Here is a 55722-nt window from a genome sequence, read left to right on the forward strand (position 1 = left end):
GCGCGTGCACGTGAGCGCCGGCGCGCTGTGCCGGCCGGACCGCGCGCGGTCCGAGTGGCAATCCCCGGCCCGGAACGCCCCGAGCCGCAAGCCCGGGACCACCCCCTGACAACCAGGCCAGGCTCCCTCACATGGGAGAAGAACCTTTTTTGGCGTTCCTGGCACATCACAAACGGACGCTTCGGAACCACGCCGTGCGTGGGCGGCGGGAACCGCTTTTCCCTCGGTCAGGGCATCCTGCCCTGACTCGGGCGCACGCCGTCCATGGCGTGCTTGTCGCGGTCCCCGCCGCCCACGCACGGCTTCCGGACCCGTCCAGCACCGCGCTTTTCACGCACTTCTATGCGAGGCTCTTCTCCTACAGAGGCCTTCCCGACGCCAGCGCTCAAAAGAGCGTGACTCAGCAGGGTCCGGTGGGCAACAGCAAGTACAAGTTCGCGTTCGACGGGCATCGCATGTGTCCGAGGTTTTCTGGAAGAGACGCCGATGAGCTGCTACGAGCCGCGCCCTGTCGCCCGGTGGTCGCGGTAAGCGCGCCATGGATGGCGCGCGCCCGAGTCGGGGCAGGGTGAGTGCGGATGGCTTGCGCGGCATGCCGCGCATCCGCGCGAACGCCCGGCGTGCTGCGCCGGGCCGGACCGCATAGCGGCCCGACCGAGGGGAGAGCGACTACCGGGCGACAGGGCGTGGCGTCCGACCGAAGCTCTTTCGCTATGCAACGCAGCGTGCGACCTGGATCCAAAGCCTCAGCACGCAGCTGGGGTTAGCATTCCTCCATGTCCGCATTGCCCGAAACCGCGAGCGACCTCGAATCGGCCGCTGTGCTGCGTGACTGGCTCGCCCGCCACCGGCGCGTGTTCGTGCTCACCGGCGCCGGGTGCAGCACCGATTCGGGCATTCCCGACTACCGCGACCGCAACGGCGACTGGAAACGCACGCCGCCGATCACCCTGCAGGCGTTCACCGGCAGCGACGCCGCCTACCGCCGTTACTGGGCGCGCAGCAGCATCGGTTGGCCGCGCTTTCTCGCCGCCGTGCCCAACGCTGCACACCATGCGCTGTCGGCGCTCGAACAGCGCGGGCAGTTGCAACTGCTGCTGACCCAGAACGTGGACGGCCTACACCAGCGGGCAGGGGGCCGGCGCGTGATCGACCTGCACGGACGGCTGGACGAGGTCGTGTGCCTGGACTGCGGCGCACGCAGCCCGCGCGAAGCCGTCCAGGCCGACATCTCGCATGCCAATCCCGACTGGCAGGCAGGAGCCGCGTCCAGCGCGCCGGATGGCGATGCGGATCTGGAGGACGCAGCCATCGAGGGCTTCACCCCGCCCTACTGCCTCTACTGCGGCGGCCTGCTCAAGCCGGATGTGGTGTTCTTCGGCGAGAACGTCCCGCGTCAGCGCGTGGCGGACGCGCAGCAGGCCCTCCTCGACAGCGATGCGATGCTCGTCGCGGGATCCTCGCTGATGGTCTGGTCGGGATTCCGCTTCGCGCGCCTGGCCGCCGCGGCCGGCCTGCCGCTGGCGATCTTGAACCGGGGGCGCACGCGCGCCGATGCGATCGCCGACCTACGGATCGACGGCGACATCGGCCCCCTGCTGGAGGAGGCCCTGCGATGAGCTTGCGACTCGCCGCATCCGGGCTCGCCATGCTGCTGTGGCTGGCCCCGCTGCCGGCCCTGGCGCAGCAGTGCGTGGCCGGTTTCCCCGCGATCTACGGCGACCTGTTCGCGCAGGCGCAGCGTGCGCTCCCGGATCCCAAGGCGATGGTCGACGCGATCCCGCGCCAGCCACCAGCCGCGATCGCGGCCGAATACGCGCAGTGGCGAGGCGACCCCGGCTTCGACCTGCGCGCCTTCATCGAAGCCCGATTCGAACTGCCGCAACCGGCGGGCGGCGGCTACCGCACGGACCCGGACCACGATGTCGTCGACCACATCGACCGGCTGTGGCGGGAACTCGAGCGCCAGCCGCAGCCCGGCGACGCGCGTAGTTCGCTGCTGCCGCTCCCGCATCCCTACATCGTGCCGGGCGGCCGCTACGGCGAGATCTACTACTGGGATTCGTACTTCACCATGCTCGGGCTGGTGGAGGGCGGCCGCCACGACCTGGTGCGCGGCATGGTCGACAACTTCGCCGCGCTCATCGACCGCTACGGGCACGTGCCCAACGGCAACCGTACCTATTATCTCAGCCGCTCGCAGCCACCGTTCTTCGCGCCGATGGTGAGACTGCTGGCGGACCGCGAGGGTCCGCAGGCGCTGGCGCGCTACCTGCCTCAGCTCGAGCGCGAATACGCCTTCTGGATGGCCGGCGCCGATATGCTCGCGCCCGGCGCCTCGCATCGTCGCGTCGTACGTTTGCGCGACGGTACCCTGCTCAACCGCTACTGGGACGACTGCGACACCCCGCGCGACGAGAGCCACATCATGGACGTGGCGACGGCCGCCGCCTCGACGCGCCCCGCCGCCGAGGTCTACCGCAACCTGCGCGCAGGCGCCGAGAGCGGATGGGACTTCAGTTCGCGCTGGCTCGCCGACGGTCGCTCGCTGCACACCATCCGCACCGTCGAACTCGTGCCGCCCGACCTCAACAGTCTGGTGCACGCGCTCGAGACCACCCTGTCCGAGGCCTACCGTGTTTCGGGTCGGAGCGAGCGCGCCGACGTCCTGCGCACGCGCGCCGACGCTCGCGCCGTCGCGATCCGGCGCGTGTTGTGGGACGAGGACCTGGGCGCCTTCACCGACCTGCTCTGGCGCGAAGCGCGCACCACCGGGCAGCCGACGCTGGCGACGGTCTACCCGCTCTACTTCGGCATCGCCGACGGAGCGCAGGCCGCCCGCGTCGCCACCACCCTGCGCGAACGGCTGCTGCACAGGCACGGGCTCGCCACCACCACCGTGCGCAGCGGCGAGCAATGGGATTCGCCCAACGGCTGGGCGCCGCTGCAGTGGCTGGCCATCCGCGGCCTGGAACGCTACGGCGAACGCGAGTTCGCGGCCGAAGTCGCGCACCGCTGGATCCGCCGCAACCTGCAGGTCTTCCGAGACCAGCGCAAGCTGGTGGAAAAGTACGACGTCACCGGCGAAGCGGCCGCGGGCGGCGGCGAGTACCCGTTGCAGGACGGCTTCGGCTGGACCAACGGCGTGCTGCGCGCCCTGATCGCACTGTATCCGGATGCCGCCGTCGATCCCTGACCGCGTCGCGCCTGGCCGCCGATCAGCGCGGCGCGACGTAGCCGCCCGCCACCCCCTGCGGCGACAGCACCAGTTGCCAGAGCTGGATCAGGCGTACCCGGAAGCACGCCATCGAGGCGGACAGGTAATAGCGCCACATGCGCCGGAAGCGTTCGTCGTAGCGCGGCGGCAGCGTCGTCCACGCGGCCTCGATGTTGTCGCGCCAGGCCTGCAGGGTGCGGTCGTAGTCGGCGCCGAAGCTGTGCCAGTCCTCGATCACGAAGCGCCCCTCCAGCGCCGCGGCGAGCTGCGCCGCCGAGGGCAGCATCGAGTTCGGGAAGATGTACTTCGCGATCCACGGGTCGGTGTGCGTGCGGCTGACGTTGCCGCCGATGGTGTGCAGCAGGAACAGGCCGTCGGGCGCGAGGCAGCGACGCGCCAGGTCGAAGTAGGCGCCGTAGTTCTTCACTCCGACATGCTCGAACATGCCGATCGAGACGATCCGGTCGAAGGTTCCGTCGAGCTCGCGATAGTCCTGCACGCGGATCTCGACCGGCAGGCCGGCGCACAGGTCGCGGGCGTATCCGGCCTGCTCGCGCGAGATCGTCACGCCCACGCCGGTCACGCCGTAGCGTTGGGCGGCGAATTTCAGCATTTCGCCCCAGCCGCAGCCGATGTCGAGCAGGGTCATGCCCGGCCGCAACCCGAGCTTGCGGCAGCACAGGTCGAGCTTGGCTTCCTGCGCGGCGTCGAGGTCGCCGGCCGTGCGCCAGTAGCCGCAGCTGTAGACCATGCGGCTGCCGAGCATCGCCGCGTACAGGTCGTTGCCGAGGTCGTAGTGGCGCTCGCCGACCACGTGCGCGCGACGGCCGCGCTGCAGGTTGAACAGTCGCGCGAGCAATGCCAGGCGCAGGTCGGCGAAGCTGTGGACGCGCCGGTCCAGTCCCCTGGCCAGCAGGCGCTGGAGCAGGCCGTCGAGCGAGTCCGCGTCCCAGCCGCCGTCCATGTACGACTCGCCGAGCGCGAGCGAGCCGCCCGACAGCAGGCGCGCCGGGACGCCGGGGCCCTGAAGCCTCAGGTCCCAGGGGCGCAGCCCGTCGACGCGGACGTCCGCCTCCGCGAGCAGTGCCTGCAAACGGCCGAGAAATCGATCTTCCCGCATGCTCCCGCCCTCGCGCCGGCGACGTTCCCCGTCGGCGCCCGCGGGACCAGTCTAACGCGGGGTGGGATCGGCGGAGAACAGCGGCCTGTAGTCGGCGGCGACATGCGGCAAGAGCACACGTGCCGGCACTTCCACCGCCTGCGCGCCGTCGGAATACGGGCCCACCTGGTAGGGCGGGAACACGAAGCGCAGCGCGGCCAGACGTCCGTCCGCGCCGAGAACCGGCTCGAACTCGGAAAAGCTGTCCGCCTCGGGGGTGGAGCCCTCGTCGATCATCCGTCCCGCCGAGCGCACCACGCGTTCGCGCTCGACGGGATCCAGGTCGTCGGCATCCACCCGTTGCGACAACGCGGCATGCAACTGCTCGCGCACGAAGGCGGAAACCTCGCGCCATGCGCGCGGGTCGGGGACCAGCGCGTCGGCGGTCAGCAGCCGGTCATGCTGCGGCAGCCAGACGAAACGCGCGATCAGCGGCGCGCCATGCGCACCGCCGGTGAAGCTGCTGCCGTCCGCGGCCACCGCGAACACCTCGGGCGTGTCGGCGATGATCTTGAACTCCAGCGCGAGGTCGTAAAGCGTCGGGCCGGTGTCGGCGTCCAGCTCGGCCACCGCCGCCAGCAGGTCGGCCCGGGCGGCGTCGGAATACGCCTTCAGCTCCGCCGCCAGCCCCGGGTACTTGTCGATGGCCGGGGGATAGGTGATGCCGAGGATGTAGCGGGGATCGCTCTCGACCACGTCCTCCAGCACCACCGGCTCACGCAGGGGCTCCACGCCCGCGGCCAGCGATGGCGGCGCGGCCGCCGGTTCGGTCTGTGCCGGTGGCGCGGCCTCGCGCCGGCACGCGATCAGCGTGAGCAGCAAGGCGATGGTGAGCAACCGCTTCATGTCCCTACTTTCCCCTGTGAACGACGCTTCGGCGCGCAGCATACGCGCGACCTAACGATTTTGTAACAAGCCGGCAGTGCACGCGGAGTCAAGACCGCGAGCCGCGGGACCGACCGCGATCGCGGGGGCACGGAAACGGGAACGCGGGGTTCCCGCACGAGGACTACCGGCAGCGGACGCAAGCGCCGGGAATCCTTCGCCCGCAATCCGCCCGGAACGAGAAAAAGCCCCGGGTGTCGCCTCCCGGGGCCTTGGTGCTGCGTGTCGCCTGGAAGCGAGCGGCTGCTTAGAGCGGCTGCACTTCGTCGGCCTGCAGGCCCTTCTGGCCCTGCACGACCTTGAAAGTGACCTTCTGGCCTTCCTGCAGCGACTTGAAGCCGGTGCCCTGGATCGAGCGGAAGTGGACGAACAGGTCCTGCCCGCTTTCCGGGGTGATGAAGCCGAAGCCCTTGGCGTCGTTGAACCACTTGACGGTACCGCTCTGACGATCTCCAGACATGGAGCTACTCCTTGAAACTAGACAGTGGGATGGATACCAGGTCCCACACGGGGTGCCTGGACTGTATCGAGCAAGGGGTAACGCGAACGATGGAGCGGATCGCCTGGAGCGGCCGCCATGGACGGCTTTGGACTCTCGTGATCTACCGCATCGGAGCCACGATGTACCGTGATCCCGGCCTTGAACAGTCCGCGCACGATAGCGCACTTTCAGCGCGATGTGTAAACCCCCTCCCTGGGGCCGACCCTACCAATCCTGCCGGCCCGGGAGCAGTGCGGCCAGCTCGGCGTCGGTCAGGTTCCGCCACTGGCCGGGCTTGAGGCGACCCAGCAGTACCGGCCCGATTCGCATCCGCCGCAACTGTTTGACCCGGAATCCGAAGTGCGCGGCCATCAGCCGGATCTGCCGGTTCAGCCCCTGCACCAGCACGATCCGGAAGCCGAACGGACCGACCTTGCCCGTGCGGCACGGCAGCGTGACCTGGCCGTGCACCGGCACCCCGCGGCTCATCCCGCGCAGGAATTCCGGCGTGACCGGATGGTTCACGGCCACCAGGTATTCCTTCTCCAGCTTGTTCTCGGCGCGCAGGATCGCGTTGACGATCTCGCCGTTGCTGGTGAGCAGGATCAGCCCTTCGGATTCCTTGTCCAGCCGTGCGACCGGAAAGATCCGCTGTTCGTGGCCGACGAAGTCGACGATGTTGCCCTTGACCGACGACTCGGTGGTGCAGGTGATGCCCACCGGCTTGTTGAGCGCGATGTACACGTACCGGCGCCTGCCCTTCGCCGCGCTGCGTGGCTTGAGGGGCTGACCGTCGAGCAGCACCTCGTCGCCCTCGCCGACCTCGGCGCCGATGCGCGCGCGCGCGCCGTTGACGCTGACCCGGCCCTCGCCGATCAGGCGGTCGGCTTCGCGCCGCGAGCAATGGCCGGTATCGCTGATGTAGCGGTTGAGACGCATGGCGGGGTCGTGGCGACGTTCGGGGGCGCGCAGTCTGGCAGATCGGCTGGCCCATCGCGGCGTCGGGCAGCCGCCGGTCCCGTATCAGCGGTCCGCCACCAGGTCGGCATAGACGGGATGGCGCTCGATCCACCCGGCGGCATACGGGCAGGCAGGCACCACCGCAAGGCCTTCGGCCCGCGCATGATCCAGCGCGGCGCGAACCAGCTGGCCCGCGATCCCCCGCCCTCGCAGCGCCGCCGGCACGAAGGTATGGGCGATCTCCATGCGTCCGGCGGACAGGCCGTACTCCAGCACGCCCCGGTCGCCCGCGACGTGGGCGTGGAACGCGCTGCCGGGAACGTGTTCGATCGTCGTCGCGTCCATCGTCATCCGTCCTGCAAAGCCGCAACGGCGCCATTGTGGCGTGCCGCGTCCGGGTTGACCGTCAAGTCGGCACCGGGCGCCAGCGAGGTGACGCAGGAGGGCGGAAGAAAGTTGACCTTCATCACGCTTAAGGCTGGCATGGAACCTGCTTCCCTCAGAGGAACCGAAACGAATCGCGGGGCGCCCCATGATCGACAGCACCACCCAGCACCAGGCCATCGGCCGCCTGTTCGAACTCGTCCGCAATGGAGAGGTCGACAACCTCGAATTCACCCAGCTCGATTCTCTGATCTACGGCGGCCTGGAACAGACCTACCGGGTCACCGATGCCGATCGCGACCAGCGCAGCGTGCAGACGACCGCCGTCTGATCCCCTGCGACACCGGGGCCGACCACCGGCGTCAGGCCAGTCGCGCTTCTCCGCGCCTGTCTATCCGAACGAAGGACTGAGCAGTCTCGCCACGAACGTGCTCGCCACGCGCGGCTCCATCAGCACCGTGAACAGGATGCCGTAGGCCGCGCCCCAGAGGTGCGCGCTGTGGTTGACGTTGTCGCCGCCGCGGCGATCCATCCAGATCGAGTAGCCGATGTACAGGGCCGCGTACACGATCGCGGGCACCGGCAGGAAGAACACGAAGATCAGGCTCCACGGCGCGAACAGGATGAAGCTGAAGAGCACGGCCGAGACCGCACCCGAGGCGCCGAGGCTGCGGTAGCCGGCGTCCTTCTGGTGGCGGAAGTAGGTCGGCATGATCGCCATCACGATCGCCGACAGGTAGAACGCGGCGAACCCGAGGTGGCCGATGCGCTCGACGAACACCGGCTCGATCGCGCGCCCGAAGAAGAACAGCGTGATCATGTTGAACAGCAGGTGCTGGGCGTCGGCGTGGATGAAGCCGTGCGTGACCAGGCGGTCGTACTGGCGGTGGCGGTCGATCGCCGGCGGCCACAGGATCAGCCGGTCGAGCAGCCTGCGGTTGCTGAACGCCTGCCACGAGACCAGCACGGTCACGCCGATCAGGATGAAGGTGACGATCGATTGCATGCGGTAGGCCCGGGCTCAGGTCGCGATCCGGTAATTGTCCTGCATCGGGTAGGTGCGCGCATACAGCGCGAACGCCAGCGCCGCCACGAACGCGAACGCGGCGAAGAAGAACATCAGGAACGCCGGCTCGCTCATGCCGGTCTGCGCGATCATCGCCCTGAAGCCGTCGTTGCGCACGCCGGCGTTGGTCAGCAGCACCCACAGGCTGCCGAAGGTGCTGGTGAGGTACCAGAACGCCATGATCACGCCCTTCATCGCATGCGGGGCCTGGCTGTAGGCGAACTCGAGCGCGGTCGCCGACACCAGCACCTCGCCGAAGGTCAGCAGCAGGTAGGGCAGCGACTGCCAGGCCAGCGAGACGTCGGCGCCGCCGTCGATCCACAGCTGCAGCACGCCGGCCACGATCCAGGACGCGCCCGAGATCGCGATGCCCCAGCCCATGCGACGCAGCGCCGTGACCACGAAGCCCATCCGCCGCAACAGCGGGTACAGCACGATGTTGTTGAACGGGATCAGCAGCATCACCAGCAGCGGGTTCAGCGCCTGCATCTGCGCCGGCTCCTTGACCAGCCAGCTCGGCCACCACCACTGGTCGTGCGGGATCACCATGGCGTTGCCCTGGATGATCCAGGTCGAGGCCTTCTGGTCGAACAGCGACCAGAACGGCGTCACCAGCGCGAACACGATCAGGATCCGCAGCACCGCGCGCACCCCGTCCACCGCCGCGTCCGGGTGCCGGCCGCGCGCGCGATCGAGCTGCAGCGAGGCGCCCCAGCCGCCGAACGCGATCAGCATGCCCAGCGCCAGGCAGGCGGTGATGACGAAGCCGAACGAGTCGGGCCACCATGCCAGCCCCACGCCCAGCGCCTTGAGCGCCCACAGCACCAGCATCAGCGCCGCCACCGCGATCCCGCCCCATGCCACCAGCGTGCCGGCATTGCCCTGCCCCGCTCGGCGCTCGCGCAGCGCGGTGCGGACCACGTTGAGGAACGAGTCCGGGTCGTTGCCCGACGGCGGCACGTTGACGTACTGCTTGCGCCCCATCCAGAAGATCACCGTGGCGATGAACATCAGTACGCCCGGCACCCCGAACGCCACCGCGGGCCCGAAGTTGCGCAGCAGCAGCGGCGCGAACAGCGAGGCGAAGAACGAACCGAAGTTGATGATCCAGTAGAAGGCGTCGAAGACCAGCTTGGCCTTGTCCTTGTTGGTCTGGTCGAACTGGTCGCCGCAGAAGCTCACCACCAGCGGCTTGATCCCGCCCGAGCCCAGCGCGATCAGGAACAGGCCGGTGAAGAAGCCGGTGCGGTTGTCCTCGAACAACGCCAGGCAGGCATGGCCGGCGCAATAGATCAGCGAGAACCACAGGACGGTGTTGTACTTGCCGAAGAACCGGTCCGACAGCCAGCCGCCGAGCAGCGGGAAGAAATACACGCCGATCACGAAGGTGTGGAACACGTCCTTCGCCATCGCCTCGCGGTCGCCGCCCTGGGGCAGATACTGCAGCAGCACCGAACTGATCAGGAACGGCACCAGGATGTTGCGCATCCCGTAGAAGCTGAACCGCTCGCAGGCCTCGTTGCCGATGATGTACTTGATCTGGCGGGGCATCCGGCCCAGGGAGGCGGGCGTGGCGGCGGTCGTCATGCGGCGGTTGGTCCGGGGATGGCGGGAACCGGAAGGCTAACCCATCGCGCCCGCAGGCGCCCGTGCGGGCCGGACCGTCGACACGGGTCGGCGGCGGCGCTGCGCTGGCATCATGCGCGTACCGTCCCGCCGGCCGACTCCGATGATGCAAGCCACCCTCGCCTGCGCCCTCGCGGCGTTGCTCGCCTCCTTCCCCGCCCTGGCCGCAGCGTCGCTGTCCACGCAAGCCGAGCGCAGCGGGTTCGTGAAGACCGGCCGCTACGACGAGACGATCGCGCTGTGCACGGCGTTCGCGCAGCGCCATCCGGACGCCGTGCGCTGCATCGACTTCGGCACCACGCCCGAAGGCCGGCCGATGAAGGCGCTGGTGGTCTCGCGCAGCGGAGCGCTGACGCCCGCGGCCGCCCGGGAACGGGGCCTGCCGGTGGTGCTGATGCAGGGCGGCATCCACGCCGGCGAGATCGACGGCAAGGATGCGGGCTTCCTCGCGCTGCGGCAGGTGCTGGAGGGCGAGGCCGCCGCGGGTGCGCTGGAACATCTGGTGTGGGTGTTCGTGCCGGTGTTCAACGTCGACGGCCACGAGCGTTTCGGCGCCTGGAACCGCCCCAACCAGCGCGGCCCGGAGGAGATGGGCTGGCGCACCACGGCGCAGAACTACAATCTCAACCGCGACTACGCCAAGGCCGATTCGCTCGAGATGCGGGCGATGCTGGCGCTGGTGGAGGCCTGGGATCCGATCGCCACAATCGATCTGCACGCCACCAACGGCGCCCAGTTCGAGCACGACATCTCGATCCAGGTCGAGCCGCTGCACGGCGGCGACGAGGACCTGCGCGCGGCCGGCCTGGCGTTGCGCGGGCGCACCATGGCCGACCTCGCGGCGCAGGGCTCGCTGCCGCTGCCGTTCTACCCCTCGTTCGAGGACTACCAGGATCCGGCTTCGGGCTTCGAGGACGGCGTGTCGCCGCCACGCTTCTCCACCGGCTACTTCCTGCTGCGCAACCGGCTGGCGATGCTGGTCGAGACGCACTCGTGGAAGGAGTACCCGGTACGCGTGCGCATCACCCGCAACACCATCGTCTCGGTGCTCGAACAGGTCGCCCGCCAGGGCCGCGAATGGATGGCGCTGGCCAGGGCCGCCGATGCGCGCGAGCTTGCAGGCGCGCCGGTGGCGCTCGATTACCAGGCCACCGCCCGCAGCCGCACGATCGACTTCCGCGGATACGCCTACACGCGCACGCCCTCCGAGATCTCGGGTGCGCCGATGACGCGCTACGACCCGGCCACCCCACAGGTATGGAAGGTGCCTCTGCGCGATGAGATCGTGCCGCGTACCGTCGTGGACGCGCCGCGCGGCGGCTACCTGGTGCCTGCCGCGTTCGCCGCGCAGGTCGGCGAGCGGCTGCGCGCCCACGGCATCGTCCACGCCACGCTCGCAGCCACGCTGCCGGAAGCGGACGTCGAGACCTTCCGCGCCACCGGCAAGCAGCTGGCGGCGGGCTCGGTCGAGGGCCACCAGCGGTTGGCGGTGGAAGGCCGTTGGGCGACCGAGCGTCGCGACGTGCCTGCCGGCTCGTTGTTCGTGCCGATCGCGCAGCCGAAGGCCAGGCTGGCGATGGCGCTACTCGAACCGCAGGCGCCGGATTCGCTGCTGCAGTGGGGCCTGTTCAACAATGCCTTCGAGCGCAAGGAGTACATGGAGGCCTACGTGGCCGAAGCCGTGGCGCGCGAGATGCTGGCGGCCGATCCGGCGCTGAAGGCGGAGTTCGAGCGCCGCTTGCGCGAAGACGCCGACTTTGCCGGCGATGCTTCCGCGCGCCTGGAGTTCTTCCATCGGCGCCACCCCTCGTGGGACGAACGCCTGGACCTGTATCCGGTGCTGCGCACCGATCGCCTGCCCCTGTAGCGGCGAGGATCGGCGGTCGCCGGCGCGGCAGAACTCCGAAGACCCCCGTTTGCGTTCGCATCGGCCTTGGCCGACAGTGCCGCAGCCGCCCAAAAGGAGGATCGCCATGCGCGCCCTGCCTGCCTGTACCGCCATCCTTGCGCTGCTGCTGGCGTCCGCCTGCAGCCCCGACCGGCCGGCCGAGCCGGCGGTCCCGGAGGCGGAAATCGCAGGGCAAACGCCCGCCTTCGACACGCCGTCTCCCATGCCCGGGATCGCGACCACGCATTTCCGCTGCGGCGACCTGCTCGTCGGTGCGGAGTTCGACAACGCCGCCGGCCACGTCACCCTCTCGATCGGCACCGCCCGCACGCGCCTGTCCCAGGCGGTGGCGGCGTCCGGCGCGCGCTACGCCGATACCGCCGGCAACGAGTTCTGGAACAAGGGCGACGGCGCGACCCTCACCCTCGACGGCGTCAGCCATACCTGCACCGTCACCGAACAGGTCTCGCCCTGGCAGGAGGCACGCAGCCGGGGGGCGCACTTCCGCGGCCTGGGCACCGAGCCGTTCTGGTCGCTGGAGGTGGAAGGCGGCCCCGCCCCGCGACTGCTGCTCGACCTGGACATGGGCGAGCGCAGGCTGGTCGTCGCGCAGCTCGCACCCCTCGACCAGGGCGAAGGATTCGCCGGCCGGGCCGACGACGGCAGCGAGGTCACCTTGCGCATCGCCCGCAGCGACTGCAGCGACGGCATGAGCGACGAGCGCTATCCGGCGAGCATCGATCTGACGGTCGGCGGGGAGACCTACGCGGGTTGCGGGGCCTTCCTGCAGGAATGAATCCCGGGCCAGCGGACGGCTCGGCCGGCGCTCAAGGTCCGGCCCTGTCCGGCGGCCACGGGACGCAGTAAGCTTGCGCCGCCACGCCACCGGAGACCGTCATGGCCAAGAACCTGGACAAGCGCAAGGAAGACAAGAAGAAGCCGGAAAAGTCGCTGAAGGAAAAGCGCGCTGTGAAGAAGGAAAAGAAGGCCGGCAAATAAGCCGGCCTTTTCTTTCTTCGACCAGATCCGGAGCAGGGCATCTGTTGCGAGGCGATGCGCGGCATGATCGTCGTCATGGTCTGCGAGGTGGGTTCGTTCGCCGGTCAGAGGCCGATGTCGCCGCGTCGCCACACCCCGTGCCGACCTGAGGGGCCCCGCCGCGGCCGGCAGGCCTTTGCGGCGAATGTCCTCCGGCATCCGCCCCCGGGCGGATGCCTCCCCCTTGATTTCGCCGCAAAGGCCTACCGGCCACGGTGGGGCTTGGCTCGCGGATCGTGCGGCAAGCGCCTGTGATTCGGCTTGCGCTCTGCCGGTCCGCCACCGGTTCAGGTGTGCCGGGTGCGGATGTCCTTGGGTGCGAAATCAAGGAGGAGGCGACGGCCGCAGGCCGTTGCCGGGGGACATTCGTACCCAAGGGCATCCGCACCTGGCCCGCGATCAGTGGCCGGACGCGGAGCTTTCCCACGGTTAGAAAAACAGCCTCGTTTCGCCCGGGCATCCGACGAAGGTGGGCCGCCCGCCGGCTGCGTCCGAACTTGCGGTGACGCGGGATCTGCCGCGCCGGTCATGGCGGCATTGGGTGAGGAGCGCAGGCGGATGCGCGGCAGTTTCCTGCCAGGAAGAAGCGAAGCGTCGTTCCGGTTCCTCAGGAACTGCACGACAGCATCGAGCAGCCGGCGCGCGACCTGGCCCACTCGGGACGCCTGGCGGCGAACGCCTCGCGCCCGGGCTGCTCGTCGTATGGACGCCGCATCACCTCGAGCAGTTCGGCGATGCCGGAGGGATCCCCGGCCTCGGCACGGTCGATCGCCTGCTGCGCCAGGTAGTTGCGCAGCACGTACTTCGGATTGGCGGCATGCATCCGCGCCCGGCGCTCGCCGAGGTCCAGCGGATCGAGCGCCAGCCTGCCGGCATAGTCCCGCAGCCATGCGGCGAACGCCGATTCGTGCGCCTCGCGCAGGCCTTCGTCGTAGAACGCCTCGCGCAACACATCCACAGACGGCTGCGCCGGTTCGATGTCCGCCAGCGCGCGGAACAGCAACGTCATGTCGGCCTGCGCCGCCTGCATCAGCGCCTGCAGCCGCTGCATGAGGGCGAGGTCGTCGTCGCGACACTCCGCCAACCCGAGCTTGCGCGCCACGTTGTCGCGTTCCGCTTCCGCGAATGCCGCGGCATGTCGGTCCAGCCCGGCCTGTAGAAGCTCCACGCCCGCGAACAGCGGCGACAGCGCATGCGCCAGCTGCCCCAGGTTCCAGTGCGTGATCCGCGGCTGCCAGCCGAAGCGGTAGCGACGACCCTGCGCGTCGGTGGTGTTCGGGGTCCAGTCGGGGTCGTAGTCGTCGATCCAGCCGTAGGGGCCGTAGTCGATGGTCAGACCGAGGATCGACATGTTGTCGGTGTTGAGCACACCGTGGACGAAGCCCACGCGCATCCAGCCGGCGACGAGCCGCGCGGTGCGCTCGCAGACCTCGGTGAACCACTGGCCGTACAGCGTCTCGGTGAAGGCGCCACGATCCCGCAACGCGTCCAGCGGCTCGCGCTCGCTTCCGCCCAGCAGGTGCGGGAAATCGCGATGGATGCAGAAGTCCGCCAGCCGCCGCAGCAGGTCCACATTGCCGCGCGAGGACGGCAGTTCGAAATGCCCGAAGCGCAGGAACGACGGCGCCACCCGGCACACGATCGCGCCCGGCTCGGCCTGCGGGTGGCCGTCGTAGAACATGTCGCGCACCACCTGCTCGCCGGTCGCCACCAGCGACAGCGCGCGCGTCGTCGGAATGCCGAGGTGGTGCATCGCCTCGCTGCACAGGAATTCGCGGATCGACGAGCGCAGCACCGCGCGGCCATCGGCGCTGCGCGAATACGGCGTCAGTCCTGCGCCCTTGAGCTGCAGTTCGCGGCGTCCGCCATCGGCCAGCACCGCCTCGCCCAGGGTGATCGCGCGGCCGTCGCCGAGCTGTCCGGCCCAGTGGCCGAACTGGTGTCCTCCGTAGTTGCCGGCGTACGGATCCATGCCCGGCAGCAGCGCGTTGCCGGCGAAGACCTGCGCGAACTCGGCGCCATGCACGTCCGCCTCCGTCAGGCCGAGTTCGGCCGCCAGCTCGCGCGAATGCGCCAGCAACTCCGGCGCGGCGACCGGCGTCGGCCGCACCCGCGACCAGGCCGCGTCCACCTGCCGTAGCCGCGCACCCGACTCCGGATCGCCGGGGAGCTCGCGCAGCATGGCGTTGTCGAAACGCAAGGCGCGCATCAGCCAGCCCCTGGGACCGCCAGCGGCCAGCGACACGATCGCGGGCGCAGGGACGGCCTGGGCCGTAGCGCCAACCTGAGCCGCCAGGCGGGCGGACGGCGCCATCGGGAGGGATCGGACACGCGTCGCATGGTCGCCATCAACAGGAAAACGCCATGCTAACGGGCGCGGCGTCTGCGGTGCGCGACGGCGCCATGACCTGCCGCCGCGTACACTGTGCGCCCGATTTTCAAGGTCCGGCGCCGGCCGGAACGCCATGAGCGCCGACGCCCCAGCCGTCCATTTCGCCGATTTCGGCCTGCCGCCGCCGCTGATGCAGGCGCTGGCCGACGTCGGCTACGAATCACCCTCGCCGATCCAGGCCGCCACCATCCCGCCCCTGCTGCAGGGGCGCGACGTGCTCGGCCAGGCCCAGACCGGCACCGGCAAGACCGCGGCCTTCGCCCTTCCCGCGCTCGCACGACTCGACCCCGCCGCCAGGAAGCCGCAGGTGCTGGTGCTGGCGCCCACGCGCGAACTGGCGATCCAGGTGGCCGAGGCCTTCCAGAAGTACGCGACCCACCTCCCCGGCTTCCACGTGCTGCCGATCTACGGCGGCCAGGCGTACGGCGTGCAGCTGAGCGCGCTCAAGCGCGGCGTGCACGTGATCGTGGGCACGCCCGGGCGGGTGATCGACCACCTCGATCGCGGTTCGCTGGACCTGTCGGAACTGCGCACGCTGATCCTCGACGAAGCCGACGAGATGCTGCGCATGGGCTTCATCGACGATGTGGAAGCGGTGCTGAAGAAGACGCCGGCCACGCGCCAGGTGGCGTTGTTCTCGGCGACGATGCCATCGCAGATCAAGCGCATCGCCCAGACCTACCTCAAGGACCCGGTGGAGATCGCGATCAAGTCGCAGACCACCACCGCGGCCAACATCCGCCAGCGGGTGTGGATGGTCAGCGGCACCAACAAGCTCGATGCGCTCACTCGGATCCTCGAGGCCGAACCGTTCGACGCGATGATCGTGTTCGCGCGCACCAAGCTGGGCACCGCGGAACTGGCGGAGAAGCTGGCGGCGCGCGGGTTCGCCGCGGCCGCGATCAACGGCGATCTCGACCAGAAGCAGCGCGAGAAGACCATCCAGTCGCTCAAGGACGGCCGCATCGACATCCTGGTGGCCACCGACGTCGCCGCGCGCGGGCTGGACGTGGAGCGGATCAGCCACGTGCTGAACTACGACATTCCCTACGACACCGAAAGCTACGTCCACCGCATCGGCCGCACCGGTCGCGCCGGGCGCAGCGGCGAGGCGATCCTGTTCGCGGCGCCACGCGAGCGCGGCATGCTCGGCGCGATCGAGCGCGCGACCCGGCAGAAGATCGAGGCGATGCAGCTGCCGAGCGTGGAGACGGTGAACGAGCGCCGGGTCGCGAAGTTCCTCGACCGCGTGACCGGGGCGCTCGAGAGCCCGGACCTCGCCATGTTCCGCGACCTCGTCGAACGCTACGAGCGCGAACACAACGTGCCCGCCGTCGAGATCGCCGCGGCACTGGCGAAGATCGTGCAGGGCGACACGCCGCTGCTGCTCCCGGCGTCCGCCGACAAGCCACGCCCGCATCGCGACGAGGGCCGCGGTCCGCGCGAGCGCATGGAGCGGCGGGAAGCGGCGCCCGGCCAGGCCTATCCCCGACGCGAAGCCACCTCCCCCGCTCCGGCGCATCCCCGGCGCGAAGCCGCGCCAGCCGCCCAGCCGCGCCGCGAACCCGCGCGCGAGGAACGGTCCGTGCGCAATGCGGCCGAAGCGGCCTTCGAGGCGGAGCCCGCCGTGCCCTCGCGTACGCCACGCGAGCGCCCGGAACGGGCCGCCCGATCCGGCACCGACACCGGCTTCGCGATGGAGACCTTCCGCATCGAGGTCGGCCATGCCCATGGCGTGCAGCCCGGCAACATCGTCGGCGCGATCGCCAACGAGGCCGAGCTCGAGAGCCGTTACATCGGCCGCATCGACATCCGCGACGACCACAGCCTGGTCGACCTGCCCGAGGGCATGCCACGCGAGATCCTCGAACTGCTGAAGAAGGTGTGGGTGTCGGGCCAGCAACTGAAGATCCGCCGCGCGGACGACGACAGCCGTGCAGCTCCGCGCCGTCGTCCGGGCGGCACGGCGCCGGGCAAGCCGGCGGGGCCGCGCAAGGGCAAGTCGCCGCATCGCGGGCGCTGACCGGCGCAGCTGGCTTCATCGTCCGCTGCAGGCCGCGCGGACGATGCGATCGGCGCATGCGACGGGAAGTGTCGAGCCTCGCCGTGGTGGCCCGCTGTCGCCGTCGCGGGGCCCGATCCGGTGGTCACAGCCGCAACCGTCGATTCCACGACCCGCACCGCGTCCATAGAATCGCGCCATGTCCCGCATCCTCGTCTTCCAGCACGTCGCCGCCGAACCGCTGGGCACGCTCGATCCGCTGATCCGGCGCCGCGGCCACCGCATCCGCTTCGTCAACTTCGAGCGCGAACCCGACGCGCAGCCCGACGTCGACCGCTACCGCGGCCTGGTGGTGCTGGGCGGGCCGATGAACGTCGACGAGCAGCACGATCGCCCGCATCTGCGCACCGAACTGCAGGCGATCGAGCGCATGCTCGGCCAGGGCAAGCCGGTGCTCGGGATCTGCCTCGGCGCGCAGTTGCTGGCGCACGCGCTCGGTGCGCCGGTCAAACGCCATCACACGCCCGAAATCGGCTGGTACCGGCTGCAGGCGACCGAGGCCGGCCGCAGCGACCCGGTGCTGGCACCGCTGGGCGAGGAGGCGCCGGTGTTCCAGTGGCACGGCCGCCATTTCGAGATCCCGCGCAGCGCGGTGCACCTGGCGCGCAGCGAGACCTGCGAGCAGCAGGCGTTCCGCTGGGGCGAGAAGGCCTACGGGTTCCAGTTCCACCTGGAGATGGACGAGCCGCTGATCGAACGCTGGCTGGCGACCCCCGGCTACCGCGCCGAGCTCGAGCGCCGCGAGGGCCTGCACGACGAAGCCGCGATCCGCGCCCACACCCGCGAGCACATCGCCACGATGCAGGCCAGCGCCGACGCGGTGTTCAACAACTTCCTCGACCTGGTCGGGCGGCCGCAGCGGCGGGTGGCGCTGCCCTCGCGCGAGTTCGGCGAATAGCCGACGGTCGGCGGTGGACCAGGGCCGACGGGTTGCAGCGGCCCTGGCGCACGGCCTGGTCAAGTCAGGCCGATACGCGGCGCGTCGCGCGCAGGCCCAGCCAGCCCAGGTCGGCGAACACCAGCACCGCTGCCGCCTGCGCCATCACGAAGGCGACCCCGGCCAGGCTGGGCTGCCACGCGCCCCCGAACGCCACCCAGGCGCTCGCCACTACCCAGGCGAAGTTGGTCGCAACCACCGCCGCGATCGCGCCCCGTGGCGGCGATGCCTGTCGCGACAGCCCGTAGACCAGCGCCACGAAGGGCACCAGCACCACGCCCGCGCCGCGCAACAGGCCCGCAGGCAGTTGCAGCACCGGCGCCAGCAGCTCGGCGCCCGCGACCAGCAGCACCGCGGTGGCGCCGGAGGCGATCGCGTCGATCAACAGCACGCGCTTGAGGAAACCGGGATGGGCTGGCAGCTTGCGCAGGTTCATGGCGGGTTCCTCGGTTGGATGGGACGCCGCCATGCTGGGCGCAGCCGGTCATCGAAGCGATTACCCGCGAGGTAGGCGTCCGCTCCGGCGCGAGCGGCTATCGTGGCGGGCATGAACTCGTCCCCTGCCCCCATGCGCAACGTCGGCGAGCAGTTGCGCGACTGGCGCCAGCGCCGTCATCTCTCGCAGCTCGACCTCGCCGGCCTGGCCGACATCTCCTCGCGCCACCTGAGCTTCATCGAGACCGGACGCTCGCTGCCGAGCCGGGCGATGCTGCTGCGCCTGTCCGACCGGCTGGAGGTGCCGTTGCGCGAGCGCAACGCGCTGTTCGTGGCCGCCGGCTACGCGCCGGTCTACAGCGAGCGCCGGATCGACGATCCGTCGCTGCAGGAAGCGCGCAAGGCGATCGAACTGGTGCTGCGCGGGCACGAGCCCTACCCGGCCCTGGCGGTCGACCGGCACTGGCACCTGCAGGCGGCGAACCGCGCGCTGGCGCCGTTGCTCAAGGGCGTCGCGCCGGAGCTGCTGGTGCCGCCGGTCAACGTGCTGCGGCTGAGCCTGCACCCGGAAGGCGTGGCGCCGCGGATCGTCAACCTCGGCCAGTGGCGCGCGCACCTGCTGCACCGCCTGCGCCAGCAGGTCGACGCCACCGGCGATGCGACCCTGTCGGCATTGCACGACGAACTGGCGGCGTATCCGGCGCCCGCCTACGACGAAGCGCCGGATCCGGATGCGGTGGTGGTGCCGATGCGGATGCGCTCGGAAGTCGGCGAGCTGTCGTTCCTCAGCACCACCACGGTGTTCGGCACGCCGGTGGCGGTGACGCTGTCGGAACTGGCGATCGAATCGTTCTTCCCGGCCGATGCGAAGACGGCGAAGGTGCTGCGGACCACCGGGTTCCTGCGCGCGATGGCGACGATCCCGTTCCTGCGGCGCGACGCGCCCTACCGGATCGGCTGAGCCGGCTCCGGCAGCGGCGTCGGCACGCCGTGGCCGTCTGCCGGCGGGAGCGCCGGCCCGGACATCGGCCCAGGCTCCGGCAACGGCTGCGGCGATGGCGCGATGCGCTCGACGACGCCCGCCACTACACCGTCGACGACCCGATCGGCCACTTCGCCGGCCACCGCCGAAGGTTGGACCACGTCCTCGATGCGCTTGCCTCCGAAATCCGGGCCCAGCACGTAGACCAGTTCCGACACCGTCGGCCAGCCCATGTAGGGCGCCGCCAGCCAGTACGCGCCGACCAGCGCCAGCACGAACATCGCGATCTTCAGCAATGCCCCGACCAGCTTGAAGGCCAGGTAGATTCCGATCACCAGCAGCACCAGCCCGATCCAGCTCATGCCGCGAGCTCCTTCGGCGCAACCGCAACATCGCCATCGACCAGCGGCCGCAACGCCGTGTCCAGCGCCACGCGCTCGTCGAACACGAAGCAACGGCCCGCGTAGCCCACGCCGCCGACCGCTTCGAAGTAACCGAGGATCCCGCCGTCGAGCTGCAACACGTGGTCCATGCCGCTGTCGCGCATCCACAGCGCCGCCTTCTCGCAGCGGATGCCGCCGGTGCAGTAGCTGACCACGGTCGCATCGGCGAGCGAATCGCGATGCGGCGCCAGCGCCATCGGCAGGTCGGTGAAGTTGTCGATCGGCAGGGTCAGCGCGCCTTCGAACGCGCCGTGCGCGGTTTCCTCGCGGTTGCGGGTGTCGAGCAGCACCACGCGTCGCCCGGCGTCGTCCACGCCCTGCGCCAGCCAGCGTGCGAGCACGTGCGGGGCGACCGCCGGCGCGCGATCCCCGCGCAGCGGCGAAGCCCCGTCGCGGCGGAAGCTGATGATCTCGCGCTTGGTCTTGACCTTGAGCCGCGCGAACGGCACCGCCGCGCTCCAGCTGTCCTTCACCACGATTCCCGCGAACCGCGCATCGGCACGGAGATGCCCGAGGAAGGTTCCAACCGCCGCATCGGTGCCGGCCAGGAACAGGTTGACGCCCTCGGGCGCGACCAGCACGGTGCCACGGAGTCCACCGGCTTCCGCCCAGGTGCGCACGTCGGCAGCCAGCACCGGCGGGTCGGCGATCTCGACGAAGCGGTAGGCGGCGATATTGCGGATCATGGCCGCATTGTAAGCCGGCCGGTCGAACGGCCCGACACTGCCCTACTCGTGGTGCTCGCGCACGAAGCGGTCGAGCAGCCGCACGCCGAACCCGGACGCGCCTTCGGGCAACAACCGCTCGTAGCCACCGAAGCCATTCAGTTCCAGCGTGCTATCGGCCTTGCCCCGGAATCCTTCCGTCTGCGCCGCGCGATGCAGGGCACCGCCGCTGCGCGCGTCGATGGCCGCAAAGCTTCGCCCTCCGGCAGGCCCTCGCCCACTGCGATCGCGACCGCACCGCCTTCGGGCAGCGCATGCGCGTCGAACGACAGGCTGCGCTGCGCCTGCGCGACGAATGGCCATGCGACGGACAGGCACAGGGAAAACACGAGCGCAAAGAGTGGTCTGGACATCAGACTGCCCCGGAGCGGGAGGGAGGAAGACGCGGAGCACCGAAGGCGGCCCGCATCCGGGACCTTACCGTGCGTGTCCGGTGGCCGGGCATGCCGAAAGTCATGCGCGCGAGGCTGTGCCGCGCCCTGCACGTCCTGCAAGCCACATCAGCAAGGCGCCGACGGCCATCGCGATCGCCACGTTGTGCAACTCGCCGACACCCGCGTGCAGCACCAGCCAGGCGATCACCAGCAGGGCGACGCCCGCCACCCACGTGCCGGCCGGTACCGTGAAGGCGGCGGGTGCCACGCCGACACCTTCGCGCCACCGCAGCACCGGCATCGCCAGGCAGGTGGCGCCGTACGCCAGCAGTCGGGTGATCGTGCTCAGCGCCACCGCGGTGAGGAACGAGCCGGACAAGGTCAGCACCAGCATGCACGCGGCGGTCAGCCCGATCGCAAGGTACGGCGTGTGGTAGCGCGCATGCGTGCGCGCGAACGCGGCCGGCAACTGGCCCCGCTCGGCCATGGCGTAGAGGATGCGCGGCGCCGCCAGCACGAGTCCGTTCAGCGTGCCGGAGATCGACACCACCGCCCCCAGCACGATCACGCCTGCGCCCAGGCTCCCGGCGAAACTCCCGGCGGCATCGGCCAGCGGCGTGGCCGAATCCGCGAGACCGGGCAGCGTGCCGATCGCCACGGCCTGGATCAGCAGGTATAGCGGCACGATCACCGCCATCGACACCAGGATCGCGAACGGCAGCGTGCGCCGCGGTTCGCGCACCTCGCCCGCCGGCACGGTCGCGGTCTCGAAACCGGTGAAGGCGAACACCAGGAGCAGGATCGCGGCGGTGAACTCCATCGGTGCTGGGGTCGAGGCCGGCACGTAGCGCGCCGGCTCGACGAAGAACAGGCCGACCGCGACGAACAGCACCAGCGGCACCAGCTTGCCGACGGTGAACACGTTGGCGACGATCGCCGCGGTGCGCACGCCGCGGATGTTCACCGCCGCGATGACCACGGTCGCCAGCGTGGCCACCGCGACGCGCCCGCCGCCCGAACCCAGCACCGGCCAGGGATGCGCGAGGTAGTCGATCAGCAGGTTGCACAAGGCGGCGAAGGCCGTGACCCGCGTCAGCCACACCAGCCAGCCGACCTGGAATCCCACGAACGGACCGAACGCGGTGCGCGCGTACAGGTACGGCCCGCCGGTGTCGTCGAAGCGGCTGCCGACCTCGGCGAAGCACAACACCACCAGCAGCACCAGTAGCGCGCAGGCGACGTACGCCAGCAGCGCGTACGGCCCCAGCAGCTCGTGCACGCGCGAGGGCAGGCCGAAGATGCCCGCGCCGATCACGGAATTGATGAACAGCGCGACCATGCTGCCCCGTCCGATGCCGCGGACGAGGCCGCCCTGCGCCGTGGACGCCATCGCTCAGCGCCCGATCAGGTAGGCAGGCAGGGCCATCAGCCCGAGCAGCAGCGCGATCGCGACCACGATCACCAGCACGCGCAGCGGTTGCGCGCGCACCAGGTCGGAAAACGTCTCCGCGGTGCCCTCGCGCCTGGCCTGCGCGTGTTCGGCCCGCACCCGCAGCGCACGCTCGCGCTGGTACTCGGCCATCCGCCGCTTCGCCTCGGGCACGTCGTCGTCGCTGCGGACCCAGATGCCACCGGCGGAGATCCCGAGCGGCCCGGGACGGGTTTCGTAGTAGTCGATCCGCGCGGCCTCGAGCAAGGCGCGGACGTCGTCGGCCTCGTCGTCGGGCACGTGGCGCAGGTTGAGCAGCAGTTTCGCCATCGCGGTAGGAGCGCCTTCAGGCGCGAAGCTGGTCGTTCCCTATCATGCACGCCCGTCGCGGATCCTGCACGCCAGGACGGACTCGCACGCCTTGCGGCAACTCGCGCCCGTCGTGAATCGCGTCCGGCCGGATCGTGCCTGACGGCGCTCCTACCGCTTGCTGGTGATTGCACGGCGCAGGTTGTTGCGGGCCCGGCCGTCGAGGCGTTCGTGGAAGAAGTCGCTGAGGTAGATCCGCGGCTTGCCCAGCAGCGACTTGAGGAAGCGGCGACGGTTGAACCGGAACAGCCAGTCGGGCACGTGCCCGCGGTACTCGGCGGCGATGGCGCGATCGTAGGCGTCGAACACGCCCGGCTCGGCGCCGAGGATCGCCATGTCGCAGTCGAGGAAATGGCGGGTGTCGGCGGCGACCGCGGTCTTGCCGAAATCGTGCGGCCCGAACTGTCCGTGGCGCGCGGTGAGCTCGATCAGTTCGGCGACCCGCCGGCGGTCGATGCCCGCGCCGGGCAGCCAGCGCTCGATCTCGTCGACGGCGAACCGCGCCGAACGCGCCTCGTTGTCGCGGCGACCGGCCTCGTAGACCGCGTCGTGGTACAGCACCGCCAGCCGTACCTCGTCCGGCTGCACCCAGCCCGGCCCGGCCGCGACCGCGTCGTAATGACGCAGCACTTCGCGCACGTGTCCGAAGTCGTGGTAGGCGCGCGGCGGCACGGCGTAGGCGGCTTCGAGCGCCTCGAACTGTCCCGGCGGCGGCGCAATCACGGCCGCCGTCAGCCCGGTTGCCAGGGACGCACCACCAGCGCCGCGCCCGCGATCACCAGCAGCGCGCCCAGCACGCGCACGAGGTCGGCCGGGCGCGCCGTGCCGAGCACGCCGAAGTGGTCCAGCACCAGCGAGGACACCACCTGGCCGAGTACGACCAGGCAGATCATCGCTCCCGCGCCGAGCGTGGGCACCAGCCAGGTGGCCGCGAACACGAACACCGCGCCGATCGCGCCGCCGACCCAGATCCAGGCCGGCAGCGCGGCCACCGATACGGTGGGGAGGAACGGCGTGCGTGTGAACGCCAGCACCAGTCCCAGCAGGCAGGTGCCGACCAGGAACGACACGAACGACGCATACAGCGCGCCCTGCGTCAGCGCGCCCAGCCGGGCGTTCACCAGCGCCTGCAGCGGCAGCAGCGCCCCGATCACGACCGCCGCCGCGATGCCCAGCAATGCCCAGCCCTTCATGCCCGTTCGCTCCGGAGATCGTTCGTCGGATGTCGGCCCAGTCTAGTGGGTCGGGCGTGGGAACGCGGCATGCGGGGCGATGCGCGCCTGGGGGCCGATCACGATTCCCCGGGTGCGCTTCGCTTACCCGGGCTACGCGTTCATATCCGCACCCGGCGCTCGCTGCGTAGCCCGGATAAGCGCAGCGCATCCGGGTCGCGCGACTTCCACGCAGACCGAATTCCCGCCTCGCGCGCGCGCCTCCGCGGCGCTGCCGGGCTAGAGGCCGATCGCGGTGGCCCCGGATGCGCTGCGCCTACCCGGACTACGTGTCCGCCTCCGTTCCCGTTGCCGTCGTGATCGCGGCAATCCCGCTTACGAGGCGTGACTGGAACGACGCACGTCGCACCAAATGCAGTCGCGGACCCATGGAACCTGGTGTGACGTCACGTCTCCTGTTGCGTCACGACATGCGGCGGGCACACCATTCGCGATGCAACTAACTGCCCGGCGAATCCCGCCGCACCGTTAGCAGCGCCAGCAGCGTCAGTCCCCCCATCGCCGCCAGGTACCAGCCCACCGACTGCAGGCCGAAGCGCTCCCCGAGCCGCGTGGCGATGTAGGGCGCCGGAGATGCCCCGAGGATCCCGGCGAGGTTGAAGGCCAGCGACGCGCCGGTGTAGCGCACCGCGGTCGGGAACATCTCCGCCAGGATCGTCCCACAGGGGCCGTAGGTCAGGCCCATCGCGCCCAGGCCCAGCCCGAGGAATGCCAGCACGCCCCAGTCGCTGCCGGATTCGAGCAGCGGCGCGAACGCGAATCCGAACGCGATGATCAGCACCGTCGCGGCGAGCATCGCGTTGCGCCGGCCGAACCGGTCGGCATACAGCGCCGCCAGCGGGATGGTGAAGGCGAAGAACAGCACGCCCAGCATCTGCAGCAGCAGGAAATGCTCGCGCGAATAACCGAGCTTCGACGTGCCCCAGCTCAACGCGAACACGGTCATCAGGTAGAACAGCACGAACGTCGCCACCAGCGACAGCATGCCGGCGAGCAGGCGCCCGGGGTGTTCGCGCAGCACGCTCGCCATCGGCAGGCGCACGCGCTCGCCCTGCTCCAGCGCTTTCTGGAAGTCGGGCGTTTCGGTGATCCGCAGCCGCACCCACAGACCCACCAGCACCAGCACCGCGCTGGCGAGGAATGGGATCCGCCAGCCCCAGGCGAGGAACGCCTCGTCGCTCATGAAATGGGTCAGCGCCAGGAACACGCCGGTGGACAGCAGGAACCCGATCGGCGCGCCGAGCTGCGGGAACATGCCGTACCACGCGCGCTTTCCCGGCGGCGCGTTCTCGGTCGCCAGCAGCACCGCCCCGCCCCACTCGCCGCCCAGGCCTACGCCCTGTCCGAGCCGGCACAGCGCCAGCAGCAACGGCGCGGCGACGCCGACCTGAGCGTAGGTCGGCAGCAGGCCGATCACCACGGTGGAGATGCCCATCGTCAGCAGCGCCGCGACCAGGGTCGCCTTGCGTCCGACGCGGTCGCCGAAATGGCCGAACAGCGCCGAACCGAACGGCCTGGCGATGAAGGCCAGGGCGAAGGTGGCGAACGATTGCAGCGTGGCGGATGCCGGATCGCCGGGCGGGAAGAACAGGTGCGGGAACACCAGCACCGCCGCGGTGGCGTAGATGTAGAAATCGAAGAACTCGATCGTGGTGCCGATCAGGCTGGCGAACAGGACCCGACGTTTGTCCGCGCCCGTCGCGGGGCGTGCGGCGTCCGCCGCGGCAGCCACGCTCATCGGCTACGGCCCCCGCCGCCGCCGAGGCCCGTCGTCACTTCTTCCCTTCCGCGGCGACCGGCAATGCGTACTCGACCGCGTAAGGCGGCGGCTCTCCACCCGGTCCCTTCAGGTAGTGGTCCATCCACCGCATCAGCCGCAGCGAGTAGTCGTAGCGCGAGGCCGCACGCGCATTTCCGTGGCCTTCGCCCGGATACAGCACCAGCCGCACCGGCGCCTGCCCGGCGAGCTTGAGATGGCGGTAGAACATGTACGACTGCATCACCGGCACGCGCGGATCGGCCTCGCCGTGCAGGATCAGCGTCGGCGTCTTCGACTGTTGCGCGTAGGTGATCGGGCTGGTCTTGCGGAACAGCTCCGGATCCTCCCAGGGCCAGGTGCCCATGTGCACCAGGTGCTGTTCCCAGGGGATGTCGCCAGTGGTCACCAGGCTCGCCTGGTCGGAGATGCCGACGAACATCACCGAGGCCGCGAAGCGCTCGCTGTAGTACGTCGCGCCCCAGGCGCTGGCATAGCCGCCATAGGACCCGCCGGTGATGCCCACTCTGTCGCGGTCGACCAGGCCGCTGGCGACCAGGTGATCGACGCCATCGACCACGTCGTCGAACTCCTCCATCCCAGGGCGCCCGAACCCCTTCTTCGAGAACTCGACGCCGCGCCCGGTGCTGCTGCGGTAGTTCGGCAGGAACACCGCGTAGCCCTTCGCCGCGGCATGTTGCACCGGCTGCGAATAGGCGCTGAGCCAGCCGTTGACGTAGTGCGACTCCGGCCCGCCATGCACCACCGTGATCAGCGGCACGCGCGCGTTGCCGCGGCGTTCCAGCGGGTGCACCAGCAGGCCCTCGATCTCGAGGCCGTCGCGCGCCGGGTAGCGGATCACTTCCTGGCGCGCCAGGCGCACGTCCGCCAGCCAGGGGTTGCTGTCGGTCAGCCGGCTCGGCGCGGTCGTGCCCGCCGCCAGCAGGAACGCTTCGCTCGGGTGCGCGGGCGTACTGCCCACCAGCGCCAGGTCGCCGCCGCTGGAACGGTCGAACGCGTTCCACACCGGGCCCTGCGCCGACAGCAGCGTGCGCGCATTGCCGCCGTCGACGCCCACCTCGCCCAGCCGCGCATGCACGCCCTCGTGGCTGATGAACTGCAGTGAGCCGGCATCGCGCCATGCGACATCGACCACATGGCCTTCCAGGCCCGGCAGCAGGTCGCGCCAGGCGCCGCCATCGCGGCCGACCACGAACAGTCGGCCCTGCTGTGCGTCGTGCTCGTCCTGCGCGGAGACGAAGGCCAGGTGCGCCCCGTCCGGGCTCCACGAGAGGCCACCGACCTTGCCGGGATTGTCCACGCGGCCCAGTTCCCTGCCCTCGGGCGAGACGATGCGCACACGGGTGAACACCAGGGTGTCGTCGGTCAGTTGCCGACGCGCGACCAGCAGCGCCAGCCTGTCGCCGGCGGGGCTCCACTGCACCGACTGCACGCTGCCCTCGAGCTCGACCAGGTGTGGGGCCGGCGCATCCGCGCCCACGTCCGCGATCCACAGTTGCACGGGACGCCAGTCTTCCTCATGGACCTTCTGGGTGAAGCCCTTCTTCTTCAGTGCCTTGAGCTCGTCGCTCTCGGGCTCGCTGGCCAGCAGCGCGGCGCGCCGGCCATCGGGCGACAGGCTGAAGGCGGTGATGTCGGACTTGAGCGTCGCGACCGCGACCGATTCGCCGCCGTCCACCGGGATGCGGTACAGCCTGCGCGTGTCGTCGCCCTGGCGCTTGGCCAGGTACGCCAGCGAGCGTCCGTCGGGCAGCCAGTCCACCCCCGAGACATTGACCTTGCCGGTGACGAAGCCGCGGCTGGCGCCCTCGCGCGATGCGACGTGCAGTTCGGCCCACGCCGGGCCGTCGTCCCCTTCCCCGATCTGGCGTGGTACCGACAGCACGTAGGCCACGTGCCGCCCGTCCGGACCGATGCTGACCTGGCTCACCGCCCGCAGCTTGGCGATCTGTTCCAGTGTGAGACCGCCGTCGGCAGCGAGAACCGGCGTTGCCAGCGCAAACAACAGCCACAGGCCGACGGCCCGCACGATCGGATGGTGCATCGGGAAATCCCCTCCAGGCATGGTCCGGAAACTTTCGCTTGGCCCGGCCGCAATGGCAAGCGCGGGCGCAGGCTTCAACGCTCGCGCCACGCCCTTGCGACGCGGGCGAACACCTCCGCCAGTTCGCGTGCCACGCGATGCGGCAGCTTCGCCACGATCGCCGGCAGGTCGAGCTGTCCGTCCGGGAACGGCTCGTCCTTCCACGCGAACGCGACGCGGTTGCTCTGGCGCTTTTCCTCCAGCACCCACACCCTGTTCCCGCCGAAACTGCGCTTGAGCTTCTCGACGTGAGCGGCGAAATCGGTCGCGTACAGGTTCCCGGCCATGACGCCGCCCGGCACGAGCGCGTCGCGGCAGTCGTCGTAGAAGCGCTGGCTGGACAACGCCGCGGGAATGCCGCTCTCGTCGTAGCCGTCCACCAGCAGGATGTCGAAACGGCCCCGCCGCTCGCGCACGAACTTCGCGCCGTCTGCGAGCAGCACCTGCAACCGCTCGTCGTCGCGCGGCACCCGGAAGGTACGACGCAAGGCGAGCACGTGCGGGTTGTTCTCGGCCACTTCCAGCCGCGCGTCCGGCAGCCGCCGATGGCAGAACTTGACCTGCGAGCCGCCGCCGAGCCCGACCATGCCGATCGCCGCGGGCTGCGGTCGCCACAACAGGCTGGCCATCATCGTGCGCGTGTAGTCGACCTGCAGGTGCCCGGGTCGGAACGTACGCATCCGGCTCTGCGACACGCCGTCGCCGAACTGGAGGTCGGTGTAGAACCACCCGCGCCGGACCACCGGCTTGCGAGCGGCACCGTCGCCCGATCCGTCCGCAGGTGCCGGGTCCCGTGCGTCGGCGCTTTCGCCCGATCGCCCCTCACCTTCCTCCACCATGCTCCCGTCCGCTCGTCCGCGACGCAGGGCAGACTACCCGATGCGCACGCGACACGCCCCCGGGTGTCGCGCGTTGACATGGCTCCGCGCCGGAAGGGGTCCGCGATTCAACTGGAAGCGGTTACGCCGTCCCGCCCATGAACCGGCCCGATGATCCTCAGAATGCGTTCATCGCGATGGTCAACACTGGTACTGCGCCGACCGAGGTGTCGGCAGGGGCCGCCCCATGACGCACTCCCATCCTTCCCGTCCCATCTTCGCCGCCGCACTGGCGGTCGGCCTCGCGCTGGCCGCGGCCCTGCCCGCCGCGGTGGCACAGGACGCGCGGCGCGACGGCGACGATCCGCGCCAGCCTCGCAGCCACGAGTCTCGCCGCGCCGACGCCCCCTCGCGAGCCGACAATGTCGACCGCGCCCGCGGGCAGGGGCCGCAGGCGCAGCGCGAACGTCCGCGTGCGATGGAACGCGATGATCGACCGCAGTCGCAGCGCAGGGTATCCGCGCAGCCGCAGGCCCGGGAGCGCGTGCCGGGCGACCGTCCCCGCATCGACGCCACCCAACGCCGCGAACCGCAGGGGCAGCGGCAGACGGCGGCGCGCATCGAGGCGGCCGAACGCCAGCGCGAGGTCTCGCGTCAGCGCGAAGACGCGGCACGCCGGCAACAGGCGCAGGCGACGCAGCGCGACCAGCAGCGGCGCAACGAAGAGCGCGTGCAGGAGATGCAGGCCGACCACGGGCGGCGCGATACCGGGGGCGATGCGAGACGGATCCAGTCGGAGCGCGAGCAGGCGCGACGCGACGGCACCCAGGCCCGCGCACTGCGCGAGCGCCAGCAGCGCGAGCGCGCGCAGCTCGGCAGGCGCGATACCGCAGGCCCGGCGCAGCGCTTGCAGCGACCCGACGGCCACGACGCCACCCAGCGCCTCGACCGCGCCCGGCAGGAAGCCCGGATCCAGGCCGATCGCCAGCGCGCCGAGCAGTTCCTGCGCGATCGCGAACGCCAGCATCGTCTTGCCGAACAGCGCAATGCCGCACGCGCGCGCCTGCTGCAGCAACAGCGCCGCACGGCGCAGCACCGTTACCAGCAGCAGTATCACGCCAGGCTGTACGAACAGCAGCGGCGTTGGCGCGCGAGTTCGTACGACTACTGGCGCGATCCGTATTACTCGACCCCGGCCAGCTACCGCTATTCCTACGGTGGCCGCTGGCACCAGACCAACCGCTACGGCGCGGACCTGATGCGGCAGGCCGTCCAGAACGGCTACCGCGAAGGCTTGCGTGCAGGCCGCGCCGACCGCGAGGACGGCTGGCGCTACGACGACCGCGGCAGCTATGGCTACCTGGATGCGAGCTACGGCTACAACGGCCGCTACATCGCACAGGACCAGTACGCGCACTACTTCCGCCAGGGATTCCAGCGCGGCTACGAGGACGGCTACCACGGCCGCTATCGCTACGGCCATCGCGACGAGCGCGGCGACTACGGCGTGCTCGCGGCGGTACTGGGGGTCATCCTAGGGCTGCAGTTGCTGAACTGATCGCAGCGCAAGCCGGGTGCGGCGCGACGACCGCCGCCGCGCGCACCCCATCTCTTCCTTCCCGACAGCGGGCCACGGCTCCCAGGCGCGACGCGAACCTGAACCCGCAGCGCAGCAAACACGCGCGCGCGGCAGGCGTAGACTGAGGCCGGCAGTCGGTGACGGGAGGGACTCGAGATGTTCGCATGGCTTCTTGGTGCGGCCCTCGCTGTCGCGCCAGCGATCGCTCCGCAGCCTGCCGCATTACCGCCGGCCACGGACCCGCTTCCGCCGTCCGCGGAGGAGGTCTTCGCGATTCCGCCCGCCTTGCGACAGGCCCTGCACGAGCAGGTGATCGCGCAGGGCGGCGCATCCCGGCAACAGCGCCTGTCGCGCCTCGTGCGGTTCATGTTCCACCCCGACGGGCTCGGGATGCGTTACCGGCACGACGCCGATTTCACGGTCGCCGAAGCCTGGCAGACGCGCGAAGGCAACTGCCTGAGCTTCACCCTGATGACCATCGCGCTGGCGCGTGCGGCCGGACTCGACGCCTACGGCCAGGAGATCAACCGGACCCTGTCCTGGTACAGCGAGGGCGACACCCTCTACTTCAGCAACCACGTCAATGCCGGCATCCGCATCCACCAGCAACGCTATTCGGTGGACGTCGCCAGCGACAATGTGCTGACCGGCGAGCCGCCGAAACAGGTCCGGGACGATCGCCTGCTGGCGATCCTCCACAGCAACCGGGCCGCATCGCTGCTGGGCAAGGGCAGGCTCGCGGAGGCAGCGGCGTACATGGCCTCCGCGCTGCGCGCGGACAGGGGCTACGCCTCCGCCTGGAACAACGCCGGCGTGCTTGCGCTACGCGAGGGCAGTCCGGAGCTGGCCGAGCAGCACTTCCTGAAGGCCCTCGAGCTGGACGGGGCGCACGACGGCGCGATGCTGAACCTCGCGTCGCTGTACGCAACGCGTGGCGACCGGCAACGCGAACACGAATATCGCAGGCGGATCGAGAAAGCGCGCCAGCGCAACCCGTTCCACTACTTCATGCTCGCGCTCGACGATGAGAAGCAGGGCGACTATGCCGCCGCGGCGCAACATTACCGGCGCGCGATCGGGCTGTACGACGGCGAGCACCGGTTCCATTACGGGCTCGCGCGCGCCTACCTGCACCTGGGCGAGTTCCGCAAGGCCGGGGACGCCCTGCGTCGCGCGCAGTCCCTCGCCACCGAAGGCACCAGCGAACGCTACCAGGCCAAGCTGGACCGGCTGCGACGCAAGGGCCTGTAGGGACGGTTCGAAGCCGCAGGCTCAGCGCAGCTGGCTGTCCTTGCTGCCGCGACGGTTGTAGCCGGCGTGCGACTGTTCGTCCTGTTCCTCGGCTTCCTGGCAGGCGATGCACAGGCGCACCCCGGGCATCGCCTGGCGACGCGCTTCCGGGATGGGAGCATCGCATTCCTCGCAGTGCGAGCGGCCCGGCCCTTTCGGCAGCTGGCTGCGCGCACGCTTGATGCCGTCCTTCACGGTCGCATCGATCTGATCCTGCACCGCGCCATCGCCTGCCCAGCCGGTTGCCATGGTGGGTCTCCCGTCAATCTGCCCGTGTAGCGACTGTCTACCGCAACCGACGTTCAGATCCCGTCGGACCAGCTGACCGCCGGTGCCTGTGCGTCCTTGCGCGGCATGACGACGGTTGCGACCGCCTGCCATACCTTCAACGCGTCCACGGTCGCGGCGACGTCGTGCACCCGCACGATCCGGGCGCCGCGCTGCGCCGCCAGCAGGTGCGCGGCCACCGAGCCGTGCACCCGCGCCTGCGGATCTTCGCGGCCGGTCAGTTCGCCGATCGTGCGCTTGCGCGACAGCCCGGCCATGACCGGAACGCCGAGCTCGGTGAAGCGCTCGAGTTGCGCGAGCAACTGCAGGTTGTGCCCGGTGCTCTTGCCGAAACCGAAACCGGGGTCGACCACGATGCGCTTCTTCGAGATCCCCGCCATCTCCAAGGTGAACACGCGCTCGGTGAGGAAGCGGTGCACCTCCCCGACCACGTCGTCGTATTCCGGCGCGTCCTGCATCGAACGCGGCTCGCCGAGCATGTGCACCAGCACCACCGGCACCGCGAGCGATGCCGCCATGTCGAGCGCGCCCCCGCGGCGCAGCGCATAGACATCGTTGATCATCCCGGCGCCCGCCTCGACCGCCGCGCGCATCACGTCCGGCTTCGACGTATCGATGCTGATCGGCAGCGCGGTTTCGCGCGACAGCCGTTCGATCACCGGCAAGACCCGCTGGAGTTCCTCCGCGACCGACACCTCGCCAGCGCCCGGACGCGTGGACTCGCCGCCGACGTCGAGCAGGTCCGCCCCCTCCTCCACCAGTTTCAGGCCATATGCCACCGCTGCGTCGATGGTCGCGTGTGCGCCGCCATCGGAGAACGAATCGGGGGTGACGTTGACGACGCCCATGACCCGGGTGCGGTCGAGGCGGAGGATGCGGCCGGCGCAGTCGAGCTGGGGGGCGGTGTCGAACATTCGGGATTCGGGACTGGAGATTGGACGGGGATTGGGGATTGCGGCAGCCGATCGGGTTGTCATCCCGAGCGCAGCGAGGGATCTTGCCTGTGCCGCGTCGAACGGATCCTCACTGCACTCGGGATAGCAGTGTAGAAGATGCGCGACGTTCAGGCAGTGGGCAGGCTCCGTCCGCTTCAGCCTGCCAGCCGCGTCAGTTCGGTCGCCTCCTGTGCGCGGAGCCGGGATCCGCGCACCCCGATCCACACGCCGTGCGCCGACCGTTTGCCGCCGGCGCAATGCGAAAACGCCGGCTCCCCGGCGCTTTCGTGCATCCATCGGCGGACGCCCGGCCGCAGCCGGCCGGGCGCGCCGACGTCAGGTCTGCTCGGCCGGCCCGCCGATCGGAGGCAGCGGGCGCGAATCGCCGTCGCCGCCCTTGCCTCCACCCTTGCCGGACTCGATCCAACCCATCGGCGGCGGCGGGTCGCGGCCTTCCATGATCGCGTCGATCTGCGGCACGTCGATGGTCTCGTATTCGAGCAGCAGCTTCGCCATCGCGTGCAGCTTGTCGAGGTTCTCCGACAGGATGCCCGTGGTGCGCTCGTAGGCCTTGTCGAGGATGCCGCGCACGACTTCGTCGATCCTGCGCGCGGTATCGTCGGACACGCTCTTGTGCTGGGTCACCGATCGGCCGAGGAACACCTCGTCCTCGTCCTCGCTGTAGGCGATCGGTCCCATCTCGTCCGACAGGCCCCACTTGGTGACCATGTTGCGCGCCATCTTGGTTGCGCGCTCGATGTCGTTGGACGCACCGGTGGTGACCTTGTCGGCCCCGAACACCAGTTCCTCGGCCACGCGGCCGCCGTACAGCGAGCACAGCTGCGATTCGATGGTGGTGCGGTTGTAGCTGTACTTGTCGCCCTCGGGCAGGTACATGGTCACGCCCAGCGCGCGGCCGCGCGGAATGATGGTGACCTTGTAGACCGGGTCGTGCTCGGGGACCAGGCGGCCGACGATGGCGTGCCCGGCCTCGTGGTAGGCGGTGAGCGTCTTCTCTTCCTCGCTCATCGCCATCGAGCGGCGCTCCGCGCCCATCAGGATCTTGTCGCGCGCCTTGTCGAAGTGGTCCATGCGCACGTCCTTGCCGTTCTCGCGCGCGGCGAACAGCGCCGCCTCGTTCACGAGGTTGGCCAGGTCGGCGCCGGAGAAGCCGGGCGTGCCGCGCGCGATCACCAGCGGCTCGACGTTGTCGGCCAGCGGCACCTTGCGCATGTGCACGCGCAGGATCTGCTCGCGTCCCTTCACGTCCGGCAGGCCGACCACGACCTGGCGGTCGAAACGGCCCGGGCGCAGCAGCGCGGGGTCGAGCACGTCGGGTCGGTTGGTCGCGGCGATCACGATCACGCCTTCGCCGCCCTCGAACCCGTCCATCTCGACCAGCAACTGGTTCAGGGTCTGCTCGCGCTCGTCGTGGCCGCCGCCCAGGCCGGCGCCGCGATGGCGGCCGACCGCGTCGATCTCGTCGATGAAGATGATGCAGGGCGAATGCTTCTTGGCCTGCTCGAACATGTCGCGCACGCGGCTGGCGCCGACGCCGACGAACATCTCGACGAAATCCGAGCCGGAGATCGAGAAGAACGGCACCTTGGCCTCGCCGGCGATGGCCTTGGCCAGCAGCGTCTTGCCGGTACCGGGCGGGCCGACCATCAGCACGCCGCGCGGGATCTTGCCGCCCAGCTTCTGGAACCTGGAAGGATCGCGCAGGAACTCGACCAGTTCGGACACTTCCTCCTTGGCCTCGTCGCAACCGGCGACGTCGGCGAAGGTGACCTTGGTCTGGTCCTCGTTGAGCAGCTTGGCGCGCGACTTGCCGAACGACATCGCGCCCTTGCCGCCGCCCTGCTGCATCTGCCGCATCATGAAGAACCAGAAGCCGATGATCAGCGCCACCGGCAGCAGGTTGATCAGGATGTACATGAGCGACGGTCCGCTCGAGGGCGGCGCGGCCTGGATCTCGACCTTGTGGTTGATCAGGTCATCCATCATGCCTTCGTCGCGGCGCGGCGCGATCACCGTGCCGTTCTCGCCGCTCTTGGTGACGAATTCGACCGTCTTCTCGTCCTCGGCGATCTTCACCGACTTGATCTGGTCGCGACGCACCTGCTCCATGAACTGCGAGTAGCGCACTTCGCTGGTCGCGCCGGTGCCCGGGTTGAAGCTGTTGAACACCAGCATCAGCACCACGGCGACCATCGCCCACAGCAGGAGGTTCTTCACCAGGTCATTCATCGGGATTTCCGGGACTCCAATGGGGTCATGCTACTTGATTGCCGCCAGCTTGCCCTGGGCCAGCGCATAGACTTCAGGCGAACGCCTGCGCGAGGCGGCGGGCTTGCGGATCGCGACCTTCGCGTAACGCCTGCGAAGCTCGCGCACGAAATCGTCGAAACCCGTGCCTTGGAACAGCTTGATCAGGAAGGTGCCGCCGGGCTTCAGGTGGCGGTCGGCGAACTCCATCGCCAGTTCGGACAGGTACATCGCTCGCGGCTGGTCGACCGCTTCCACACCACTCTTGTTGGGGGCCATGTCCGACAACACAAGGTCCACGGCCTGGCCCGCCAGCATCGTCTCAAGCCCGGATAAGACCGCATCTTCCCTGAAATCGCCATGAAGGAACTCGACCCCGGCCAGCGGCGGCATCTCCAGGATGTCCAGGGCAAGCACCCGCCCGGGCCGCGCCGGATCCAGCCGGTCCAGCTCCTGGCGGATCCACTGCGACCATCCGCCCGGGGCCGCACCGAGGTCGACCACGACCATGCCCGGCCTGAGCAGCCGGTCGCGCTCGACCAGCTCCTCCAGCTTGAAGGCCGCGCGCGAACGCAGGCCCTCGGCCTGGGCCTTCTTCACGAAGGGATCGGAGAAGTGTTCCTTCAGCCAGCGCTGGCTGCTCTTGCTGCGGGTGGCCATGCGTTCATCCCCCTCCCCCAGGGGGAGGGCCGGGTGGAGGCGGCCGGTGCGGATGCGGAGGCACGGCGCCTCCGGAAAAGAGGTTGCGGGCGGCATGATACCCTGCGCCCAATCCTCCACCGTCCAGCACCCGATGTCGATCGACCTGACCGCCGCCCAGAACCGCTTCCTGCGCGGCCAGGCACATGACCTCAAGGCGATGCTGCAGGTGGGCGGCAAGGGCGTGACCGACGCGGTGGTCGCCGAGATCGACGGCGCGCTGGAGCACCACGAGCTGATCAAGATCAAGGTCGCCGCAGCCGACCGCGACGCGCGCGACCAGCTGATCGGCCAGATCGCGCAACGCAGCGGCGCCGCGCTGGTACAGCGGATCGGCCACGTCGCGGTGCTGTACCGGCCGTCGAAGGACAAGCGCCAGATCGTGCTTCCCCGGGCCTAGCCTCCGAGCCGGATGCAACTGGTCCACGAACAACCCGATTTCGAGTTCTTCCTGCGTGGCGCGGACGGACGCAGCGCGCTGGTCAACGACCGGCGGCTGGCTGCCAGCTTCATCGTCGCCCCCGATCGCCTGCTGGAAGACTGGCCGGTCGACCACCCGCTCGCCCTGCGCGTGGCCGACCTCGAACCGATGCTCGCCCTGCAGCCGGAGCTGATCGTGCTCGGCTGCGGCGCGGTCCAGGCGTTCCCGCCGCAGGACACGCTGGCCGCCTGCCTCTCGCGCGGGGTCGGGCTGGAAGCCATGACCAACGCCGCGGCCGCGCGCACCTACAACGTGCTGGCCGGCGAAGGGCGCCGGGTGGTGGCCGGGTTCATCCTCACGGGGTGATCCTTCCGGGCTTGCGGATCGCACATCGGGCGACACCCGGCGCGCCGCGCCGGGCCGGGGATCCGCCGGATCCGCCGTCGAGACGCCTCAGCGGCGCGGCAGGTGCTGGAGCGGGTCGACCGGCTTGCCGTTGTAGCGTATCTCGAAATGCAGCATCTCGCGCGCCGCGCCGGTACTGCCCATTTCCGCGATCTGCTGGCCCGCGGCTACCCGCGCGCCTTCGTTCACCAGGCGCGTGCGGTTGTGACCATAGGCTGACAGCCACTGCTCGTCGTGCTTGACGATCACGAGCTCGCCGTAGCCGACCAGGCCGGAGCCCGAATACACCACCACGCCATCGGCGGCGGCGCGCACCGCCTGGCCGCTCCTGCCGACGATGTCGATCCCCTGCCGCGTGGGATCGCCGGCGGCGAAGCGGTTGAGGATCTGGCCATCGGTCGGCCAGCGCCAGCCCAGACGGCTGCTCGCGGGCGGCGGCGCGGACGGTTGCGGCGGGGTCTGCGTCGGACGCACTGGCGGTCGCTGTGCCGCGGCGGCAGCCGCGCCAGCTGAACGCGACGCGCTCCCGGCTCCGGGATACAGCCGCAAGCGTTGCCCCGGGTAGATGGTGTAGGGCGGAGAAATGCCGTTCCACAGCGCCAGGTCCATCGGGCTGATGCCGTTGTTGACGGCCAGCCGGTACAGCGTGTCGCCGCGCCTGACCACGATGCTCGCGCCCGGCTTCGGAGTCGAGACCCGCGGCGTGGATTCCGTGCCGGGCGTGCGCACCACCTTGCTGCTGCAGGCGCCGAGCACGCACAGGGCCAGCAGCGCTGCCGCGGGCGCACGCAGTCGCGGAAGCCATCGCCGTGCGTTGATGCGTGCCATTCCCGACTCCACCGCAGCCCCTGTCTTCGCGCCGACGCCGATCATGCCGCGAACCGCTTGAACAGTTCCTGCGCCACCAGCCCGCCGCCGCCGATCAGCACGCTGAAGTACACCATCGTGCCGATGTTGGCGAGGTGGCCGAGCAGCACGGCGCCGCCGTCGCGCTGGATGAACCCGATCGCATACGCCAGCAGCGCGAATCCGGGCAGGGTGTTGCTGAACGGAACGAATCCAAACGGCGCCATCAGCAGCAGCGCCGCAAGGATGAAGGCCAGGTTGTTGACCATGTCCTGCAGGCGTCCGTCGACCAGCGCACCCAGGCGGTGCGGCCTGCTCAGCTTCTCGAGCCGCTGCACCCATCGCAGTCCGCCTGCCAGCCCGGGCCGAAGGCGGTCGGACGGCAGCCGGCGGTCGCGCACGCGCGCGGGCAGCCATAGCTGGCGACCCAGCAGCCGGCTGACGCCCACCAGCAGGATCGCGGCGCCGAACACCGTGCTGACGCCGGGAATCGACACCGGGATCAGGAACACCAGGGTCAGCAGGATGCACAGCAGCAACAGGCCCTCGTCGCCGAACAGGTCGAGCAGTTCGCCCAGGGTGACGTGGTCGGGCGGCAGCCGTTCGATCATGCCGGCGATCTGCGCGCCGAGGCTGTCGTTGTCGCCGCCGGGGGCGGCTTTCGCATCGGAATTCGTCATCGAATCAGCCCACCGTGCCGGAGAGCAGCGGCACGAACACCACGGGGCCCAGGTCGCGGCGGGAGATCGAGCCATCGGCTTCCCTGCGCAGCATGAGCAGTTGCTGCGCGCTGGCGGCGCCTACCGGCGCGACCAGTACGCCGCCGGGCGCCAGCTGTCCGGTGAGCGCCTCGACCAGCGCCGGCGCGCCAGCGGTCACCAGGATGCCGTCGTAGGGGCCGTTCTCGGGCCAGCCGACGCGGCCATCGTCGTGCTTGCTGCGCACGTTGAGGCCGAGCGAGCGGAAGCGCTTGCGCGCGACGCGCAGCAGGTCGCCGATCCGTTCCACGGTATGCACTTCCAGCCCCAGCGCGGCCAGGACGGTCGCCTGGTAGCCCGAGCCGGTACCCACTTCCAGCACCCGCTTCGGCTCGTAACCGTCGGCGAACAGGGCCTCGGTCATGCGCGCGACCACCCACGGTTGCGAGATGGTCTGGCCATGGCCGATCGGCAGCGCGGTGTCCTCGTAGGCGCGGGTGGCCAGCGCCTCGTCGACGAACAGGTGGCGCGGCACGGTGCGGATCGCGTTGAGCACGCGCTCGTCGGCGATGCCATTGGCGCGCAGGCGCTCGATCAGGCGGTCGCGCACGCGCTGCGAGGTCATCCCGAGGCCGATCGCCTCGGGCTGCAGGCGCAGTCGCGGCGTCATCATCCCTGCGGCTCCTTCAGCTCCGCCGCGAGGCTGCCGACCCAGCTCGCCACCTGCTCCAGCGCCTGGTAGCGGGTGAGGTCGACATGGATCGGCGTGATCGAGATGTGGCCATAGCGCACCGCATGGAAATCGGTGCCGGGGCCGGCATCCATCTCCGGTCCCGCCGCACCGATCCACCACCAGGTGCGGCCACGCGGATCCTCCTGCTTCGTACAGGGCTCGGCGCGGTGGCGATTGCCCAGGCGCGTGACCTCGAAACCGGCGATCTCGCCCCAGGCGCGGTCGGGCACGTTGACGTTGAGGATGGTGTCGGCCGGCAGCGGATCGCCCTTGAGCCGCTCGACGATCTCCACTGCCGCGCGCGCCGCGGTCTCGTAGTGGCGGCCGTCGTGGTTGACCGTGGCCAGCGACATGGCGATCGCCGGCAGGCCGAGGAAGCGCCCTTCCATCGCCGCGGCGACCGTGCCCGAGTAGATCACGTCGTCGCCGAGGTTGGCGGTGTTGTTGATGCCCGAGACGACGAGGTCCGGCTCCTGTTCGAACATGCCCGTGATGGCGACGTGGACGCAGTCGGTGGGCGTGCCGTAGACGCGCCAGACCGACTGCTCGAGCTGCTGCACGCGCAGCGGCATGTCCAGGGTCAGCGAGTTGCTGGCGCCGGAGCGGTCGCGGTCGGGGGCGACGATCAGGACTTCGTGACCGGCATCGCGCAGCCCCTGCGCCAGGATGCGGATGCCGGGGGCATCGACGCCGTCATCGTTGCTGACCAGTACGCGCATGAACCTCTGGATCTACCCTTGCCGCGGAGTCGTCGCGCCATGATACCGGATGCGCACGCCGCGATCCGGACCCGGGCCCCACATCGCGGCATACTGCCGATTCATGACGAAGGGCCGCACGCCACCCGATGACGACGACGCGGCGCTGTTCCGCAGCGCGATCGGCCGCGTGCGCGAACTGCCGCCAGCCGCCGCACCGCCGGCGCGTCCGAAGCCGCGACCGGGCACGCGCATGGCCGACCTGGACGAGGCCGAGGCGAAGGACGAGTTCCTGCGCCTGCTCGGCAGCGAGCCGGTGGAGTCGGGCGACACACTGCGCTACCGCCGCGACGACGTGCCTGCGCGCGTGCTCAAGCGTCTCGCCCAGGGCCAGTACGCGGCGCAGGACGAACTGGACCTGCACCACGCCACCGCGGCTGCCGCCGCGACGCTGCTGCGGCGCTTCCTGCTCGATGCGCGCGAAGCCGGCACGCATTGCGTGCGCGTGATCCACGGCAAGGGCTTGGGCTCGGACGGCGTGCCGGTGCTGAAGAACCTGGTCGATCGCCAACTGCGCCAGCGCGCCGACGTGCTGGCGTTCCATTCCGCCCCGGCGGCGCAGGGCGGTACCGGCGCGGTGCTGGTGCTGCTCAGGCCGCGCGGAGCGTGAGACCTACTGCTTCGCGGCGACCCGCTTGACCGGCGGGTTGACCCAGTGGACGTCGACGCCCCTGCGCAACGCCATCGACTGCACGATCGCCACGTATTCGCTGTCGATGACGATCGCGCCCGGCGCGGGCGGCGGCGGTGGCGCGGCGGACACCACGCGGTGCGTGCCTGCGCACGCGGTCAACAGCGTCGCGACGATGAAGAAGGAGAAGAGACGAAGCGGTCTGCTCATGGCGGAATCCTCCCGTTCCGGCGCCAGCGCACGATGCAACCGGCGTCACCGCAGATATACGCCCACCGGGGCCGGACACCAGTGCCGGGGGCATCATTCCGACGAGTGGTCGACGATGGGGCCGACGTGCACCGCGCCCAGTTCCGCCAGCACGCTGGTCGCGTAGGCGCCCGGCGGCAGCGAGAATCCTAGCCGCAGCGTCGCTTCGTCCGGCCATTCCCAGGTCGGTTCGCCAGGGCGAAGCCGCGTCGCTCGCCGCTCCTGGCGCAACCCCGCCGCCTCCAGCCCCGCGCGCAGGCGCATCGCCGGCTCATCGCCGAGCGCCGATTCCTCGAGTTCGCGCGCCGCACCCTGCGTGCGCAACTCGCCCTCGCCCCACAGGGGCGCAGTGGGGTGAATATCGAAGGCCGCGAGCCGCGCCGCCAGGGACGCGCCGAACGGCTCGGGACCGAACACGCTGCGGCTGCCGGCGAGCATCCAGACCTCGCCCTCGAGGCCGGCATCCCAGGTGCCGTCGTGCACGCGGCGCGCGAGCACCCGGTTGAACAGTTCCGAACGCGCGGCCGACAGCAGCAGCGAGCGTTCCTCGCGGCGCACGCGGCGGCCCGCGAACATGGCCAGCGCACGCGCCAGGTTGCCCCCGTCGCGTCCGAACCGCTGCTCGCCGAAGTAGTTGGGCAAGCCGCGCGCGGCGACCGCCTGGAGGCGTGCCTCGATCGGCTCGCGTTCGCCCTGCACTTCACGCAGGGTCAGGATGAAGCGGTTTCCCGCCAGCGCGCCGCGTGGCAGCTTGCGCCCGTGCCGGACCGCATGCAGCACGCGCAGCGCCTCGCCGTTCGCCGCGTCCTCGAACGCCAGCGCCTCGATCGGTGGATCCGCGCGCCCAGGCAGTTGCACCGAGAAGCGCTGTCGCGTCAGTGCATGCCGGTCCTTGAGTCCGGCGTGACCGATCGCAGACTCCGCCACCCCCGCCCATTGCGCGATGCGGCGGGCGACGAACGCGCTGTTGAGCCCGCGCTTCTCGATCGTCAGCAGCAGATGCTCGCCCGCACCGTCGGCCTCGAACGCGTCGATTTCCTCGACGACGAAATCCTCCGGCGCCTGCCGGAAGCGCGCCTGCAGGACCGGCACGCCATGCGCACGCGGCGGATTCACGGGCAGGCCGCGCCCCGCAGGCGCACGATCCCGCAGCCCGGGTCGACCACGGGCGTTCCCGCCGGCAAGCGCCGAAGGGCCTTGCGCCAGCGCGGCGTCAGGCCCGGAGCATCAGGTCCCATCGGGCACCAGCAGGCATGCCGCCAGCGCCGCGATCCCTTCGCCCCGGCCGGTGAAACCCAACCGCTCGCTGGTCGTGGCCTTGACGCTGATCCCGTCCACGCCGATGCCGAGGTCCGCGGCGATCAGTGCACGCATCGCCGGCGCGTGCGGTCCGATCTTCGGCCGCTCGCAGACGACGGTGACATCGGCATTGCCCACGCGCCAGCCGCGCGCGCGCAGCAGGCCGTCGCAGTGGCGCAGGAACGTGCGGCTGTCGGCGCCCTTCCAGCGCGGGTCCGACGGCGGGAAATGCACCCCGATGTCGCCCAGTGCCAGCGCGCCCAGCATCGCGTCGCACAACGCGTGCAGGACCACGTCGCCGTCGCTGTGTGCGAGCACGCCACGCTCGTGCGGCACGCGGACGCCGCCCAGCATGACGTGGTCGCCCTCGCCGAAGGCGTGGACGTCGTATCCCTGCCCGATGCGTACGCTCACGGCAGGAACAGTTCGACCATGCGGTTCATGTCGACATGGCGGATCAGTGCGGCGGCTTCGGCGGAGACGCGCGGATCCACGAACAGGCCCTCCCCGGCCATCTCGCCCACGCGGCCGAACGCGCGCTGGAAGGCGACGTCTCCCGATCCCTCGCGGAACGCCTGCTTCGCCTGCGTGGCGCAATCGACCGTCAACAGCCGCTCCATCAGCGCGCCCATGGCCTTGTTGGCCGCGTCACGCTGGACCTGGCTGACCTGCGCCATGCCTTCGAGGTCCGGATGCAGCGCGATCGCCGAGAACATCCACTGCACGAGCGTGCGCTTGTCGTCCGCATCCGCGGACGCGACGACGCAGGCCTCCAGCTCCGCCGGCCCCTCCTGCGCGGCCACCGCGCCCCACGGCAGCAGGACCGACACCGCGGCCAACATCTTCACGCGAAAACGCCTCATTCGATTTCCCCTGGTTGACGCCGCGACAGCACGAATTCGAATCGCGCCAGATCGCTGGCGGTGGTGACCTTGAAGTTGTCCTCGGCGCCCTCGACCAGCAGCGGGCGCATCCCCTGGCGTTCCATCGCCATCGCCTCGTCGGTGACCGCGAGGCCTGCCTCGGACGCGGCCTCCAGCGCCCGCGCCAGTTGCAGTCGACGGAACAACTGCGGCGTCAGCGCACGCCACAGCCGTTCGCGCGGCTCGGTCCGGTCGATGCCGCCGTCGTCCCCCGCGCGCTTGAGCGTGTCGCGCACCGGCGCGGCCAGGATCGCGCCCACGGGGTCGTTGCGGCCGCGCTCGAGCAGCGCGGTCAGGTCGCCGTGGCGCAGGTTCGGCCGCGCGGCGTCGTGCACCAGCACGAAATCGTCGGCGCGCACCTCGTCAGGCAATGCCAGCAGGCCCGCCAGCACCGAGTCCGCCCGCGATTGGCCGCCGGCACAGCGCAGCAGCGGCTTGCCCGAGATCTCGCGCCAGTCCGGCCAGTGCCGGTCGTCGTCGGCCAGGACTACGACCGCGCCGCGAACCCCCGGGTGCGCGAGCAGCGCCGCGAGCGAATAGGCGATCAGCGGACGGCCCTCGACCTCGACGTACTGCTTCGGCAGCGCGCCGCCGAAGCGGGCGCCGCGACCGGCGGCCGGCACGATCGCCCAGACCCCGCCGCGGACCTGCTCCGGGCTCATGGCTCGTCCCCCGCCGCCGCGCCCTGATCCGGCACGGTCCGCGGTGGCGCAGGTACGCGGTCGTCGTCGACGACGCGGTAGAAGATCTCACCCGGCTTGATCATGCCCAGTTCGTTACGCGCGCGTTCCTCGATCGCCGCCTCGCCGGACTTCAGGTCGGCGACTTCCGCCGCAAGCGCCGCGTTGCGCTGCTCCAGTCCTTCGTTCTGGCGACGCTGCTGGCCGACCCGCGCGTCGAGTTCCTCGACCGCACGGGTGCCCCCGTCGCCCAGCCAGAGCCGGTACTGCAGCCATCCCAGCAGCACGACCAGCGCCAGCAGCATCCACCGCAACCAGCGCATCGCGGCGATCCGTCAACGCTTCAGCGAGACGAACGCGTCGCGACCGGCGTACTTCGCGCCCGCGCCGAGCTGTTCCTCGATGCGCAGCAACTGGTTGTACTTGGCGACGCGATCGCTGCGGCACAGCGAGCCGGTCTTGATCTGGGTCGCGGTGGTGGCCACCGCGATGTCGGAGATGGTGGTGTCCTCGGTTTCGCCGGAGCGGTGCGAGACGATCGCCGCGTAGCCGGCCTGGTCCGCCATGGCGATCGCCTCCAGCGTCTCGCTGAGCGTACCGATCTGGTTGACCTTGATCAGGATCGCGTTGGCGGTGCCCGAATCGATGCCCTGGCGGAAGATCCTGGGATTGGTGACGAACAGGTCGTCGCCCACCAGTTGCACGGTCTTGCCGACGCGCTCGGTCAGGGCCTTCCAGCCGTCCCAGTCGTCCTCCGCCATGCCGTCCTCGATGGTGACGATGGGATACTGGGCGGCCCAGTCGGCCAGGAAGTCGACGAACTGCTCGCCGGTCAGGCGCTTGTTCTCGCCGACGAGGTTGTACTTGCCGCTTTCGAAGAATTCGCTGGAAGCCACGTCCAGGCCCAGCTGCACGTCCTCGCCGGCGCTGTAGCCGGCCCTGCCGATCGCCTCGAGGATGGTGTCGAGCGCTTCGACATTGCTGCGGAAATCCGGGGCGAATCCGCCCTCGTCGCCGACCGCCGTGCTCAGGCCGTGGCCCTTGAGCACCGACTTGAGCGCATGGAAGATCTCGGTGCCGCAGCGCAGCGCCTCGGAGAACGAGGCCGCCCCCACCGGCAGCACCATGAACTCCTGGAAGTCGACGTTGTTGTCGGCGTGGGCGCCGCCGTTGATGATGTTCATCATCGGCACCGGCAGCACTGGCGCGCGATCGCCGGCCAGGTGCTTCCACAGCGGCAGCTTGCGCGAGGCCGCGACTGCATGCGCGTTGGCCAGCGACACCGCCAGCAGCGCGTTGGCGCCCAGGCGGCCCTTGTTCTCGGTGCCGTCGAGGTCGATCAGGCGCTTGTCCAGCCCGGCCTGGTCGTCGGCGTCGAAGCCGGCCAGCGCCTCGGCGATCGTGCCGTTGACGTTGCCCACGGCCTTGAGCACGCCCTTGCCGAGGTAGCGGGTCTTGTCGCCGTCGCGCAGTTCGACCGCTTCCTTGGCGCCGGTGGAGGCGCCGGACGGCACCGCCGCGCGGCCGAACGATCCATCGGCCAGCGTCACTTCGGCTTCGAGAGTGGGGTTACCGCGGGAGTCGAGGATTTCGCGGGCGTGGATCCTGGCAATCGTGCTCATCGTGTCGTCGGGTTCCGTCAGAGGGTGGATTCGAGAAAGCCGTGCCGCTTGGTCACGCGGTCGAGCTCGAGCAGGGTCGCCAGCAACGCTTCCATGCGATCGAGCGGCCAGGCGTTGGGGCCGTCGCTGAGCGCCTTGGCAGGGTCGGGATGCGTCTCCATGAACACGCCGGACACGCCTACGGCCACCGCCGCGCGCGCCAGCACCGGGACGAACTCGCGCTGGCCACCGCTGGAGCTGCCCTGCCCGCCCGGGAGCTGCACCGAATGGGTGGCGTCGAACACCACCGGGCAGCCGGTGTCGCGCATCACGCTCAGCGAGCGCATGTCAGAGACGAGGTTGTTGTAGCCGAAGCTGGCGCCGCGTTCGCAGACCATGATCTGGTCGTTGCCGGTCGACTTCGCCTTCTCCACCACCGGCTTCATGTCCCAGGGCGCCAGGAACTGGCCCTTCTTGATGTTCACCGGCTTGCCGGCGCTGCAGACCTTGCGGATGAAATCGGTCTGGCGCACGAGGAAGGCCGGGGTCTGCAGCACGTCGACGACCGAGGCGACCTCATCCATCGGCGTGTACTCGTGCACGTCGGTCAGCACCGGCACGCCGATCTGCCGCCTCACCTCTCCCAGCACGCGCAGGCCTTCTTCCATGCCGGGACCGCGGAAGCTGCTGCCCGAGGTGCGGTTGGCCTTGTCGAAGCTGGACTTGAAGATGAAGTCGATGCCGAGCCGGCCGGTGATCTCCTTGAGCTTGCCGGCGACGTCGAGCTGCAGTTGCTCGCTCTCGACCACGCAGGGGCCGGCGATCAGGAAGAACGGCTGCTCGAGGCCGACCTCGAATCCGCACAGCTTCATGCCTTGCTCCATGTAGGAGCGGCCCATGGCCGCGACCGCCTGGCGGAAAAATCGTGTCGCGCCCACGGGGCGCTCCTACAGGGGCACGTCATGCGGAAGCCTCCTTGAGCAGCTTGCCGCCGGCCTTCTGTTCGCGCGCGGCGCGGATGAAGCCGATGAACAGCGGATGGCCGCCGCGCGGCGTGGACAGGAACTCGGGATGCGCCTGGCAGGCGATGAACCAGGGATGGCCCGGCAGTTCGATCATCTCCACCAGCAGGTCGTCCATCGACTTGGCCGAGATCACCAGGCCCGCGTCCTCGAGCTGGGTGCGATAGCGGTTGTTGAACTCGTAGCGGTGGCGGTGGCGCTCGCCGACCACATCCTTGCCGTACAGCTCGCGCGCCTTCGTCCCGGGCTTGAGCCGCTGTTCCTGCAGGCCCAGGCGCATGGTGCCGCCAAGGTCGGATTTCTCGTCGCGCTTCTCGATCTCGCCCGTCTGGGTGCGCCACTCGGTGATCAGGCCGATCACCGGATGCGGGGTCTGGCGGTCGTTCTCGGTGCTGTTGGCGCCTTCCAGGCCGGCGAGGTGGCGGGCGACGTCGACCACCGCCGCCTGCATGCCGTAGCAGATGCCGAAGTAGGGAATGCCTTGTTCGCGCGCATGCTGCGCCACCAGCACCTTGCCCTCGAAGCCGCGGTCGCCGAAGCCGCCCGGCACCAGGATCCCGTCGACCCGGCCCAGCGCCTTCTCGGCCCCGTCGCGTTCGATGTCCTGCGATTCGATCCACTTCAGGTTCACGCGGGTGCGCTGGCGGATGCCGCCGTGCTTGAGCGCCTCGCCGACCGACTTGTACGCATCCTTGTGGTCGACATACTTGCCGACCACGGCGATGGTGACCTCGTCGATCGGGTGCTCGGCCGCGTCCACCACCGCCAGCCATTCGGACAGGTCGGCCACCGGCGCAGCCTTGTCGCCCAGGCGCAGGCGGTCGACCACGATTTCGTCCAGGCCCTGCGCATGCAACCACATCGGGATCTTGTGGATGTTGTCCAGGTCCACGGCCGAGATCACCGCCTTCTCCGGCACGTTGGTGAACGAGGCGATCTTGCGCCGCTCGCCGTCGGGCAGCGGCTGCTCGCTGCGGCACAGCAGCACGTCGGGCTGGATGCCGATCGAGCGCAGCTCCTTCACCGAGTGCTGGGTGGGCTTGGTCTTGAGCTCGCCAGCGGCGGCGATGTACGGCACCAGGGTCAGGTGCATGAACACCGCCTTGTCGGCGCCGCGGTCGGTCCGGATCTGGCGGATCGCCTCCAGGAACGGCAGCGACTCGATGTCGCCCACGGTGCCGCCGATCTCCACCAGCGCCACGTCGAAGCCCTGGGTGGCGGCATCGATGCAACGCTTGATCTCGTCGGTGATGTGCGGGATCACCTGCACGGTCGCGCCCAGATAGTCGCCGCGGCGCTCCTTGCGGATCACCGACTCGTAGATCTTGCCGGTGGTGATGGAGTTCTTGCCGCCGAGGCGGACGTTGATGAAGCGCTCGTAATGACCCAGGTCGAGGTCGGTCTCGGCGCCGTCGTCGGTGACGTAGACCTCGCCGTGCTGGAACGGGCTCATGGTGCCCGGATCGACGTTGATGTACGGGTCCAGCTTCATCATCGTCACCCTCAGGCCGCGGGCCTCGAGGATCGCGGCCAGCGACGCGGCCGCGATGCCCTTGCCGAGCGAGGACACCACGCCGCCGGTGACGAAGACGAGCGGAGTGACGGGACTGGGGGAGGTCATGGGGGGAGGCACCCGCTGGAAAGCCCCATTCTACAGGCTCGCGTCCGCGGTTGCCGCCCGGGCCGGGCCCGGGGCGGCGCGGCCGCGGGCACGCCGCGGCACCTCAGGTGGCGTAGCGACGGGTGAACGTGTCGCAGACCACGGTCATGGCCTGGCGCCAGCGCGCCATCAGGGCGGCATCGGCTTCCGGATCGGTCTGCGCCACCACCGTCATCAGGCTGTCGATCCAGTACGGGTACAGCGCCGGGTCGACCGGCGCCCGGCCCTTCAGGCTGTGCACGTCGGCCATCTCTTCCGTCGAGCGCCGCGACAGCGCGCTACCGGCGGCATGGAAGATGGCCACGCTGATGCCCCGGCGCAGGGCCAGCCGTTGGCGACCCATGTCGGTGCCGGCGAACAATGGCGCGATCGCCGGGTGACTGGCGATGAACACCTCGTAGAAGCGTTCGATGAAGCGCTTGTCACGCAGGCAGCGGCCATAGCTCTGCTGCAGGTCCTCGTACTGGTCGGTCATCGCGGATCTCTCCCCTTGGCCCGCGAAGCCTGCCCGACGGCGCACGGGCGGACATTGATCCGGCGCAATGCGGGCGCGCCGTCGCAGCTCCCGCGACGGCCTGCGCCGAGCCTTGACCACCCCGCCGGCGCGGCCCATCCTGCGCGCCACCGCCGCCACCCCACCAGCGCCACTGCCGATGAATTCCCGCTACAACGCCGCCGACATCGAAGTCCTGTCCGGCCTGGATCCCGTCAAGCGCCGGCCCGGCATGTACACCGACACCACCCGCCCCAACCACCTCGCGCAGGAGGTGGTCGACAACGCGGTGGACGAGGCGCTGGCCGGGCATGCGCGCGAGATCGCGGTGACGCTGTTCAGGGACGGCAGCTGCGAGGTGTCCGACGACGGCCGCGGCATGCCGGTCGACATCCACCCCGAGGAGAAGATCCCCGGCGTGGAGCTGATCCTCACCCGGCTGCATGCCGGCGGCAAGTTCAGCAACAAGAACTACACCTTCTCCGGCGGCCTGCACGGCGTCGGCGTGAGCGTGGTCAACGCGCTGTCAACCCTGGTGGAAGTGCACATCAAGCGCGACGGCAGCGAGCACCGCATCAGCTTCCGCAATGGCGATCGCGCCAGCCCGCTGGAAGTGGTGGGCGCCGTCGGGAAGAAGAACACCGGCACGCGCGTACGCTTCTGGGCCGATCCGAAGTACTTCGATACGCCGAAATTCAACGTGCGCGCGCTGCGGCACCTGCTGCGCGCCAAGGCCGTGCTGTGCCCGGGCCTCACCGTCACGCTGTTCGACGAGGCGAGCGGCGAACGCGACAACTGGCACTACGAGGACGGCCTGCGCGACTACCTGCGCGGCGAGCTCGCGGGACGCGAGCTGCTGCCGCCGGAGCTGTTCGTCGGCCAGCAGAAGAAGGACACCGAGGTCGTCGACTGGGCCGTCGCCTGGGTGCCGGAAGGCGACCTGGTGCAGGAAAGCTACGTCAACCTGATCCCGACCGCGCAGCACGGCACCCACGTCAACGGCCTGCGCACCGGCTTCACCGATGCGCTGCGCGAGTTCTGCGATTTCCGCAGCCTGCTCCCGCGCGGCATCAAGCTGGCGCCCGAGGACGTCTGGGACCGTGTGTCCTTCGTGCTGTCGGTGAAGATGACCGACCCGCAGTTCAGCGGCCAGACCAAGGAGCGGCTGTCGTCGCGCCAGGCCGCGGGCTTCGTCGAAGGTGCGGCGCACGACGCGTTCTCGCTGTGGCTCAACCAGCACGTCGAGTTCGGCGAGCGCATCGCCCAGCTCGCGATCGAGCGCGCCAGCCTGCGCCTGAAGACCGAGAAGCAGATCGTCCGCAAGAAGGTCACCCAGGGGCCTGCCCTGCCCGGCAAGCTCGCCGACTGCATCTCGCAGGACCTCTCGCGCACCGAGCTGTTCCTGGTCGAGGGCGACTCGGCCGGCGGCAGCGCCAAGCAGGCGCGCGACAAGGATTTCCAGGCGATCCTGCCGCTGCGCGGCAAGATCCTGAACACCTGGGAAGTCGCCTCCGGCAGCGTGCTGGCCTCGGAGGAAGTGCACAACCTGGCGATCGCGATCGGCTGCGACCCGGGCAAGGACGACATCTCCGGCCTGCGCTACGGCAAGGTCGTGATCCTGGCCGACGCCGATTCCGACGGCCTGCACATCGCCACGCTGCTGTGCGCGCTGTTCCTGCGCCACTTCCCCGCGCTGGTGCGCGCGGGCAACATCTTCGTGGCGATGCCGCCGCTGTTCCGCGTCGACGTCGGCAAGCAGGTGTTCTATGCGCTGGACGAAGAGGAAAAGCGCCTGTTGCTGGAGAAGATCGAGCGCGAGAAGCTGAAGGGTTCGATCAACGTCACCCGCTTCAAGGGCCTGGGCGAGATGAACCCCTCGCAGCTGCGCGAGTCGACGATTCATCCGGATACGCGCCGGCTGGTGCAGCTGACCGTCGACGAGGATCTGGAGACGCGCGGGCTGATGGACATGCTGCTGGCGAAGAAGCGCGCGGGGGACCGGAAGGCGTGGTTGGAGCAGAAGGGCGACCTGGCGACACTGGAAGTCTGAACAGGCGATTCATTCGCATCGGCCGTGGCGACGGCCTCATTGTCATCGCTGCGTATTGTGCACAGCAGCGCGGAGCAGAAGGGCGACCTGGCGACGCTGGAAGTCTGAGCGGGCGATTCATCGGACCGACTGTGGCCAGGGCCTCCAGCCCCACGGCGGTCACCGTTACCTCCGCAGTGCTACCCGATTGGGTCTCACGTCGCCGGTTTCGCTGCGATCTGATGGGACCCGCCGCAACCGGGCGGCCTTTGCGGCGANATATCCCCCGGCCTGCGCCTGCCGGCACAGGCCTCCTCCTTGATTTCGCCGCAAAGGCCGCGCGGCCGCAGCGTGGCTCGGCTGACGGATGGTTCCGTGAAGCCAAGGCGGCCGAGTCATCCGTTCCGTCCAGAATGCCCGCGAGTCGGCCGCACCCGCTCTACACCGAAACGCCCACGATCTCGACACGCGGGTGCGGATGCCCCTGGGTACGAAATCAAGGAGGAGGCGACGGCCGCTGGCCGTCGCCGGGGGACATTCGTACCCAGGGGTATCCGTACCCGGCGCCCCGCGATCGGATCCGACGCTGCGCTTCTTCCTGGCCTGGAAAGAAGCACCCGAAGGAAGACCCCTTCCCGACTTTCTCTCGCCCGGCAGCGAGTGGAGAAACCGAGCAGGTCGCGCGGTCACGTCACGGCTTTCAGTCCCCGCCAGCGGCGTGCCATCTCAGCACGGTGCCGTCCTTCCGGTCAGGACGCGCGCCGGGGCGGTCGGCGGCATACGGCTCGCCGCTGTCCGGCAGGATGCCCAGGTAGCGGTGGGTCTTCATCGACAGCAGCATGACCTCGCCGCGCAGCAGGTCCTGCCACATGAACAGGCTTGCGGACGATTGCTCCGGCAGCAGGCGCACGTCCGCCGACAGGCCGATGCCGACCACGGTCAGGAAGCCGCTGCCGTCCATCGCCTCGAATGCCACCTGCCCCTGGCCGCGGTCGTGCACGCGGAAACGCGCGCCATTCGACTTCGCCTCGTCCGAGTCGGCCGCCACCGGCTGCAGCACGCCCAGCGGGTGCACCCGCGCGACCGTGTCGTCGCCGAGGTTCGACAGCGACACCACCTGACCCAGCGGGAGGTTGCGCGAGCGGTCGGCCAGCGGCTCGTGCACGCGGAAGTCGTCGAAATCGGCATGGCCGCCTTCCCGGCCTGCCGTGTTGAACGCAAACAGCGCGTAGCGCGAGCCCTGGAAGGTCTTGAGCTGGTACGGCAGCCGGACGGGGTCGCCGATGTCGGCGTAGCGCTGGCCGTCGACGCTCCAGGAGTAGCGCGCGAAGTCGTCGTCGTAGTCGCCGGCCACGCGCAGATACACCTCGCTCGATTCCAGCGGCACGTCCACATGCCGATCGCCGAGCTGAGAGTACCAGCGCAGCAACGCACCCGCCTCGCTGCGCATGATGCCCAACCACGACGCCGGCATGTTGAGCAGGCCGAGGCCGGCGACGTCGCCCGGCGCGAGGCCGGACGCATCCAGACGCACGGTCGCCGTGGACTCGGGGCCGATCACGCGCTGTGTCAGGGTGTTGCGTGCCCACAGGAAATCGTCCGCGGGCAGCGCATGCAGGCGCAGCGCGCCCGGCCGCTCGACCAGCGACCACTTGCCGTCGACCGGCTGGTGGTTCCACTGCCAGACCGGTTTCAGCGCATCCGTGGAGAAATCGTCGCTGCGTGCATAGGTCGCATGCGGCGGCGTCTCGACGCCGACCTCCGGCTTGAGCCAGGTGCGCGGCGAACGGCCGAGGTTGCCGGCCAGGCCGAAGTACGGCCAGCCGTCCCGCCAGGTCACCGGCGACAGGAACGTGGTGCGGCCGATGGACTTCACGTCCATCATCGAGAAACCCCACCAGTCGCCGTTCGGGGTCTGCACGATGCCGCCCTGGTGCAGCGGCACCGCGCCCAGCGCATTGTCGCCCGGCTTGTGCATCGAGAAGCGCGTCGCACCGGTCGGCACCGGCGTGCGCTGGCCCACGCCATCCTCCCACCAGCCGCGCTGGGTGCCCATGGTCTCGCTGGCGCTGATCGCCACCGTCTCCCAGGGCCCGTCCAGCCGTTCGGCGCGGGCGGCCTGCATCCGCCCCACCGGCGCGTAGTTGGCGCTGATGATGTAGTAGCGCCCGTCGATCTTGTAGAAGTGGTGGCCCTCGCCCATGCCGTTGCCGGCGGGGATGATCACCCGCTCGCTGCCCTCGACGACGCCACTGAGGTCGGACTTGATCTCGACCAGGCGCACTTCGTTGTAGTTGAACACCGCATACACGCGGCCGTCGTCGTCGAACAGTACCGAGAGGTCGTGCAGGTTGCGGTCGATGCGCGAATGCGTCCACGGCCCCGCCGGATCGGTCGCGGTGAACACGTGCAGGCCGCGCTCGTTGACGTTGACGAAGATGTGGAACCGGCCGTCGTGATGGCGCAGGCTCGGCGCCCAGATGCCCTGCCCGTACAGGTCGCGGCCATCCTCGAGCCGGTACTCGGGACCGGGCGGGAACCCGGTCATCGCGTACGACAGGAATTCCCAGTTCACCAGATCGCGCGAGCGCAGCACCGGCAGCCCGGGCACCGCGTGCATGGTGGTGCCGGTCATGTAGAACCAATCGCCGACGCGGATCAGGTCGGGATCGGAGAACTCGTCGTACAGCAGCGGGTTGGTGAAGGTACCGTTGCCGTTGTCGGCGGTCCAGGTGGTGGCGCGGTCGCTGGCGAAGGCCGGCGCCAGTGCCAGCAGCACGCAGAGCAATCCGGCGATCACATTCCTCACGCGCACCTCCTTTCAGAAATCCCTTCGCCTGTTCCGGGGAAGACCGGACGTCGTGGGGGTCCACCCGAGTCGCAGTGGATGACCAGCACTTCGTGCCGTTGTGAAGCGCTTCCCGACTTCGCGGGAATGACGGCTCCCGGCTTCAACCAGCGCCGCCCCGTTTCGCCAGCAGCCGCTGCATCAGGCAGAACGCCAGCAGCAGCGCGCCGATGGCGATGCGCGTCCACCACGAACTCAGCGTGCCGTCGAACACGATCAATGTCTGGATCAGCCCCAGCACCAGCACGCCGAACAGGGTGCCGAGCACGTAGCCGCTGCCGCCCGCGAGCAGGGTGCCGCCGATCACCACCGCGGCGATCGCGTCGAGTTCCAGCCCCGAGGCGTGCAGGCTGTAGCCGCTGAGCATGTAGAAGGTATAGACCACCCCGGCCAGCGCCGAACAGAAGCCGCTGAGCGCGTACACGCGCACCAGGGTGGCGTCGACCGGCAGGCCCATCAGGTGCGCGGACTGCTCGTTGCCGCCGATCGCGTAGACCGCGCGGCCGAAACGGGTCATGCCGGCCAGCAACGCGCCGCCGGCCATCACCAGCAGCGCGATCGCGGCGCCCACCGACAGCGAGGCGCCCCCGCCCACCGGGATGCGCAGGCTCGCCACCGCGACGTGGAAGGCGTGGTCGATGCCGATCGAGTCCACGCTCACCAGGGTCGCCGTGCCGCGCGCGAGGAACATGCCGGCCAGCGTCACCACGAACGGCTGCAGCCGGTAGCGCTGGATCATCGCGCCCATCGTCGCGCCGAACGCGGTGCCCAGCACCAGCACCGCCGCGATCGCGGCCAGCGGATGCCAGCCGTGGTGCTGTACCAGGCTGGCCAGCAGCACCGTGCTGAACGCGACCACCGCACCCACCGACAGGTCGATGCCGCCGGTGAGGATCACGAAGGTCATGCCGACCGCGACGATCAGCACGAAGCCGTTGTCGATGAACAGGTTGAGGAACACCTGCGGCCGCAGGAAGCCGTCGTACAGCACGCCGCCGGCGATCGACATCGCCAGGAACAGCGACACCGTGACCGCGAGCGAAACGTAGCGCGGGTCGCGCCACAGGCGACCCAGCCCGCCCGCCTGCGCCAGCCCGCGCAGCGGCACCGCGCTCATGCGGTGCCCCGCTGCGGGCGCCGGACCAGCGCACGCACCTGGCCGCGGAACTGCGGCGACTGCAGCAGCAGCACCGCCAGTACCAGCAGCGCCTTGACCACCAGGTTGACCTGCGGCGGAACGCCGATGGCGTAGATGGTGGTGGTCAGCGTCTGGATGATCAGCGCGCCGACCAGGCTGCCGGCCAGGCTGAAGCGGCCGCCTGCGAGCGCGGTGCCGCCGATCGCGACCGCGAGGATCGCGTCGAGTTCGAGCAGCTGGCCCGCATTGTTGGCGTCGGCGCTGGCGACGTTCGCGCTCACCAGCAGGCCGGCCAGCCCGGCGCAGAAGCCGGAGAACACGTACAGCGACAGCGTGATCGCGCGCGCACGCACGCCAGCCACGTGCGCGGCTACCGGGTTGTATCCGATCGCGCGCACGAACAGGCCGAGCGCCGTGCGATCGAGCAGCAGCTTCAGCGTGGCGAACACCGCCACCACCACGAACAGCGAGAACGGCAGGCCCAGCAGGAAGCCGGTGCCGAGGAACCTGTAGGGCTCGTAGTAGATCGTCAGGATCTGGCCGTCGCTGATCAGCTGCGCGACGCCGCGACCGGCCACCATCAGGATCAGGGTGGCGATGATCGGCTGCATGCCCACCTTCACCACCAGCAATCCGTTCCACAGTCCGCACAGGGCGGCTGCGGCGAGTGCGGCGCCGATCGCGGCGAACAACGGTGCGAGGCCGCCGCCGCCCGTGGTCATACGGGTGATGGTCCACGCGGCCACGGTCGCGGCGATCGCGAGCACCGCGCCGACCGAGATGTCGAGCCCGCGCACCGCGATCACCAGGGTCATGCCCAGCGACACCAGGATCAGCGGCGCGGCCCGGTTGGCGATGTCGACGAGGTTGCCGTACAGGCGCCCATCGCGCCACTCCAGCGAGAGGAAGCCGGGATTGAACAGCCCGTTGCCGAGCAGCAGCAGCGCCAGCGCGAGCAGCGGCCACAGCAGCGGATGCGCGAACGCCCGTCTGGCGAGCGACGGTGGTGGCTCGCCGGTCATCCGCCGTGCCCCGCGATCATGTCGAGTACCTGCCGGCCGTCGCAGCCGCCGGGCAGCTCGCCGGCCATGCGCCGTTCGCGCAGCACCGCGATGCGATCGCCCAGGCGCGTGAGTTCCTCGATCTCGGCGGAGATGAACAGCACCGCCATGCCCTGCCGCGCCAGCCGCACCACTTCGGCCATGATTTCCTGCTTGGCGGCGATGTCGATGCCGCGCGTGGGTTCGTCGAGGATCAGCAGCTTCGGATCCGTGGCCAGCCAGCGCGCCAGCAGCACCTTCTGCTGGTTGCCGCCCGAGAGCGCGGCGGCCGGCGCCTCGATGCCGGTGGTGCGGATGCCGAGCAGTTCGACGTAGCGCGTCGCCATCTCCTCCTGCCTAGCGCGCGGCAACGACCGCCGCCAGCCGCGCCGCGCCTGCAGCGCCAGCACGATGTTCTCGCGTACCG

General features: G+C 69.9%; 55 protein-coding genes (1 of these 55 only partly in view). 14 read left to right on the forward strand and 41 right to left on the reverse strand.

Annotation, left to right across the window (positions count from 1 at the left end; translation table 11 throughout):
* Window positions 1–776 precede the first annotated feature (776 nt).
* Window positions 777–1619, forward strand: coding sequence for an NAD-dependent protein deacetylase (locus JMO03_RS09335; RefSeq protein ID WP_202842724.1), 843 nt, complete (start codon window positions 777–779; stop codon window positions 1617–1619).
* On the forward strand, window positions 1616–3196 hold the full coding sequence (treF, locus tag JMO03_RS09340) for an alpha,alpha-trehalase TreF (protein WP_202842726.1): 1581 nt from the start codon (window positions 1616–1618) through the stop codon (window positions 3194–3196). Before JMO03_RS09335 ends, treF begins: the two co-directional genes overlap by 4 nt.
* 22 nt (window positions 3197–3218) lie before the next feature.
* Here the strand turns inward: treF and cfa are convergent, their stop codons facing one another.
* The 5 genes from cfa to JMO03_RS09365 form a co-directional block, all read right to left on the reverse strand.
* Window positions 3219–4337, reverse strand: coding sequence for a cyclopropane fatty acyl phospholipid synthase (gene cfa, locus JMO03_RS09345; protein ID WP_202842728.1), 1119 nt, complete (start codon window positions 4335–4337; stop codon window positions 3219–3221).
* A gap of 51 nt (window positions 4338–4388) precedes the next feature.
* Window positions 4389–5222: an RsiV family protein gene (locus JMO03_RS09350; RefSeq protein WP_238346043.1), complete on the reverse strand. Its 834-nt coding sequence runs from the start codon at window positions 5220–5222 to the stop codon at window positions 4389–4391.
* A 286-nt stretch (window positions 5223–5508) separates the two neighbouring features.
* The gene (locus JMO03_RS09355; RefSeq protein ID WP_202842730.1) at window positions 5509–5721 is read right to left on the reverse strand and encodes a cold-shock protein; all 213 of its coding nucleotides are present in this window, start codon (window positions 5719–5721) and stop codon (window positions 5509–5511) included.
* Window positions 5722–5967: 246 nt separating this feature from the next.
* The gene (locus tag JMO03_RS09360; protein ID WP_202842732.1) at window positions 5968–6681 is read right to left on the reverse strand and encodes a pseudouridine synthase; all 714 of its coding nucleotides are present in this window, start codon (window positions 6679–6681) and stop codon (window positions 5968–5970) included.
* Between the two features lie 84 nt (window positions 6682–6765).
* Window positions 6766–7047: a GNAT family N-acetyltransferase gene (locus JMO03_RS09365; protein WP_202842734.1), complete on the reverse strand. Its 282-nt coding sequence runs from the start codon at window positions 7045–7047 to the stop codon at window positions 6766–6768.
* Between the two features lie 187 nt (window positions 7048–7234).
* On the opposite strand from JMO03_RS09365, the gene JMO03_RS09370 reads away from it, so the two are divergent.
* Window positions 7235–7417 carry a hypothetical protein gene (locus JMO03_RS09370; protein WP_202842737.1) on the forward strand — a complete coding sequence of 61 codons (183 nt, stop codon included), beginning with the start codon at window positions 7235–7237 and terminating at the stop codon, window positions 7415–7417.
* A 60-nt stretch (window positions 7418–7477) separates the two neighbouring features.
* Here JMO03_RS09370 and JMO03_RS09375 read toward each other — a convergent pair whose 3' ends face one another.
* Window positions 7478–8083, reverse strand: a complete 606-nt coding sequence (locus JMO03_RS09375; protein WP_202843029.1) for a rhomboid family intramembrane serine protease — start codon at window positions 8081–8083, stop codon at window positions 7478–7480.
* Between the two features lie 24 nt (window positions 8084–8107).
* Window positions 8108–9739 (reverse strand): POT-type proton-dependent oligopeptide transporter, encoded by a 1632-nt coding sequence (locus JMO03_RS09380; RefSeq protein ID WP_202842739.1) that lies wholly within the window; start codon window positions 9737–9739, stop codon window positions 8108–8110.
* A 145-nt stretch (window positions 9740–9884) separates the two neighbouring features.
* Between JMO03_RS09380 and JMO03_RS09385 the strand changes: the two genes are divergently transcribed.
* Window positions 9885–11645, forward strand: coding sequence for a M14 family zinc carboxypeptidase (locus JMO03_RS09385; RefSeq protein ID WP_425491818.1), 1761 nt, complete (start codon window positions 9885–9887; stop codon window positions 11643–11645).
* A 106-nt stretch (window positions 11646–11751) separates the two neighbouring features.
* The gene (locus JMO03_RS09390) at window positions 11752–12462 is read left to right on the forward strand and encodes an MliC family protein (RefSeq protein WP_202842743.1); all 711 of its coding nucleotides are present in this window, start codon (window positions 11752–11754) and stop codon (window positions 12460–12462) included.
* Window positions 12463–13311: 849 nt separating this feature from the next.
* On the opposite strand, the gene JMO03_RS09395 is transcribed toward JMO03_RS09390, so the two are convergent.
* On the reverse strand, window positions 13312–14913 hold the full coding sequence (locus JMO03_RS09395) for a protein adenylyltransferase SelO (protein WP_202842745.1): 1602 nt from the start codon (window positions 14911–14913) through the stop codon (window positions 13312–13314).
* Between the two features lie 256 nt (window positions 14914–15169).
* Here JMO03_RS09395 and JMO03_RS09400 point away from each other — a divergent pair, with 256 nt between their 5' ends.
* Entirely contained in the window at window positions 15170–17119 is a 1950-nt protein-coding gene (locus JMO03_RS09400) for a DEAD/DEAH box helicase (RefSeq protein ID WP_202842747.1), read from the forward strand.
* Window positions 17120–17297: 178 nt separating this feature from the next.
* Window positions 17298–18056: a type 1 glutamine amidotransferase gene (locus tag JMO03_RS09405; protein ID WP_202842748.1), complete on the forward strand. Its 759-nt coding sequence runs from the start codon at window positions 17298–17300 to the stop codon at window positions 18054–18056.
* Between the two features lie 64 nt (window positions 18057–18120).
* Here the strand turns inward: JMO03_RS09405 and JMO03_RS09410 are convergent, their stop codons facing one another.
* The gene (locus tag JMO03_RS09410; protein WP_202842749.1) at window positions 18121–18531 is read right to left on the reverse strand and encodes a hypothetical protein; all 411 of its coding nucleotides are present in this window, start codon (window positions 18529–18531) and stop codon (window positions 18121–18123) included.
* A 132-nt stretch (window positions 18532–18663) separates the two neighbouring features.
* Here JMO03_RS09410 and JMO03_RS09415 point away from each other — a divergent pair, with 132 nt between their 5' ends.
* A complete protein-coding gene (locus tag JMO03_RS09415) occupies window positions 18664–19491 on the forward strand; it encodes a helix-turn-helix domain-containing protein (RefSeq protein ID WP_202842750.1) in 828 nt (275 codons plus the stop codon).
* On the opposite strand, the gene JMO03_RS09420 is transcribed toward JMO03_RS09415, so the two are convergent.
* The 10 genes from JMO03_RS09420 to JMO03_RS09465 form a co-directional block, all read right to left on the reverse strand.
* Window positions 19476–19874, reverse strand: coding sequence for a hypothetical protein (locus tag JMO03_RS09420; RefSeq protein ID WP_202842751.1), 399 nt, complete (start codon window positions 19872–19874; stop codon window positions 19476–19478). The genes JMO03_RS09415 and JMO03_RS09420 overlap by 16 nt on opposite strands.
* Window positions 19871–20641 carry a sulfurtransferase gene (locus JMO03_RS09425; protein WP_202842752.1) on the reverse strand — a complete coding sequence of 257 codons (771 nt, stop codon included), beginning with the start codon at window positions 20639–20641 and terminating at the stop codon, window positions 19871–19873. The genes JMO03_RS09420 and JMO03_RS09425 overlap by 4 nt, the downstream gene beginning before the upstream one ends.
* A gap of 137 nt (window positions 20642–20778) precedes the next feature.
* On the reverse strand, window positions 20779–21033 hold the full coding sequence (locus JMO03_RS09430) for a hypothetical protein (RefSeq protein ID WP_202842753.1): 255 nt from the start codon (window positions 21031–21033) through the stop codon (window positions 20779–20781).
* A 100-nt stretch (window positions 21034–21133) separates the two neighbouring features.
* The gene (locus JMO03_RS09435; protein ID WP_202842754.1) at window positions 21134–22444 is read right to left on the reverse strand and encodes an APC family permease; all 1311 of its coding nucleotides are present in this window, start codon (window positions 22442–22444) and stop codon (window positions 21134–21136) included.
* A 3-nt stretch (window positions 22445–22447) separates the two neighbouring features.
* The gene (locus JMO03_RS09440; protein WP_202842756.1) at window positions 22448–22813 is read right to left on the reverse strand and encodes a DUF6164 family protein; all 366 of its coding nucleotides are present in this window, start codon (window positions 22811–22813) and stop codon (window positions 22448–22450) included.
* A gap of 150 nt (window positions 22814–22963) precedes the next feature.
* Window positions 22964–23587: an HD domain-containing protein gene (locus JMO03_RS09445; protein WP_202843031.1), complete on the reverse strand. Its 624-nt coding sequence runs from the start codon at window positions 23585–23587 to the stop codon at window positions 22964–22966.
* A complete protein-coding gene (locus JMO03_RS09450) occupies window positions 23584–24045 on the reverse strand; it encodes a DMT family transporter (protein ID WP_202842758.1) in 462 nt (153 codons plus the stop codon). Before JMO03_RS09450 ends, JMO03_RS09445 begins: the two co-directional genes overlap by 4 nt.
* A gap of 478 nt (window positions 24046–24523) precedes the next feature.
* Complete coding sequence (locus JMO03_RS09455; RefSeq protein WP_425491822.1) at window positions 24524–25816, reverse strand: MFS transporter; 1293 nt, start codon at window positions 25814–25816, stop codon at window positions 24524–24526.
* A 40-nt stretch (window positions 25817–25856) separates the two neighbouring features.
* Window positions 25857–27905, reverse strand: a complete 2049-nt coding sequence (locus JMO03_RS09460; protein WP_202842762.1) for a S9 family peptidase — start codon at window positions 27903–27905, stop codon at window positions 25857–25859.
* A gap of 74 nt (window positions 27906–27979) precedes the next feature.
* Window positions 27980–28783: a fused MFS/spermidine synthase gene (locus tag JMO03_RS09465; RefSeq protein WP_202842764.1), complete on the reverse strand. Its 804-nt coding sequence runs from the start codon at window positions 28781–28783 to the stop codon at window positions 27980–27982.
* 226 nt (window positions 28784–29009) lie between these two features.
* On the opposite strand from JMO03_RS09465, the gene JMO03_RS09470 reads away from it, so the two are divergent.
* Together JMO03_RS09470 and JMO03_RS09475 are read left to right on the forward strand one after the other, a co-directional pair.
* Complete coding sequence (locus JMO03_RS09470) at window positions 29010–30320, forward strand: hypothetical protein (protein WP_202842765.1); 1311 nt, start codon at window positions 29010–29012, stop codon at window positions 30318–30320.
* Between the two features lie 306 nt (window positions 30321–30626).
* On the forward strand, window positions 30627–31592 hold the full coding sequence (locus JMO03_RS09475; protein WP_238346045.1) for a tetratricopeptide repeat protein: 966 nt from the start codon (window positions 30627–30629) through the stop codon (window positions 31590–31592).
* A gap of 21 nt (window positions 31593–31613) precedes the next feature.
* Here JMO03_RS09475 and JMO03_RS09480 read toward each other — a convergent pair whose 3' ends face one another.
* From JMO03_RS09480 to rlmE, 4 genes are all read right to left on the reverse strand, one after another.
* A complete protein-coding gene (locus JMO03_RS09480) occupies window positions 31614–31880 on the reverse strand; it encodes a DksA/TraR family C4-type zinc finger protein (RefSeq protein ID WP_202842769.1) in 267 nt (88 codons plus the stop codon).
* A gap of 53 nt (window positions 31881–31933) precedes the next feature.
* Entirely contained in the window at window positions 31934–32833 is a 900-nt protein-coding gene (gene folP / locus JMO03_RS09485) for a dihydropteroate synthase (protein ID WP_202842771.1), read from the reverse strand.
* 357 nt (window positions 32834–33190) lie between these two features.
* On the reverse strand, window positions 33191–35104 hold the full coding sequence (gene ftsH / locus JMO03_RS09490) for an ATP-dependent zinc metalloprotease FtsH (protein ID WP_202842773.1): 1914 nt from the start codon (window positions 35102–35104) through the stop codon (window positions 33191–33193).
* 30 nt (window positions 35105–35134) lie between these two features.
* Window positions 35135–35782 (reverse strand): 23S rRNA (uridine(2552)-2'-O)-methyltransferase RlmE, encoded by a 648-nt coding sequence (gene rlmE, locus JMO03_RS09495; RefSeq protein WP_202842775.1) that lies wholly within the window; start codon window positions 35780–35782, stop codon window positions 35135–35137.
* A gap of 133 nt (window positions 35783–35915) precedes the next feature.
* Here rlmE and yhbY point away from each other — a divergent pair, with 133 nt between their 5' ends.
* Both yhbY and JMO03_RS09505 read left to right on the forward strand, forming a co-directional pair.
* On the forward strand, window positions 35916–36221 hold the full coding sequence (yhbY, locus tag JMO03_RS09500) for a ribosome assembly RNA-binding protein YhbY (RefSeq protein ID WP_202842777.1): 306 nt from the start codon (window positions 35916–35918) through the stop codon (window positions 36219–36221).
* Window positions 36222–36233: 12 nt separating this feature from the next.
* Window positions 36234–36608, forward strand: coding sequence for an Mth938-like domain-containing protein (locus JMO03_RS09505; protein WP_202842779.1), 375 nt, complete (start codon window positions 36234–36236; stop codon window positions 36606–36608).
* An 87-nt stretch (window positions 36609–36695) separates the two neighbouring features.
* On the opposite strand, the gene JMO03_RS09510 is transcribed toward JMO03_RS09505, so the two are convergent.
* From JMO03_RS09510 to surE, 4 genes are read right to left on the reverse strand one after another with little or no spacing between them, the layout of a single operon-like run.
* Window positions 36696–37475, reverse strand: a complete 780-nt coding sequence (locus JMO03_RS09510) for a peptidoglycan DD-metalloendopeptidase family protein (protein ID WP_202842781.1) — start codon at window positions 37473–37475, stop codon at window positions 36696–36698.
* A 41-nt stretch (window positions 37476–37516) separates the two neighbouring features.
* The gene (locus JMO03_RS09515) at window positions 37517–38173 is read right to left on the reverse strand and encodes an exopolysaccharide biosynthesis protein (protein WP_202842783.1); all 657 of its coding nucleotides are present in this window, start codon (window positions 38171–38173) and stop codon (window positions 37517–37519) included.
* Between the two features lie 4 nt (window positions 38174–38177).
* Window positions 38178–38861, reverse strand: coding sequence for a protein-L-isoaspartate(D-aspartate) O-methyltransferase (locus tag JMO03_RS09520; protein ID WP_202843032.1), 684 nt, complete (start codon window positions 38859–38861; stop codon window positions 38178–38180).
* A complete protein-coding gene (surE, locus tag JMO03_RS09525; RefSeq protein WP_202842785.1) occupies window positions 38861–39643 on the reverse strand; it encodes a 5'/3'-nucleotidase SurE in 783 nt (260 codons plus the stop codon). Before surE ends, JMO03_RS09520 begins: the two co-directional genes overlap by 1 nt.
* Before the next feature lie 103 nt (window positions 39644–39746).
* Here surE and JMO03_RS09530 point away from each other — a divergent pair, with 103 nt between their 5' ends.
* Entirely contained in the window at window positions 39747–40292 is a 546-nt protein-coding gene (locus JMO03_RS09530) for a Smr/MutS family protein (RefSeq protein ID WP_202842787.1), read from the forward strand.
* Between the two features lie 3 nt (window positions 40293–40295).
* On the opposite strand, the gene JMO03_RS09535 is transcribed toward JMO03_RS09530, so the two are convergent.
* From JMO03_RS09535 to JMO03_RS09580, 10 genes are all read right to left on the reverse strand, one after another.
* Window positions 40296–40523, reverse strand: coding sequence for a hypothetical protein (locus tag JMO03_RS09535; RefSeq protein ID WP_202842790.1), 228 nt, complete (start codon window positions 40521–40523; stop codon window positions 40296–40298).
* 93 nt (window positions 40524–40616) lie between these two features.
* Window positions 40617–41678, reverse strand: a complete 1062-nt coding sequence (truD, locus tag JMO03_RS09540) for a tRNA pseudouridine(13) synthase TruD (RefSeq protein WP_202842792.1) — start codon at window positions 41676–41678, stop codon at window positions 40617–40619.
* 111 nt (window positions 41679–41789) lie between these two features.
* Entirely contained in the window at window positions 41790–42275 is a 486-nt protein-coding gene (ispF, locus tag JMO03_RS09545) for a 2-C-methyl-D-erythritol 2,4-cyclodiphosphate synthase (protein ID WP_202842794.1), read from the reverse strand.
* Window positions 42272–42724, reverse strand: coding sequence for a hypothetical protein (locus JMO03_RS09550; RefSeq protein WP_202842796.1), 453 nt, complete (start codon window positions 42722–42724; stop codon window positions 42272–42274). The genes ispF and JMO03_RS09550 overlap by 4 nt, the downstream gene beginning before the upstream one ends.
* Window positions 42721–43446: a 2-C-methyl-D-erythritol 4-phosphate cytidylyltransferase gene (gene ispD, locus JMO03_RS09555; protein WP_202842798.1), complete on the reverse strand. Its 726-nt coding sequence runs from the start codon at window positions 43444–43446 to the stop codon at window positions 42721–42723. The genes JMO03_RS09550 and ispD overlap by 4 nt, the downstream gene beginning before the upstream one ends.
* Entirely contained in the window at window positions 43443–43787 is a 345-nt protein-coding gene (gene ftsB, locus JMO03_RS09560; RefSeq protein ID WP_202842800.1) for a cell division protein FtsB, read from the reverse strand. The genes ispD and ftsB overlap by 4 nt, the downstream gene beginning before the upstream one ends.
* Before the next feature lie 12 nt (window positions 43788–43799).
* Window positions 43800–45086 carry a phosphopyruvate hydratase gene (gene eno, locus JMO03_RS09565; RefSeq protein WP_202842801.1) on the reverse strand — a complete coding sequence of 429 codons (1287 nt, stop codon included), beginning with the start codon at window positions 45084–45086 and terminating at the stop codon, window positions 43800–43802.
* Window positions 45087–45103: 17 nt separating this feature from the next.
* Window positions 45104–45937, reverse strand: coding sequence for a 3-deoxy-8-phosphooctulonate synthase (kdsA, locus tag JMO03_RS09570; RefSeq protein WP_202843033.1), 834 nt, complete (start codon window positions 45935–45937; stop codon window positions 45104–45106).
* Between the two features lie 88 nt (window positions 45938–46025).
* Entirely contained in the window at window positions 46026–47708 is a 1683-nt protein-coding gene (gene pyrG / locus JMO03_RS09575; protein WP_202842803.1) for a CTP synthase, read from the reverse strand.
* Window positions 47709–47811: 103 nt separating this feature from the next.
* Window positions 47812–48222, reverse strand: coding sequence for a globin family protein (locus JMO03_RS09580; protein WP_202842805.1), 411 nt, complete (start codon window positions 48220–48222; stop codon window positions 47812–47814).
* A gap of 178 nt (window positions 48223–48400) precedes the next feature.
* On the opposite strand from JMO03_RS09580, the gene parE reads away from it, so the two are divergent.
* Window positions 48401–50290, forward strand: a complete 1890-nt coding sequence (gene parE / locus JMO03_RS09585; protein ID WP_202842807.1) for a DNA topoisomerase IV subunit B — start codon at window positions 48401–48403, stop codon at window positions 50288–50290.
* A gap of 679 nt (window positions 50291–50969) precedes the next feature.
* Here parE and JMO03_RS09590 read toward each other — a convergent pair.
* The 4 genes from JMO03_RS09590 to JMO03_RS09605 form a co-directional block, all read right to left on the reverse strand.
* Window positions 50970–53078 (reverse strand): glycoside hydrolase family 43 protein, encoded by a 2109-nt coding sequence (locus JMO03_RS09590; protein ID WP_337926393.1) that lies wholly within the window; start codon window positions 53076–53078, stop codon window positions 50970–50972.
* Between the two features lie 142 nt (window positions 53079–53220).
* Window positions 53221–54234: a galactofuranose ABC transporter, permease protein YjfF gene (gene yjfF, locus JMO03_RS09595; protein WP_202842809.1), complete on the reverse strand. Its 1014-nt coding sequence runs from the start codon at window positions 54232–54234 to the stop codon at window positions 53221–53223.
* A complete protein-coding gene (locus JMO03_RS09600) occupies window positions 54231–55277 on the reverse strand; it encodes an ABC transporter permease (RefSeq protein ID WP_202842811.1) in 1047 nt (348 codons plus the stop codon). The genes yjfF and JMO03_RS09600 overlap by 4 nt, the downstream gene beginning before the upstream one ends.
* On the reverse strand, window positions 55274–55722 hold the 3' end of the coding sequence (locus tag JMO03_RS09605) for a sugar ABC transporter ATP-binding protein (RefSeq protein ID WP_337926398.1). Its footprint extends 1042 nt past the window's final position; the window shows 449 of its 1491 coding nt (coding positions 1043–1491); its start codon lies off the right edge, out of view; its stop codon occupies window positions 55274–55276. The genes JMO03_RS09600 and JMO03_RS09605 overlap by 4 nt, the downstream gene beginning before the upstream one ends.

Origin of the sequence: Luteimonas saliphila (assembly GCF_016774335.1) — a bacterium.
GTDB classification, from domain to species: Bacteria; Pseudomonadota; Gammaproteobacteria; order Xanthomonadales; family Xanthomonadaceae; genus Luteimonas; species Luteimonas saliphila.

What these genes read in the sequence shown, in the direction of transcription:
- JMO03_RS09410 (WP_202842749.1), bottom strand. Translation starts at nt 18,531, where the DNA reads ATGAACCTGCGCAAGCTGCCAGCCCATCCCGGTTTCCTCAAGCGCGTG.
- JMO03_RS09405 (WP_202842748.1), top strand. Translation starts at nt 17,298, where the DNA reads ATGTCCCGCATCCTCGTCTTCCAGCACGTCGCCGCCGAACCGCTGGGC.
- JMO03_RS09470 (WP_202842765.1), top strand. Translation starts at nt 29,010, where the DNA reads ATGACGCACTCCCATCCTTCCCGTCCCATCTTCGCCGCCGCACTGGCG.
- JMO03_RS09365 (WP_202842734.1), bottom strand. Translation starts at nt 7,047, where the DNA reads ATGGACGCGACGACGATCGAACACGTTCCCGGCAGCGCGTTCCACGCC.
- JMO03_RS09350 (WP_238346043.1), bottom strand. Translation starts at nt 5,222, where the DNA reads ATGAAGCGGTTGCTCACCATCGCCTTGCTGCTCACGCTGATCGCGTGC.
- ispD (WP_202842798.1), bottom strand. Translation starts at nt 43,446, where the DNA reads ATGAGCCCGGAGCAGGTCCGCGGCGGGGTCTGGGCGATCGTGCCGGCC.
- rlmE (WP_202842775.1), bottom strand. Translation starts at nt 35,782, where the DNA reads ATGGCCACCCGCAGCAAGAGCAGCCAGCGCTGGCTGAAGGAACACTTC.
- JMO03_RS09415 (WP_202842750.1), top strand. Translation starts at nt 18,664, where the DNA reads ATGCGCAACGTCGGCGAGCAGTTGCGCGACTGGCGCCAGCGCCGTCAT.
- pyrG (WP_202842803.1), bottom strand. Translation starts at nt 47,708, where the DNA reads ATGACCTCCCCCAGTCCCGTCACTCCGCTCGTCTTCGTCACCGGCGGC.
- JMO03_RS09550 (WP_202842796.1), bottom strand. Translation starts at nt 42,724, where the DNA reads ATGAGGCGTTTTCGCGTGAAGATGTTGGCCGCGGTGTCGGTCCTGCTG.
- JMO03_RS09355 (WP_202842730.1), bottom strand. Translation starts at nt 5,721, where the DNA reads ATGTCTGGAGATCGTCAGAGCGGTACCGTCAAGTGGTTCAACGACGCC.
- JMO03_RS09400 (WP_202842747.1), top strand. Translation starts at nt 15,170, where the DNA reads ATGAGCGCCGACGCCCCAGCCGTCCATTTCGCCGATTTCGGCCTGCCG.
- parE (WP_202842807.1), top strand. Translation starts at nt 48,401, where the DNA reads ATGAATTCCCGCTACAACGCCGCCGACATCGAAGTCCTGTCCGGCCTG.
- JMO03_RS09505 (WP_202842779.1), top strand. Translation starts at nt 36,234, where the DNA reads ATGCAACTGGTCCACGAACAACCCGATTTCGAGTTCTTCCTGCGTGGC.
- JMO03_RS09600 (WP_202842811.1), bottom strand. Translation starts at nt 55,277, where the DNA reads ATGACCGGCGAGCCACCACCGTCGCTCGCCAGACGGGCGTTCGCGCAT.
- JMO03_RS09435 (WP_202842754.1), bottom strand. Translation starts at nt 22,444, where the DNA reads ATGGCGTCCACGGCGCAGGGCGGCCTCGTCCGCGGCATCGGACGGGGC.
- yhbY (WP_202842777.1), top strand. Translation starts at nt 35,916, where the DNA reads ATGTCGATCGACCTGACCGCCGCCCAGAACCGCTTCCTGCGCGGCCAG.
- JMO03_RS09515 (WP_202842783.1), bottom strand. Translation starts at nt 38,173, where the DNA reads ATGACGAATTCCGATGCGAAAGCCGCCCCCGGCGGCGACAACGACAGC.
- JMO03_RS09395 (WP_202842745.1), bottom strand. Translation starts at nt 14,913, where the DNA reads ATGCGCGCCTTGCGTTTCGACAACGCCATGCTGCGCGAGCTCCCCGGC.
- JMO03_RS09420 (WP_202842751.1), bottom strand. Translation starts at nt 19,874, where the DNA reads ATGAGCTGGATCGGGCTGGTGCTGCTGGTGATCGGAATCTACCTGGCC.
- folP (WP_202842771.1), bottom strand. Translation starts at nt 32,833, where the DNA reads ATGTTCGACACCGCCCCCCAGCTCGACTGCGCCGGCCGCATCCTCCGC.
- JMO03_RS09465 (WP_202842764.1), bottom strand. Translation starts at nt 28,783, where the DNA reads ATGGTGGAGGAAGGTGAGGGGCGATCGGGCGAAAGCGCCGACGCACGG.
- JMO03_RS09450 (WP_202842758.1), bottom strand. Translation starts at nt 24,045, where the DNA reads ATGAAGGGCTGGGCATTGCTGGGCATCGCGGCGGCGGTCGTGATCGGG.
- JMO03_RS09580 (WP_202842805.1), bottom strand. Translation starts at nt 48,222, where the DNA reads ATGACCGACCAGTACGAGGACCTGCAGCAGAGCTATGGCCGCTGCCTG.
- eno (WP_202842801.1), bottom strand. Translation starts at nt 45,086, where the DNA reads ATGAGCACGATTGCCAGGATCCACGCCCGCGAAATCCTCGACTCCCGC.
- yjfF (WP_202842809.1), bottom strand. Translation starts at nt 54,234, where the DNA reads ATGAGCGCGGTGCCGCTGCGCGGGCTGGCGCAGGCGGGCGGGCTGGGT.
- JMO03_RS09530 (WP_202842787.1), top strand. Translation starts at nt 39,747, where the DNA reads ATGACGAAGGGCCGCACGCCACCCGATGACGACGACGCGGCGCTGTTC.
- JMO03_RS09370 (WP_202842737.1), top strand. Translation starts at nt 7,235, where the DNA reads ATGATCGACAGCACCACCCAGCACCAGGCCATCGGCCGCCTGTTCGAA.
- cfa (WP_202842728.1), bottom strand. Translation starts at nt 4,337, where the DNA reads ATGCGGGAAGATCGATTTCTCGGCCGTTTGCAGGCACTGCTCGCGGAG.
- JMO03_RS09430 (WP_202842753.1), bottom strand. Translation starts at nt 21,033, where the DNA reads ATGTCCAGACCACTCTTTGCGCTCGTGTTTTCCCTGTGCCTGTCCGTC.
- JMO03_RS09480 (WP_202842769.1), bottom strand. Translation starts at nt 31,880, where the DNA reads ATGGCAACCGGCTGGGCAGGCGATGGCGCGGTGCAGGATCAGATCGAT.
- JMO03_RS09390 (WP_202842743.1), top strand. Translation starts at nt 11,752, where the DNA reads ATGCGCGCCCTGCCTGCCTGTACCGCCATCCTTGCGCTGCTGCTGGCG.
- JMO03_RS09360 (WP_202842732.1), bottom strand. Translation starts at nt 6,681, where the DNA reads ATGCGTCTCAACCGCTACATCAGCGATACCGGCCATTGCTCGCGGCGC.
- JMO03_RS09385 (WP_425491818.1), top strand. Translation starts at nt 9,885, where the DNA reads ATGCAAGCCACCCTCGCCTGCGCCCTCGCGGCGTTGCTCGCCTCCTTC.
- JMO03_RS09460 (WP_202842762.1), bottom strand. Translation starts at nt 27,905, where the DNA reads ATGCACCATCCGATCGTGCGGGCCGTCGGCCTGTGGCTGTTGTTTGCG.
- treF (WP_202842726.1), top strand. Translation starts at nt 1,616, where the DNA reads ATGAGCTTGCGACTCGCCGCATCCGGGCTCGCCATGCTGCTGTGGCTG.
- ftsH (WP_202842773.1), bottom strand. Translation starts at nt 35,104, where the DNA reads ATGAATGACCTGGTGAAGAACCTCCTGCTGTGGGCGATGGTCGCCGTG.
- JMO03_RS09510 (WP_202842781.1), bottom strand. Translation starts at nt 37,475, where the DNA reads ATGGCACGCATCAACGCACGGCGATGGCTTCCGCGACTGCGTGCGCCC.
- JMO03_RS09520 (WP_202843032.1), bottom strand. Translation starts at nt 38,861, where the DNA reads ATGACGCCGCGACTGCGCCTGCAGCCCGAGGCGATCGGCCTCGGGATG.
- surE (WP_202842785.1), bottom strand. Translation starts at nt 39,643, where the DNA reads ATGCGCGTACTGGTCAGCAACGATGACGGCGTCGATGCCCCCGGCATC.
- ftsB (WP_202842800.1), bottom strand. Translation starts at nt 43,787, where the DNA reads ATGCGCTGGTTGCGGTGGATGCTGCTGGCGCTGGTCGTGCTGCTGGGA.
- kdsA (WP_202843033.1), bottom strand. Translation starts at nt 45,937, where the DNA reads ATGAAGCTGTGCGGATTCGAGGTCGGCCTCGAGCAGCCGTTCTTCCTG.
- JMO03_RS09535 (WP_202842790.1), bottom strand. Translation starts at nt 40,523, where the DNA reads ATGAGCAGACCGCTTCGTCTCTTCTCCTTCTTCATCGTCGCGACGCTG.
- JMO03_RS09380 (WP_202842739.1), bottom strand. Translation starts at nt 9,739, where the DNA reads ATGACGACCGCCGCCACGCCCGCCTCCCTGGGCCGGATGCCCCGCCAG.
- JMO03_RS09335 (WP_202842724.1), top strand. Translation starts at nt 777, where the DNA reads ATGTCCGCATTGCCCGAAACCGCGAGCGACCTCGAATCGGCCGCTGTG.
- JMO03_RS09425 (WP_202842752.1), bottom strand. Translation starts at nt 20,641, where the DNA reads ATGATCCGCAATATCGCCGCCTACCGCTTCGTCGAGATCGCCGACCCG.
- JMO03_RS09440 (WP_202842756.1), bottom strand. Translation starts at nt 22,813, where the DNA reads ATGGCGAAACTGCTGCTCAACCTGCGCCACGTGCCCGACGACGAGGCC.